Annotated in this window: 34 protein-coding genes and 1 pseudogene; 16 read left to right on the top strand and 19 right to left on the bottom strand. The window is 71.5% G+C overall.

What is annotated here, in order from left to right; genetic code table 11:
• On the top strand, nt 1–407 hold a 407-nt coding region (locus ACFQ7Q_RS26265; protein WP_383559287.1), incomplete at its 5' end, for an SAV_915 family protein.
• Nucleotides 408–423: 16 nt separating this feature from the next.
• Nucleotides 424–1,758, top strand: coding sequence for a diaminopimelate decarboxylase (lysA, locus tag ACFQ7Q_RS26270; RefSeq protein WP_383559290.1), 1,335 nt, complete (start codon nt 424–426; stop codon nt 1,756–1,758).
• 82 nt (nt 1,759–1,840) lie between these two features.
• Here the strand turns inward: lysA and ACFQ7Q_RS26275 are convergent, their stop codons facing one another.
• Both ACFQ7Q_RS26275 and ACFQ7Q_RS26280 read right to left on the bottom strand, forming a co-directional pair.
• Nucleotides 1,841–3,772, bottom strand: a complete 1,932-nt coding sequence (locus ACFQ7Q_RS26275; RefSeq protein WP_383559292.1) for an amino acid transporter — start codon at nt 3,770–3,772, stop codon at nt 1,841–1,843.
• 188 nt (nt 3,773–3,960) lie between these two features.
• Nucleotides 3,961–5,844 (bottom strand): APC family permease, encoded by a 1,884-nt coding sequence (locus tag ACFQ7Q_RS26280; protein WP_383559293.1) that lies wholly within the window; start codon nt 5,842–5,844, stop codon nt 3,961–3,963.
• Nucleotides 5,845–6,489: 645 nt separating this feature from the next.
• Here ACFQ7Q_RS26280 and ACFQ7Q_RS26285 point away from each other — a divergent pair.
• Both ACFQ7Q_RS26285 and merB read left to right on the top strand, forming a co-directional pair.
• Nucleotides 6,490–7,329 (top strand): hypothetical protein, encoded by an 840-nt coding sequence (locus ACFQ7Q_RS26285; protein WP_383559295.1) that lies wholly within the window; start codon nt 6,490–6,492, stop codon nt 7,327–7,329.
• Nucleotides 7,330–7,526: 197 nt separating this feature from the next.
• Complete coding sequence (gene merB / locus ACFQ7Q_RS26290; RefSeq protein ID WP_383559296.1) at nt 7,527–8,234, top strand: organomercurial lyase; 708 nt, start codon at nt 7,527–7,529, stop codon at nt 8,232–8,234.
• 109 nt (nt 8,235–8,343) lie between these two features.
• Here merB and ACFQ7Q_RS26295 read toward each other — a convergent pair whose 3' ends face one another.
• The 3 genes and pseudogenes from ACFQ7Q_RS26295 to ACFQ7Q_RS26305 all read right to left on the bottom strand — a co-directional run bounded on the left by ACFQ7Q_RS26295 (nt 8,344) and on the right by ACFQ7Q_RS26305 (nt 10,238).
• Entirely contained in the window at nt 8,344–8,814 is a 471-nt protein-coding gene (locus ACFQ7Q_RS26295) for a hemerythrin domain-containing protein (RefSeq protein ID WP_383559298.1), read from the bottom strand.
• Between the two features lie 216 nt (nt 8,815–9,030).
• Nucleotides 9,031–9,156: pseudogene (locus ACFQ7Q_RS26300) on the bottom strand (XRE family transcriptional regulator); the annotation flags it as partial.
• Between the two features lie 212 nt (nt 9,157–9,368).
• The gene (locus tag ACFQ7Q_RS26305; protein WP_383559300.1) at nt 9,369–10,238 is read right to left on the bottom strand and encodes a GyrI-like domain-containing protein; all 870 of its coding nucleotides are present in this window, start codon (nt 10,236–10,238) and stop codon (nt 9,369–9,371) included.
• Between the two features lie 245 nt (nt 10,239–10,483).
• On the opposite strand from ACFQ7Q_RS26305, the gene ACFQ7Q_RS26310 reads away from it, so the two are divergent.
• Nucleotides 10,484–10,897 (top strand): hypothetical protein, encoded by a 414-nt coding sequence (locus ACFQ7Q_RS26310; RefSeq protein ID WP_383559302.1) that lies wholly within the window; start codon nt 10,484–10,486, stop codon nt 10,895–10,897.
• Nucleotides 10,898–10,978: 81 nt separating this feature from the next.
• Here the strand turns inward: ACFQ7Q_RS26310 and ACFQ7Q_RS26315 are convergent, their stop codons facing one another.
• The gene (locus ACFQ7Q_RS26315; protein WP_383559304.1) at nt 10,979–11,164 is read right to left on the bottom strand and encodes a CsbD family protein; all 186 of its coding nucleotides are present in this window, start codon (nt 11,162–11,164) and stop codon (nt 10,979–10,981) included.
• A 272-nt stretch (nt 11,165–11,436) separates the two neighbouring features.
• On the opposite strand from ACFQ7Q_RS26315, the gene ACFQ7Q_RS26320 reads away from it, so the two are divergent.
• The 4 genes from ACFQ7Q_RS26320 (at nt 11,437) to ACFQ7Q_RS26335 (ending at nt 14,646) form a co-directional block, all read left to right on the top strand.
• Nucleotides 11,437–11,664, top strand: coding sequence for a hypothetical protein (locus tag ACFQ7Q_RS26320; protein ID WP_383559306.1), 228 nt, complete (start codon nt 11,437–11,439; stop codon nt 11,662–11,664).
• A gap of 165 nt (nt 11,665–11,829) precedes the next feature.
• Complete coding sequence (locus ACFQ7Q_RS26325) at nt 11,830–12,303, top strand: VOC family protein (protein WP_383559308.1); 474 nt, start codon at nt 11,830–11,832, stop codon at nt 12,301–12,303.
• 209 nt (nt 12,304–12,512) lie between these two features.
• Nucleotides 12,513–13,859, top strand: a complete 1,347-nt coding sequence (locus ACFQ7Q_RS26330; protein WP_383559309.1) for a nicotinate phosphoribosyltransferase — start codon at nt 12,513–12,515, stop codon at nt 13,857–13,859.
• Between the two features lie 112 nt (nt 13,860–13,971).
• Nucleotides 13,972–14,646: a DUF4389 domain-containing protein gene (locus ACFQ7Q_RS26335; protein ID WP_383559311.1), complete on the top strand. Its 675-nt coding sequence runs from the start codon at nt 13,972–13,974 to the stop codon at nt 14,644–14,646.
• Nucleotides 14,647–14,692: 46 nt separating this feature from the next.
• Here ACFQ7Q_RS26335 and ACFQ7Q_RS26340 read toward each other — a convergent pair whose 3' ends face one another.
• The gene (locus ACFQ7Q_RS26340) at nt 14,693–15,493 is read right to left on the bottom strand and encodes a hypothetical protein (RefSeq protein WP_383559313.1); all 801 of its coding nucleotides are present in this window, start codon (nt 15,491–15,493) and stop codon (nt 14,693–14,695) included.
• A 325-nt stretch (nt 15,494–15,818) separates the two neighbouring features.
• Between ACFQ7Q_RS26340 and ACFQ7Q_RS26345 the strand changes: the two genes are divergently transcribed.
• From ACFQ7Q_RS26345 to ACFQ7Q_RS26360, 4 genes are all read left to right on the top strand, one after another.
• Complete coding sequence (locus ACFQ7Q_RS26345) at nt 15,819–16,991, top strand: low temperature requirement protein A (RefSeq protein ID WP_383559315.1); 1,173 nt, start codon at nt 15,819–15,821, stop codon at nt 16,989–16,991.
• 137 nt (nt 16,992–17,128) lie between these two features.
• Nucleotides 17,129–18,076, top strand: a complete 948-nt coding sequence (locus ACFQ7Q_RS26350; protein WP_383559317.1) for an NmrA/HSCARG family protein — start codon at nt 17,129–17,131, stop codon at nt 18,074–18,076.
• A gap of 161 nt (nt 18,077–18,237) precedes the next feature.
• Nucleotides 18,238–19,002, top strand: coding sequence for an IclR family transcriptional regulator (locus ACFQ7Q_RS26355; protein ID WP_383559318.1), 765 nt, complete (start codon nt 18,238–18,240; stop codon nt 19,000–19,002).
• Nucleotides 19,003–19,105: 103 nt separating this feature from the next.
• Nucleotides 19,106–20,323, top strand: coding sequence for a PP2C family protein-serine/threonine phosphatase (locus ACFQ7Q_RS26360; RefSeq protein WP_383559319.1), 1,218 nt, complete (start codon nt 19,106–19,108; stop codon nt 20,321–20,323).
• Nucleotides 20,324–20,383: 60 nt separating this feature from the next.
• Here ACFQ7Q_RS26360 and ACFQ7Q_RS26365 read toward each other — a convergent pair whose 3' ends face one another.
• Nucleotides 20,384–22,129: an ABC transporter ATP-binding protein gene (locus ACFQ7Q_RS26365; protein ID WP_383559320.1), complete on the bottom strand. Its 1,746-nt coding sequence runs from the start codon at nt 22,127–22,129 to the stop codon at nt 20,384–20,386.
• Between the two features lie 73 nt (nt 22,130–22,202).
• The gene (locus ACFQ7Q_RS26370; RefSeq protein WP_383559344.1) at nt 22,203–23,882 is read right to left on the bottom strand and encodes an ABC transporter ATP-binding protein; all 1,680 of its coding nucleotides are present in this window, start codon (nt 23,880–23,882) and stop codon (nt 22,203–22,205) included.
• 280 nt (nt 23,883–24,162) lie between these two features.
• On the opposite strand from ACFQ7Q_RS26370, the gene ACFQ7Q_RS26375 reads away from it, so the two are divergent.
• Nucleotides 24,163–24,810, top strand: a complete 648-nt coding sequence (locus ACFQ7Q_RS26375) for a TetR/AcrR family transcriptional regulator C-terminal domain-containing protein (RefSeq protein WP_383559322.1) — start codon at nt 24,163–24,165, stop codon at nt 24,808–24,810.
• A gap of 76 nt (nt 24,811–24,886) precedes the next feature.
• Here ACFQ7Q_RS26375 and ACFQ7Q_RS26380 read toward each other — a convergent pair whose 3' ends face one another.
• The 10 genes from ACFQ7Q_RS26380 to ACFQ7Q_RS26425 all read right to left on the bottom strand — a co-directional run bounded on the left by ACFQ7Q_RS26380 (nt 24,887) and on the right by ACFQ7Q_RS26425 (nt 40,081).
• Nucleotides 24,887–26,785, bottom strand: a complete 1,899-nt coding sequence (locus tag ACFQ7Q_RS26380) for an FHA domain-containing protein (RefSeq protein ID WP_383559324.1) — start codon at nt 26,783–26,785, stop codon at nt 24,887–24,889.
• Nucleotides 26,786–27,073: 288 nt separating this feature from the next.
• Nucleotides 27,074–28,816 carry a DNA polymerase/3'-5' exonuclease PolX gene (polX, locus tag ACFQ7Q_RS26385; protein ID WP_383559326.1) on the bottom strand — a complete coding sequence of 581 codons (1,743 nt, stop codon included), beginning with the start codon at nt 28,814–28,816 and terminating at the stop codon, nt 27,074–27,076.
• Between the two features lie 66 nt (nt 28,817–28,882).
• Nucleotides 28,883–29,128: a Trm112 family protein gene (locus ACFQ7Q_RS26390; protein ID WP_383559328.1), complete on the bottom strand. Its 246-nt coding sequence runs from the start codon at nt 29,126–29,128 to the stop codon at nt 28,883–28,885.
• Nucleotides 29,125–30,030, bottom strand: coding sequence for a DMT family transporter (locus tag ACFQ7Q_RS26395; RefSeq protein WP_383559330.1), 906 nt, complete (start codon nt 30,028–30,030; stop codon nt 29,125–29,127). The genes ACFQ7Q_RS26390 and ACFQ7Q_RS26395 overlap by 4 nt, the downstream gene beginning before the upstream one ends.
• Nucleotides 30,031–30,033: 3 nt before the next feature.
• Complete coding sequence (locus ACFQ7Q_RS26400; protein WP_383559332.1) at nt 30,034–30,828, bottom strand: class I SAM-dependent methyltransferase; 795 nt, start codon at nt 30,826–30,828, stop codon at nt 30,034–30,036.
• On the bottom strand, nt 30,825–32,438 hold the full coding sequence (locus ACFQ7Q_RS26405; protein WP_383559334.1) for a condensation protein: 1,614 nt from the start codon (nt 32,436–32,438) through the stop codon (nt 30,825–30,827). Before ACFQ7Q_RS26405 ends, ACFQ7Q_RS26400 begins: the two co-directional genes overlap by 4 nt.
• Nucleotides 32,435–36,721, bottom strand: a complete 4,287-nt coding sequence (locus ACFQ7Q_RS26410) for an alpha-(1->3)-arabinofuranosyltransferase family protein (RefSeq protein WP_383559335.1) — start codon at nt 36,719–36,721, stop codon at nt 32,435–32,437. The genes ACFQ7Q_RS26405 and ACFQ7Q_RS26410 overlap by 4 nt, the downstream gene beginning before the upstream one ends.
• A gap of 22 nt (nt 36,722–36,743) precedes the next feature.
• Nucleotides 36,744–37,493 (bottom strand): class I SAM-dependent methyltransferase, encoded by a 750-nt coding sequence (locus tag ACFQ7Q_RS26415; RefSeq protein WP_383559336.1) that lies wholly within the window; start codon nt 37,491–37,493, stop codon nt 36,744–36,746.
• On the bottom strand, nt 37,486–38,712 hold the full coding sequence (locus ACFQ7Q_RS26420; RefSeq protein ID WP_383559337.1) for a glycosyltransferase family 4 protein: 1,227 nt from the start codon (nt 38,710–38,712) through the stop codon (nt 37,486–37,488). Before ACFQ7Q_RS26420 ends, ACFQ7Q_RS26415 begins: the two co-directional genes overlap by 8 nt.
• Before the next feature lie 412 nt (nt 38,713–39,124).
• On the bottom strand, nt 39,125–40,081 hold the full coding sequence (locus ACFQ7Q_RS26425) for a DUF3068 domain-containing protein (protein WP_383559338.1): 957 nt from the start codon (nt 40,079–40,081) through the stop codon (nt 39,125–39,127).
• 244 nt (nt 40,082–40,325) lie between these two features.
• Between ACFQ7Q_RS26425 and ACFQ7Q_RS26430 the strand changes: the two genes are divergently transcribed.
• Together ACFQ7Q_RS26430 and ACFQ7Q_RS26435 are read left to right on the top strand one after the other, a co-directional pair.
• Complete coding sequence (locus ACFQ7Q_RS26430; protein ID WP_383559340.1) at nt 40,326–40,508, top strand: hypothetical protein; 183 nt, start codon at nt 40,326–40,328, stop codon at nt 40,506–40,508.
• 87 nt (nt 40,509–40,595) lie between these two features.
• Nucleotides 40,596–41,783: a PucR family transcriptional regulator gene (locus tag ACFQ7Q_RS26435; protein WP_383559342.1), complete on the top strand. Its 1,188-nt coding sequence runs from the start codon at nt 40,596–40,598 to the stop codon at nt 41,781–41,783.
• Nucleotides 41,784–42,037: the final 254 nt, after the last annotated feature.

The raw sequence follows: 42,037 nt of genomic DNA on the forward strand, positions 1-42,037 counted from the left end.
GCCTCACCAACCGTTCGCGGCTCCTCAGGGAGGGCCCCATGTGTCTGTTCCAGTACGCCGACGATCCCGAGCCCGAAGAACAGGTCCCGGCCGGACCGCTGTACGTGCCCGTCCGGCCGGGAAGCGGCACGGAGACCGTGATCCGGCTGTTCCGCACGCCGCTCGGCGCGCGCACCGCAGTCGGCTTCACCCGTACGAGCCGACTGACCGAGGTGCTGGGCGAGGCGCAGCCGTACATCCGGCTGTCGGAATCCGTCCTGCGGACGCTCTGCGTGCCGCTCGGCGCGGACCTGGTCACCGTCGACCCGACGCTGTCGGCCCCCGCGGTCCCCACGACCACGCACACACCGGACCTACGGACGGACGCGCGGCCGGAGCGGGCCGTCCGAGCCGTCCGGGCCGTCTGAGAAGGGGACGACTTCCATGACCATCGCTCTGGTCTCCGAGATCGCCGCGGAAGCGGACGACCTGTCGGTGTGGCCGGCGTCCACGACCCGGCTGCCGCACGGCGGTCTCTCCGTCGGCGGGGTGTCGCTGGCCGACGTCGCCGACCGCTTCGACACACCCGTGTACGTGCTGGACGAGGGTGAGGTGCGGGCCCGCTGCCGTGCGTACCGGGACACGTTCCCCGACGCCGACGTGCTGTACGCCGCCAAGGCGTTCCTGTCCCGGACCATGGTCCGTTGGGTCGCCGAGGAGGGCCTCGGACTGGACGTCTGCTCGGCGGGGGAGCTCGAACTCGCGGTCACCTCGGCGTTTCCGCCGGACCGCATCGTCCTGCACGGCAACGCCAAGTCGCCGCACGACATCGAGTCGGCCCTCCGGCTCGGGGTGGGCCGGATCGTCATCGACAGCCCGTCCGAGATCGCGCGGCTGGCGGCGCTCGTGGGCCCCCGCGGCCGGCAGAAGGTGATGATCCGCGTCGTCCCCGGAGTCTCCGCCGGCGGTCACGAGAAGATCCGCACCGGCACGGACGGCCAGAAGTTCGGCCTCTCCCTCACCGACGGATCCGCGCAGCACGCCATCGCACGCGTCCTGACCCAGCCTCAGCTCCAACTGGTCGGTCTGCACTGCCACATCGGCTCCCAGATCACGGACGTCAAGCCGTACGCAGCCGCCCTGCGCCGCATGGTGGGGCTGATGGCGCGCGTCCGCGACACCCACGGCCTCGTGCTCCCCGAGCTCGACATGGGCGGCGGACACGGCATCGCGTACCGGCCCGGGGAGCCCTCCCTCGACCTGACGGCCCTGGCCCGCGGACTGCGCATCGAACTCGCCGCGAGCTGTACGGCGGCCGGGCTGGGGGTGCCGCGGCTCACCATCGAACCCGGTCGTGCCGTCGCCGGCCCGGCGGGGGTGGCGCTCTATCGGGTACTGGCCGTGAAGAGCACCGGCGACCAGGTGTTCGTGGCCGTGGACGGAGGCATGAGCGACAACCCCCGCCCCGCCCTGTACGGGGTGCGCTACGCGCCTCGTCTCGTGGGCCGCCACTCCACCGTCACCACCCGCGCGGCGACGGTGGTGGGCCGGCACTGCGAGGCGGGCGACATCCTCGCCGCCGACGTCGAACTGCCCGGTGACATCCGGCCCGGCGACCTGCTCGCGGTACCCGTGGCGGGCGCGTACCAGCTGTCGATGGCGTCCGGGTACAACATGGTCGGCCGTCCCCCGGTCGTCGCGGTCGACGGCGGCACCGCCCGCCTCCTCGTGCGGCGCGAGACGCTGGACGACCTCCGCAGCCGGGACATCGGCGAGTAGGGCCCGGCCCGGACACGTCCAGCCGGACCGGCGCCCGGACGCCGGTCCGGCTGGATCTCCGTGCGGTACGAATCGCTCGCCGTCAGCCGGCGTGGACGTGCGGGCGGCGGGTGCGGTCCGGCTCCGCCTCGCGGATGACCTCACGGGTGACGGGCGCGACCTCGCCCTGGCCGAAGAGGAAGAAGCGCAGGAAGTTGGCCATCGGGTTGCCCTCGGTCCACTCGAAGTAGATGTGCGGACGCTGCCCGGTCTCGTCGCGTACGTGGAGCAGCAGCGCGGCGAGCGCGTTGGGGACGGTCGAGCTCTCCAGGCTCAGCACGCGGTACCGGCCGTGCATCACCTCGCCCCGCACCCGGAGCCCCGACTCGAACTCGGACGGGTCGAGGACGGTGACCTCGACGAAGAGGAAGTCGTCGCCCGGGGGCACGTCGTTGTCGAGGCGGATCTGCTCCGTCTTCTCGCGGTACTCCGTCGCGTCGCGGCTGTCGGGCTCGTTGGCGATGAACCGGATCGTGCGTGTGGCGGTGTCGCGGATGAACCGCTCGGCCATGTCGTCCAGTTCCACGTCGGTGACGCGCAGTTCGAAGACGCGGGCGAGACGCGACAGGAGCGAGAGGGCCATGATGCCGGCGATGAAGCAGGCACCGATCTTCACGCCGTCGGGGCGTTCGACGACGTTGACCGCCGTGGTGTAGACGAACACGGCCGAGATGACGCCGAAGGCGATGGTCCAGCCGCGCTCCCGTGCGCGGCGCGCGGCGATGGTCACGGCGACGGCGGCCGAGGTGATCAGGACGAGGACACCGGTGGCGTACGCGCCGCCCTGGGCGTCCACGTCGGCGTCGAAGATCCAGGTGACCAGGAACGCGATGAGCGTGAAGACGATGACCATGGGCCGCAGGGCTCGCGCCCATTGGGGAGCCATGCCGTAGCGCGGCAGGTACCGCGGCATGAGGTTGAGGAGTCCCGCCATGGCCGACGAGCCGGCGAACCACAGGATCAGGATCGTCGAGATGTCGTAGAGGGTGCCGAAGGCGGAGCCCAGGTACTCGTGGGCGAGGTAGGCGAGGGCGCGGCCGTTGGCCTCGCCGCCCGGCTGGAACTCGTCGGCCGGGATCAGCAACGTCGTGATGAAGCTGCTGGTGATGAGGAAGACGCTCATGATCACGGCGGCCGTGGTCAGCAGCTTCTTGGTGCCGCGGATCCGGCCCGCGGGGTTCTCCTCCGTGTCGTCCGCGTCGCCCTGGACGTGCGGCATGACGGCGACGCCGGTCTCGAACCCGGACAGGCCGAGGGCGAGCTTGGGGAAGACGACGAGCGCGATGGCGATCATCATGATCGGGTTCCCGTGCTCGGTGGTCAGCGCGTCCGACCAGTCCGTGATGACGTGGGGCTCGGTGGCCACCTGCCACAGGCCGGTCCCGACCACGACGACGTTCAGGGCGAGGTACAGCGCCACCAGCACCACGGCCACCCCGATGGCCTCTCTGAAGCCCTTGAGGAAGACGGCGCCGAGCAGGGCGATCAGGATCAGGGTGATCAGCACCTCGTGCCCGTGCAGGGTGCTGGTGAGGTGCGGGTTCTCCACCATGTGCGCGGTGGCGTCGGCGGCCGAGAGGGTGATCGTGATGAGGAAGTCGGTCGCCGCGAAGCCCAGCAGGGTCAGGACGAAGAGCTTGCCCTTCCAGAACGACAGCAGCCGCTCCAGCATGGCGATCGAGCCCTCGCCGCGCGGGCTCTCCTCGGCCACGCGCCGGTAGACCGGCAGCGCGCCGAGCAGAGTGAGCACCACGAGCACGATCGTGGCCAGCGGCGACAGCAGACCGGCGGCCAGGGCCGCGATACCCGGCTGGTAGCCGAGTGTCGAGAAGTAGTCGAGGCCCGTCAGGCACATCACCCGCCACCAGGGGCGCCCCTGGTCTTCGGGGGTGGACGGGGTCTGCTGCTTGGCGCGGTCGGTCAAGCCTTCCAGCAGCCACGCGCGCAGGCGTGACGTGCGAGGAGGGGTGGCCATCGTGGGCGCTCCTGTCGTACGGCATGGTTTCGGCCATCGACACGACGGCCGAGCCAGCGTACGCAGTCTGATCGTTTATGCCCTCTTCTGACGGAATCCTGATACGTCCTTAACGCAGCCCTTCCGCCCGCCCGACGGGAGCCCCGCCTGCCGACGGGGGCAGGCGGGGCGGTCCGGTGGGGGCGGTGTCAGCTCGCGTCGTCGGTGACGCGGAAGCGGAGCCGGCAGATGACGGCGTCCGTGTCGCGGCGCATCGCATGGGCCACGACGGAGCCGCGCTGGTTCTGGAGCAGGCGCTGCCAGATGTGGGCGGGCTCGGTCTCCGGGATCAGCACGGTGATCTGGGAGGCCGGGTGGGAGGCGGTGAGCCCACGGACGTAGCCGGAGAGGGGGCGGCCGAGGGCGCGGGTCTGCGAGTCGAGCTCGACGAGTTCGACACCCGGACTCCACAACTCCCAGTCCCGGCGCAGGGCTTCGGCCGTCCGGCGGTCCTCGGGGGCGGGGTGGGTGACGGTGACGGCGAGCACGTCGTCGCCCAGCGAACGCGCCGCGGTGAGCGCCTTGCAGGTCAGCTTGGACAGTCCGGAGACGGGAACGACGACCAGCGAATGGGCACGCCGCGGCGGTTCGGGGACCCTGCCCAGCTCCAGACGTTCGCCGATCCGGCCGTAGGCCCGGTGGACCCGCTCGAAGCCGATGACCAGCAGCGGCAGGGCGAGGACGATCAGCCAGGCGCCCTCGGTGAACCTGGTGGCGGTGACGACGACGGCCGCGACACCCGTCAACAGGGCGCCGAAGCCGTTCAGTACGGCCTTCGCGCGCCAGCCCTTGCCGCGCTCGCCGTACCAGTGCCGGACCATGCCGGTCTGGCAGATGGTGAAGCCGACGAACACGCCGATCGCGAAGAGCGGGACGAGGGTGTTGGTGTCGCCGCCGGAGAAGACCAGCAGGAGGGCCGAGGCGACCGCGAGCGCGAGCACGCCGTGGCGGTGCACCTGGCGGTCGGCCTTGAGGGCGAAGAGGTGCGGCAGGTGGTTGTCGCGGGCCAGCAGGCTCATCAGGACGGGCAGGCCGCCGAAGGAGGTGTTGGCGGCCAGCGCCAACAGCACCATGGTCGCGAACTGGACCACGTAGAAGGCCAGGTTGTGCCCGAAGGAGGCGTCCGCGAGCTGGGCGAGAACGGTCACCCCCTCGACCGGCTGGAGGTGGAAGCGGCCGATGAGGATGGACAGGCCGATCAGCATCACGCCGAGCAGGGCGCCGAGGGCCACCTCGGTGCGCTGGGCGCGGCGGGCGGCCGGGGCTCGGAAGGACGGCACGGCGTTCGCGACGGCCTCGACGCCGGTGAGGGCGGAGCAGCCGGCCGCGAATGCCTTGAGCAGGAGCAGGGCACCGACGGCGGTGGCGCCCTCGCCGAGCGCGGAGCCATGCCCCTCGGCGGAGGCGGTGCTGACGGGGCCGTCGCGGAAGAGGCCGACCGTGATCATCGCGAGGATCGAGCCGACGAACAGGGCTGTCGGCAGCAGGAACGCCTTCGCGGAGTCGACGACACCGCGAAGGTTGACCGCCGTGACCAGGACGAGGACGCCGAGGCAGATCCAGGTCCGCTCACGGTGGAGCTGCGGGAAGGCCGAGGTCAGGGCGGCGACACCGGCGGTGACGGAGACCGCGACGTTCAGGACGTAGTCGAGGATCAGGGAGCCGGCGGCCACGAGGCCGGTACGCCGTCCCAGGTGCCGCTTGGCCACGGCGTACGAGCCGCCGCCGTCCGGGAACGCGGCGATCACCTGCCGGTACGAGGCCACCAGCACGGCGAGGAGCGCGGCGATCGCGAGCGTGACCGGGAGCGTGAAGCCCATCCCGTACGCTCCGGCGACCGCCAGCACGAGCACGATCGACTCAGGCCCGTACGCCACCGACGCCATCGCGTCCAGCGACAGCGCGGCGAGCCCCTGGAGCGCGGTGAGCTTGTGCCGGTCACCGGCCTCCGGGGCACCGGCCCCGGTATCGGGGGGTTCCTCCGTGCCGGTGCCCTCTGCCGCCGTGGTCGGCTTGCCGGTGTGTATGGCCATGTCGCTGATTCCTCCGAGTGAGCAGGTCGAGGAACAGGTTGAGGGCCGGCCAGTACGGATCCCGGACTTCTTGTCGCCCTCCATACGCCCACCGGCCCCCTCTTCACGCACCCCATACGTCCGGGCCACAGAGGCCGGCCTGCTCGGACGACCGCCTGCCTCACGGCGTACCGAGGAAGGATCACCTTGCGGCGACATCGCGCCGGCCGAACTCCGGGGCGGCGCGGCCGGAGCGGGCCGGCTGGACGGCAACCACGGTGGGTGAGGGCCGTTCAGGTGGTCACCCACCGCAGCCTCCCCGCGATGACCTGTGGTGACGTGGCGGGGAAGGCCTCGGGTGGCGGTGGGTGACCGGGCGAGGAGCCGTGGTGTGTGGCTGGCTGGGGGAGGCACGTTCCCACCACCCCGAAGGGACCGCACGGCGATGGGCCTCTCCCCCGACACCGGGCTGAGATCGGTCTCCGACAGCCGTTCGCGTGCCGGCCGAACAGTGCGCTGCCGGCGCTTGCCGTCCTCACAGCCGGCTTGTGCGCCCCAGCGGCCGTCGCGCCTCTCACACCACTCACACAGGGACCGAACGATGCGCGAGGGAAGCCCGAACGAAGCTCCCGAGCGTGCGATCACCGGTCCTGCAAGGAGCAATTCATGAGTCCTGAGCACAGGACACCCACCGTCATGGGGCCCCTCCCCGTGAAGGGCAGGCGCATAGCCGAAGGAGCGCTGGCGGCGCTGGCCCTCTTCACGCTGGGCCTCGCCAGCCCCGTGGAGGCCGCGGCCACGGCCGAGCCCCCGGCCTCGCAGTCGTCAACGCCGTACGGCGATCACGACAAGTGCAAGGACAAGGGTGACGACAGGTCTCCGGGCGCCTCAGGGACGCTCGACAAGGACAAGGACAAGGACAAGGACAAGTGCAAGGGGGCGACCGGAGCCACCGGCCCGACCGGCCCCGCGGGCGCCACCGGAGCCACCGGGGCCACCGGCTCCACCGGCCCGACAGGCTCGACCGGCCCCGCGGGCGCCACCGGGGCCACCGGGGCCACCGGTCCGCCCGGCCCCGACGGCGCAACCGGTGCGAGCGGGTGCGGCTCGGACGTCGACTCGCTGCTCGTCAACGGCACCGAGGAGTTCAGCATCATCCTCCGCGACGGTGCCGCGTTCGGGGCCCACCGGCCGACCCGCACGGGGCCGGTGTACTACGAGCAGGACCTCACCACCTACCCCAACTACCCCGACGAGACCACCGTCTGCGGCGTGACCGTGTCGTCTCAGGCCAACGACCTAAACTACAAGGTGACCACCACCACCGGAGCCGTATGGGAGCTCCAGTGTCCCGTGAACAACATGAATCGGATCGACTGCACCGGCAAGTCATGGGCACAGATCACGTTCACGAACGTGCCCACGGGGCCGTTCAGGAACGGCGAATCCTCGACCGCGGGGTCCGGTGTCGACAAGGGCCTCTCGAAGAGCCTGATTCGATCGTAGACACGAGACCCGCCCCCTGAACCGCCGGACCGTGCTCCGCATCCCGGCTCGAACACCAGGGGACGAACCGAGGCCGGCTGCCCCCTCCTGGAGGGTCGCGTAGCCGGTCTCGGTCGTGCCGGGCGCGTTCAGGACCCCGGGCTTCTCAAGGGGCACGCTGGACACCATCACCTCCACCAGCGAAGGAACCCACAGGAATGACCGGGAACGGCTCGGCCGCACCGACGAACCTCACCGCGACGGAGAGGGTCCGCCTGGCCGTCTACCGCGGCTTCGCGCGCACCGGACGGGCTCCGAGCGTGCCGGAACTCGCCGCACTCACCGGAGTCGCCCCCGACCAGGTCCGTCAGGAACTGCGCGCGCTCCACGAGAGCCACGATCTGGTCCTGGACCCGCGGGACCACGACCGGATCGTGATGGCCCACCCCTTCGCGTCCGTACCGCTCGGCTTCTCCGTCATGGGCGCGCACACCCTGTGGTGGGGTGGATGTGCCTGGGACTCGTTCGCCCTGCCCCACCTGCTCACGAGCGAGCCCGACGTCCTGGTCGCCACCCGCTGCCCGGCCTGCGACACCCCGCACGCCTGGGTCGTCGGCCGGGACGCACCCCCGAAGGGCGACCAGGTGGCCCATTTCCTGACCCCCATGAACCGGGCCTGGGACGACGTCGTCCACACCTGCGCCAACCAGCGCCTGTTCTGTTCCACCGACTGCGTCGACACCTGGCTGGAGCGGACGGGCCGGGAGCGTGGCTACGTCATGGATCTCGGCACCCTGTGGCGCTTCGCCGGCGACTGGTACACCGGACGCCTGGATCCGGGCTACACGCGCCGCGATCCCGCCGCGGCCAGTGCCTACTTCGCCGAAGTCGGCCTGCACGGCTCCTTCTGGGGGCTGCCCGACTGAGGTCCGGCTCCCGCTGGAGGCACCCGTCCCGGTCCCGCTCGGGCCGCCTCGCCGACGTGTCCGAGATCCGCCGGACCCTCAACAGGTCCGCCTCGCGGGGAGCGTGGCGTCATAGCGGACCCAGCACCTCCCGGGATACGGCCGCGAGCTCAAGGGTTTCGAGCACAGTGAGCAATTGCCGCTCCTCGTAGCGGAAGTGACTCTCCATGATCGCGGCGATGCCTTCGAGGTGCCGACCCAGCTCCTCGGGCGGCGCGGCCCTGTCGACCGCGGCCTGGAGACTGCCGAGCAGGTGGGCGATCATCGAGTGATCCTGCTCGAGCAGCCGCAGCACCGGCCGGAGTTCCGGATGCGCAGCCGCGATGGCCGGAAACAGGGTGTGGTCCTCGCCCCGATGGTGGCCGTCGAGAGCCGCGCAGAAGCCGTGGCAGTACAGCAGCAGTTCACGGGTGGCCGCCTCACCGGGGGTGCCGTCGGCAAGGGAGGCGCGGGTCACGGACAGCGCTTCCCTGAGTCGGCCGTGCACCCGGCGGAGTTCTTGGCTCCAGGCGATGAGCCTGGTCGTCTCGCGCTCAGTCACGCGAGAACGAAGGGTGCGACGAATGCATCGTCGGCCTCCTTCGATCCGGCGCCTCCATGCCTGACACGGTCTGCCACCGGCACGCGACGCTTCCCACACACTACCGCGCCCTGTCGTCCCGTCCACACCACCGACGCCGGGTCCCGGCGATGCTCCGAGCCGGTGTGAGGGCGGGGCGCAGCCCGTCCTCACACCGGCAGGAGACGGCCGCCGCGTTCACCGCCGATCCCCGGCCCGCGGCGATCGTCGAGGGTCGCTGTGTACGTGCGCGCGCACCCCTTGCAGGCCGAACAGGATGAGAAGCTCGACCACGCCACCGTCGGCGCTGCCCAGCAGGCAGGGCGGAAGGGCCGGCCCGCTACGCCGAGGAGCGTATGCCGGCCGAGTAAATGCCCACGCCGCGGCGCGCGTTCGGGCAGTCCTCCGGAGCACCCGGTGGATCGCCTGGGAGTCTCACGGACCGGATCGGAGCCCGCCGCCCCGGCCGGCGGGCTCCTGAGCAGTAGCCGAATGGGCTGCTCGGCGGTCCGGGTCGGCTACATGACCACAGCCACTCAGGCCGGTTCGACAGGCAGCCAGAGTTCGCAGGTCGCGGTGCTGAAGTCGTCCGCTCGCTCGAGGACCGCGACGATCGAGGGACCCGGCCGGAGACGCCAGGGGTTGGAGGGGAACCACTCGGTCGCGGTCGCGGCCCAGGCCGTCTGCAGGGTCTGCGGATGCGGTCCGGCGGTGCGGAAGACCGCCCACCTGCCGGCCGGTACCTCGATGGCGTCGAGGTCGTCGGGGGCCGACGTGTCCAGGGCGAGGGCGACCCCGTGCAGGTAAGTCAGTTCGCTCCCCTCCGTTCCATCGGGGTCGACGTCGTCGGAGACCTGCAGCAGGCCCCCCGGTTCGGTGTCGCCGAGGGCCTTCAGCCGGAGATGCTCCTCCTGCGGCAGCGCGGTGATGTGCTGCTGGATGTGCGGATTGATGCCGTGGTGGATGAGCGGAACACGGGCTGCGTGTCCGACCAACCGGAACGCGGGGCGGTCGACGAGTCGGGTGTCCATGGGCATGCTCCCTTCGACGGTCAGGCGGATCCTGAGCCGTGGTTGTGTGCGCAGAGGGCCTCCGTCGCGGCGCACGTCGCGGGGACCGGCGCCGTGGACCGCGCGGAACGCGCGTCCGAACGCCTCGGTCGAGCCGTATCCGTGCCGGACGGCGATGCTCAGCAGATCGTCCTCGCCACGGACGACGTCGCCTGCGGCCACGGTCATGCGGCGCCGACGCACGTACTCCGACAGCGGCATGCCGGCCAACGACGAGAACATCCGGCGCAGGTGGTATTCGGTCGTGCCGAGCTCCCTGGCCAGTCCTTCGACGTCCAGCTCCTCGGCGAAGTGCTCTTCGACGAGATCGACAAGCCGGTTGAGTTCCGAGATCACGAGGCCTCCTTTCGAGCTCAACCCTGCCGGAGGAACCCCTTGCCGCACCCGACCGCTGCGGTCCGATCCGATCATGTGCCCGGACGGACACGGAGCTGACGCATCGGCCTCGGCCTCGGCCTCGGCACGACCCGCCGGCGCCGCACGGCCATGGACCGGAGTGGTGAGTCGTCCTCGGCTCCGCACCGCGCACGGCCTGGCCCGAGTCGCCGGGCGGTGTGCCGGAAAGGAGGATGGGTGGGGTGATGACGGTCCTGGTGGTCGGCGTGGCCGACGGCGAGCAGCTGGAACTGCTGCGCTCCGGCATCCATCGCAACCCGCACTTCCGGGTCGTGTCGCACGCCCACGATCCCACGGTCGCTCTGGCTCACGCCCGCGTCCTGCTGCCCGATATCACGGTCCTGTCCCTGGCCCCCGGGCTCGACAGCCTCGACTCGACCCCGGAGATCCTGCGCATGTTCCGCGGCGTGCGGGCGCTGGACCCGCCGAGCGGGGTGGTCCTGCGGACGGCCGCCGACCGCGTGCCCCGTGCGATGTCCGCCCTCGCGGTCGACGGAGCCGTCCACGTCGTACGCGAGGGCGACTCCGAAGCCCTGATGCGCGCCTTGCGCACGATCGGGCTGCGCCGGGCGAGCTGCGACCCCGACCAGATGCCCTGACCCGCGCAGCGTCGGCCGGCCGGCCCCGCAGGGGCTCGTTGTGGCCGACTCGTGGTGGACGGCTCGCTGTGGCCGGCTCGCTCAGGAGCGGTCGCGCTTGAGCGAGTCCTTGATGCCCTCGGCCCGCTCTCGAACGCCCTTCACCGTCTCGCGGATCTTGGTCTTCGCTTGGTCCGTCCTGCCCTCGGCCTCAAGCCGCTCGTTACCGGTGATCTTTCCGGCGACCTCCTTGAACTTGCCCTTGGCCTTGTCCATGGCGCTGCTCATGGCCGTAACCCCTTCTCCAGCGGATCGGCTGCACGTCCACGCTAGGCCCGGGCGAGCCGACGTGCTCGCCGACGCCTGTCGGGCCTCCTGCCACCGCGGACCACGACGAAGCGGGGCGCGGACAGCGTTCAGCCCGGCTTCACGACGGATCCGCTCCCCTTCCACGCACGCGGATGAACCAAGCCCGCACCATCAGCGACGTAATTCCGGTGCACAGAGCGCGCGTTCGTGGTGCAATTCCGATGTACTTCGGTCGACAGGAAGGCATTGCCATGGATCAGCTTCCCTCCCACCCCGACAGCGAGCGGTACTCGGTGACGTTGTGCCCTCCGGCTGTCACCGCGATCACCGAGCTGACCGCCGCGTCCGGCGTCAGCAAGGCCGACGTGATCAACCGGGCCGTGCTGCTGCTCGGATTCGTCGAGCGCGAACGTGCCAAGGGCGGCGACCTGCTGATTCGCGACAGCGCCGGAGCCCTGGAGCGCATCCACATCCTCTGACCTCCGGGCACCGCGGACGGAGGCCGCCCCGCCGGATCGGCCCCCGGCTTCCCTCTTCCGCATGGACCTGAGGAGGCGCAGGGGCTGGTTGCGTGGATCGGGGGCGTGGTGGGGCCATGATTCCCGGGCCGCCGGACGGCGGTGACGCGAGATCAGGAGAACGCGATGCCCCGGATCACTCCCAACCTCTGGTTCGACACGAAGGGCAAGGAGGCCGCGGAGTTCTACTGCTCGGTCTTCCCCAACTCGGAGATCAAGAACGTGTCCTACTACGGCGAGGCGGGCCCCCGCCCCGCCGGAACCGTGCTGACCGTCGACTTCGTCCTGGACGGCACTCGCTTCACCGCCATCAACGGCGGCCCCGAGTTCACCTTCGACGAGGCCGTGTCCTTCCTCATCGACTGCGCGGACCAGAGCGAGGTCGACCACTACTGGAGCAAGCTGTCCGAGGGCGGACAGGAAGGCCCGTGCGGCTGGGTCAAGGACAGGTTCGGTCTGAGCTGGCAGGTCGTGCCGTCCGTCCTGGAGGAACTCCTCGCCGATCCCGACGAGGCCCGCGCCCAGCGGGCGATGAAGGCGATGCTCGCCATGGGGAAGCTGGACGTCGCCGCACTGCTCGCGGCCGCGGACGGATCCTGACCCGCCGGAGCGCCCCGGTTCCGCACGGACGATCCTGACCCGCCGGAGCGCCTCGGTTCCCCACGGACGATCCTGACCCGGCGCCCCTGACCCGCCCCTCGGCCGACGTCGCCGACCCCGCTCGGGCCAGGCGCGGCGGGCCGGCTCCCTCCGGGCGTCGCGCGTCCGTTGCGCGTGCGGCGCGCAGGTCGGCCGCGCATCCTCGAAGTATGTCCCTGGTGACCACGACCGAGCTGTACGAGGTCACGATGGCGCTCTCGTACCTGCGGGAGGAGATGCGGGCGCCGGCCACCTTCAGCCTCTTCGTACGCGACCTGCCGCCGGGGCACGGATTCCTCGTGGCCGCCGGGCTCGAACCAGCGCTCGACCACCTCTCGCGGTTCCGGGTGGGCGGGTCGGACGTGCGTGCGTTCGCGGAGGCCCTGGGGCGGCCGGTCGAGGAGCTCGAACCGCTGAACGGGCTGTCCTTCGACGGCCAGGTCCGCGCGGTCCCGGAAGGGCGGCTCGTCTTCGCGGGTGAGCCCCTGCTGGAGGTCACCGCGCCGCTGCCCCAGGCCAGGCTCGTGGAGACGTATCTGGTGGCGCTCCTCTGCCACCAGACGGCGGTCGCCGCCAAGGCGGCACGGTGCGTACTCGCCGCCTCCGGGCGGTCTCTCGTGGACTCGTCCTCGCGCCGGACCCACGAACCGGCGGCCGGTCTGCAGGCGGCGCGGCTCTGCGCGCTGGTCGGCTTCGCGGGCACCAGCAATGTCGCCGCCGCCGCCCGGTTCGGCATTCCCGCGTCGGGCACCATGGCGCACTCGTACGTCGAGTCCTTCGCCTCGGAGGAGGACGCCTTCCGCGCCTTCGCCCGCGCCCACCCGGGCCCCGTGACCCTTCTGGTCGACACCTACGACACGGACCGTGGGGTGGCGACGGCCGCCAGCGTCCTGACGGACCTGGGACGCGGTCCGGGCTGCGCGATCCGCATCGACAGCGGCGACATCGGGGCGCGCGCCCACCGGGCGCGGGCCACCCTCGACGCGGCGGGGCTGCGGGACGTCCGGATCATCGCGGGCGGTGCGCTCGACGAGTACGGTGTCGCCTCGCTCGTACGGGACGGGGCGCCGATCGACGTCTTCGCCGTGGGCGCGAAGATCGGCGTCGCCGCCGACGCACCGTATCTCGATGCGTCCTGCAAACTCGTCGAGTACGACGGGCGTCCGGTCATGCGACTCGCGTCCACGCAGGTGACGGCGCCCGCTCCCAAGCAGGTCTTCCGTGGTCCGGGCCTCCGGGACGTCGTCGGCCTCGCCAACGAGGAGCCGCCGGACGGTGCGGAGCCGTTGCTGCGGACCGTGATGCGAGGCGGGCTCCGTACGGAGCCGCCCGACACCCTGGACTCCGCGCGCGCCCGCTTCGAGACCGACCTGGCCCAGCTACCGGAGCCGGCCCGGCGCATCGAGAACCCCGCCGCCCCGGTGCCGGCCGCGTCGACGCGGCTCACGGTCCTGACGACGGTCGTACGCCACCGGATCGAGGCGGGGCAGGCGGGCGGGCAACAGGCGGGGGCGTAGCGGGCAGCTCCGCCCGCTCCGGTGGGCCGGAGGGCGGAACGGGGTGATCCTGAAGGTGGGGTGCCGACCGGCCCCCGCACGAAGCCACCGGTCCGGCGAGGAAGTGACGATCATGGATACCGCCCGTTCCTCCTACCCTCCGGTCACGGTGACGGCCCGGCTCGACACCCCGCTGTCCCGCTGGCTTTGGCTGGTCAAGTGGGTCCTGGTGATCCCCCACTGGATCGTGCTGATCTTCCTCTGGATCGCGTTCCTGATCGTGACCGTGATCGCGTTCTTCGCCATCCTCTTCACCGAGCGCTATCCGCGCCCGCTGTTCGACTTCAATCTCGGGGTGATGCGCTGGGCCTGGCGCGTCTCCTACTACTCGTACAGCGCTCTCGGCACCGACCGCTATCCGCCCTTCAGCCTGGGCCCGGAGCCCGACTACCCGGCGCGGTTGGACATCGCGTACCCGGAGCAGCTCTCGCGCGGTCTCGTCCTCGTCAAGTGGTGGCTGCTCGCCATCCCGCACTACCTCGTGATCGCCATCTTCGCCGGCGGCATGAGGGCAAGCTGGTGGAGCGGTGGCCTGATCACCCTGTTGACCCTCTTCGCGGCCATCGCCCTCGCGTTCACGGGCCGTTATCCGCGCGATCTGTTCGTCCTGGTGGTGGGCCTCAACCGCTGGGTGTTCCGCGTGGCGGCCTACGCGGGCCTCATGACGGACGCGTACCCGCCGTTCCGGCTCGACCAAGGAGGCGAGGAGACGCCGGAGAAGCAGCCCTGGCCCGCCGACGGGCGGTGAACCCGCGCCCGCCGGCGAGGGACGGACGCGGGTACCGGGCCTTCGACTAGGGGCAGTTCTCCTCGAACTTCACGGCGGTGAGGGTGACGGGCCGGCCGTCGAGTCCGGCGCCCGCCTTGGGGTTCTGCGTGCACACCTTCCAGTTGGACTCCATGAGGACCATGCGGTCCTCGGCGGCGTCCTTCACCGTGATGCTCGCGTTGGAGGGCAGGGCACCGCGAGCGACCTTGACGGACTTGCCGACGAAGTCGGGCATGGTGCCGCCCGCTTCGGCTTCGGGCTGCGCTCCCATGTCGCTCCTGGGACAGCTCTCCTCGAGCTTCACGGCGCCGAAGTCGATGGTGACGTCGGTCCTGTGCGTTCCGGGAGCGGGGGTCTGGGAACAGATCTTCCAGTTCCGGTCCAAAGCCTGGTTGCGGCCTCGGCCGAGGGCGTCGTGGGAGCGGAGGCTGTAGAAGCCGAGGGACTGGGCCTCGTCCTGGGCGTACTGGAGCCCCTTCCCCACGAAGTCGGGGAGCCTCCCGGTCTCCGCCTTCTTGCTGGGCGCGGCGGACGACGGCGCGGAAGGGACGGTGGCCTTGGCAGCCGGAGTGCCCGCCGAGGTGGCGGGGACGGTGGGCGTCGGCTTCTGCGCCGATGCCTTGCCGTCCGCGGTCTCCTCGCCCCCGACCACGGCGCCGAGTATCACGAGGAAGGCGAACACGCCACCGAGGCTGATGCCGACGATGGCCCCGGTGGACAGCTTCTTCTTCTGGGGCGGCGGCCCGTAGGGCCCCGGGTGTTGAGGCTGCCCCCACGCCGGCGGCTGTTCGGGCTGGTGCGGCGGGCCGGGGTGTTGCTGGCTCAAAGTGTCCCCTCATGCTCTGTGTTGAACCTGTGTACGTGACGTGAAGATACCGTCACGACGAGGGCAAGCGGAGGCCGGTCCACCGGATCCGCCCGTACCGGGAGTCGGTGACCGCCGCCGGTACGGCGGAGCGGATCGAAGCGGCCCCGAAGGCGGAGGACCCGCGCCTCGGCGAGCGGCGGAGCGACGCTCGGCGGTCGAGCGGGCGCGGGGGATGTTAGGCGGTCGAGCGGGCGCGGGAGATGTTCGGCGGCGACCAGGGCGGATCCGTGATCTGATGCAGCCAGTCCGTGCCGCAGTCGAACCCGCCCTTCCGGATGGCCCGATGAGCACTCCGCACACCACGGCTCCGTCACCCACGCCCCCGACCGAGCCCCGGCACGCCGGGTGGCTGGAGCTCTTCTTCGACCTGGTGTTCGTCGCCTTCGTCGCCCAGCTCTCGCACGGTCTGCACGGCGATCCCGGCTGGCGTGATTTCGGCGTCTTCCTCGCGCTCTACTTCCCCCCGTGGTGGATGTGGGCGAATCTCACGGTCTCCGCCAATCTCTTCCAGGACGACAGCGCCCGGCGCCGCCTCGCCATGCTGGCCGCGATGCTCTGCCTGGCCGTGATGGCCGCCGCGGTGCCGGAGGCCGACGGCGACCGGGCCCCGGCGTACGCCCTCGGCTATGCGGGGACGCGCCTCGTCCTGCTGGCGCTGTGGTGGCCCGCCACCCGCTTCCCCGCGCCCGACACGATCCCGCGCTGGCGTCCGCTGACGTACTGCCTGCTCTCCGGGCTGCTCTGGGCCGGCTCCGCCGCCGTACCGGCGCCCTGGATCTACCCGGTCTGGGCCGGCCTGCTGATCGCGGAGATGATCCTGCTGCTCACCTCGCGCGGCCGGGGCGTCCCGGGCCGGCTGCACACCGGCCACCTGGTCGAACGGGTCGGACTCTTCGTGATCATCGTCCTGGGCGAGTCCGTACTGGCGCTGATCACCTCCACCGACCACACCTGGACCGCCGCGGCCGGTGTGGTGGCGGTGCTCGGGTTCGTGCTGCTGGCCGCGCTCTGGTGGTCGTACTTCGACTTCGCCTCGACCGCCGCGGAGCGGGTCATCGGCACCGCCGGCGGGCGGGACGCCTACCTGCTCGCCCGTGACGTGGCCGGCTTCCTGCACTTCTTCGTCACGGCCGCCGTCATCTCCATGGCCGCCGGACTGGCGACGGCGGTGGAGGAGTCCGGTCACGACCACCTGGCGCACGGCGCGGTGTGGGCGCTCTGCGGGGGCCTGGCGCTGTACCACGCGGCGCACGCCCTGATCGCGCTGCGGTTCGGCCGGCCCGTGCGTCAGGTCGCCGTCTGGGCGGTGCCGGGAGTCGGGATCCCCCTCCTCGTCGTCCTCGGCGCGGACACCCTCGCGCCCTGGCTGGTGGTGCTGCTGCTCGCGGCGGAGGCCATCGTCCATCTGCTGTACGCCAAGGCCCTGGCGCGCCGGCGCGCCGCCGCCCTCGGGTAGGCCGGGGCGACCGTCCCCGTCGGCCGGGCGGAACGGTGCTTGGCCGGTGCTCGACCGGGTAGCCGCGTCACAGCCGCCGCCGGCGGACGCGGGAGGTGGCGAACGACGGCAGTACCTGAACGGAGGAGGCGGGGACGATGGCGGAGAAGCGCATCGTCACCGTGTTCGGCGCGACCGGGCGCCAAGGCGGATCTCTCACGCGGGCGATCCTCGGGAAGGGCGGGAGCGACTTCACGGTGCGTGCCGTGACCCGCCACCCGGATTCGGACCCCGCGGCCGAGCTCGAGCGGATCGGAGCCGAGGTGGTCCGGGCCGACATGGACGACGAGGAGAGCCTGGGGCCGGTGTTCGAGGGCGCGTACGGTGCGTTTCTGATGACCGACTTCTGGGAGGGCATGAACGCCGCACACGAGAAGGCGCAGGCCGAGGCGCTCGCCAGGGCGGCCGGTCACGCCGGGGTCCAGCACGCCATCTGGTCGACGCTGGAGGACACCCGGGAGTGCATCCCGCTCGACGACTCCCGGATGCCCACGCTCCAGGGTTCCTACAAGGTCCCGCACTTCGACGCCAAGGCCGAGGCCGACCTGTACTTCCCGGAGGCCGGCGTGCCGACGACGTATCTGCGGACCACCTTCTACTGGGAGAACCTGTTCGACACGTTCGCCCCGCAGCGGGCCGACGACGGCGTCCTGGTCCTCGACTACCCCATGGGGGAAAGCCGGCTGTCCGGCATCAGCTTCGTCGACATCGGCCGGACGGCACTGGCCGTTCTGGAGCGCGGTACCGATCTCATCGGCGCGACGGTGAGCATCGCGGGCGAACACCTGAAGGTCGACGACATGGCGGCCGAGCTGACGGAGCAGGTCGGCGTGCCGGTCGCGTATCGGCCCCTGACCCCGGACGCCTACCGGGCCCAGGGCTTCCCGGGCGCGGACGAGGCGGGCAACATGTTCCAGTTCTACCGTGACTGCGAGGAGCACTTCACCGCGGCTCGCGACCTGACGGCCGTACGGGCCCTCAACCCCGGACTCCAGAACTTCAGGACCTGGCTCGCGGCCCACCGCACGAAGATCCCGCGCTCCTGAAGACCCAGGCCGCCGCCGAACCCGTGCCGTACTCAGGCCGCTCTCGGCACGTCGATCAGTTCGTCCCACGCGCCGGCGTCAGGGCCACCGTCGGGCCGTGCGGCGGCGCGCGGCGGCGGGGGAATCTTGCCTGTCTCCCGCGCCCGGCGCACGCTGGTCGTATGGCTGCCCACGATGGTCCCGGCCCTACGCTGATCACGTCCGTGCAGCGGGCCTTCCGCCTGCTGGAGGCGGTGAGCGCGCATGGGAACGGCGCGCCGGCGAAGCAGCTGGCACGGGAGACGGGGCTGCCCCTGGCCACCGCCTACCACCTGCTGCGGACCCTGGTCCACGACGGCTACCTGCGGAAACTGGACGACGGCGGCTTCATCCTGGGCGACAAGATGCAGGCGCTCCATACCGCCGGCCGCGGGCAGGCGCTGCTGAGCCGGGTCCGCCCGACGCTCGCGGCGCTGCGCGACGAGTTCGCGACCGCCGCCTATCTCACCTTCTACGAGGACGGCGAGATCCGGGTCGCCGAGATCGTGGACAGTCCCCGGGCACCCCGGGTCGACCTCTGGGTGGGATTCGAGGACGCCGGTCACGCCACCGCGCTGGGCAAGTCGGTACTGCGCGAGCTGGACGAGGAGTCCCGTAAGGACTACCTCTCCCGGCACCATCTGCCGGATCTCACGCCGCGGACGATCACGGACGTCGGGGAACTGCTCCGACGGCTCGAGCATTCCCCCCTGGCGCCCGCCGTCACGGACATGGAGGAGTACTCGCTCGGTACGGTCTGCGTCGCGGTGCCCGTGTACAGCGGGGACACGCTCGGCTCGCTCGGCGTCTCCCTGCGTGCGGACCGGCTCTCCCGCCTCGAGGAGATCCGGACGCGGCTGCTGCCGGCCGCGAGTCGTGTGACCAGGGGCCTCTCACTCACTATCTGAAATCCGTGCCCTTGTGACGCCCCCGACCCATCACCTTTCCTGGGACTTAACGGACATTTACGGAGTGCACGCTCCGCGTACAGGTGAGGACTGCGAGCGAAACATGAGTCACACCCGAGAGCACGAGCCGACCCGGCCCCTCAGGAAGCACGGGGTCGCCCCAGGGAAGGTGGCTCGGAAGCGCCTCGCTGTGCAGCTCGCCTCCGGTACGCCCGTGCTGCCCGTGCTGACCGTCTCCGTCATCGTGGTCGTCGACCTCCTCGGCGGAGCCGGGCTGACCTGGCTGCCGCTGCTCGCCGCAGGGCCCGCGCTGGCCGCCACCACCAACGGGCCTCGTGGAGTCCTCTGTGTCGGCCTCCTCGCCGGGGTGCTGGGCGCGACCCTCGGATTCCGTGACGGTGCGCCGGGGCGCGAGCTGGCGGCCGTGCTGTCCGCCCTGGGGGCCGTCACCCTCGCCAGTGCCCTGGCCAGCGCGTTGCGCGGGCGTCGCGAGCGGGTCCTCGCGGCCGTCCGCTCGGTCGCCGAGGCCGCCCAGCAGGCCCTCCTCCAGCCCGTCCCGGCCGTCGTCGGCCCGTTCCAGGTGGCCGTCCACTACAGCGCCGCGGCCGCGGAGGCTCGTATCGGCGGAGATCTGTACGCGCTCGTACCCACCCCGTACGGGGTCCGGCTGATCGTCGGAGATGTACGCGGGAAGGGGCTGCCGGCCGTGGGGGTCGCCGCTCTGGTGCTCGGGGTCTTCCGCGAGGCGGCCTACGAGGAGGCCGACCTCCTCGCCGTCGTCGACAGGATCGAGCGCAGCCTGGCGCGCAACCTCCGCTGCGACGACTTCGTCACCGCCGTGGTCGCCGGGTACCCCCGTCCGGGCGTGCTGGAAGTCGTGAACTGCGGACACGCGCCCCCACTGCTGGTCCGCGGATCCGCGGTCGTGCCGGTGGAGCCCGCCCACCCGGCCCCGCCCCTCGGACTGCGCGCCCTCACGGGCGAGACCCCTGCCCTGCATGAGCTGCCCTTCGCCGACGGGGATCAGCTGCTGCTCTACACCGACGGCGTCACGGAGGCCCGTGACCACGGCCGCCGGTTCTACCCGCTCTCCGAGAGGCTGGCGCAGCACCTGTCCGACGAACCGACGCGTACCCTCGCAGCGCTCCACGAGGAACTGCTGGCGCATGTGGGAGGCCGGCTGCACGACGACGCGGCGCTGCTCCTCCTCCGCAAGCCCACCGCTCCGGAGACGGTGGTCCTTCGGACGTCCGCGACGGAGGGAGAGGTCATCGACGCCCGGAGCCTTCGGCACGGCCTGGCCCGGAACGGGCGGGACTAGCCGAAGAAGCGGCTGGGCCGGGCGCTCCGCGATCTCCTCGGTCGTGCCGGCCGACCTCCGTCAGGACGTCCCCGACGACGGCCCCCGGCCCGCGAGCGGCAGACGCGGCGCCGGGGCGAGCTGCCAGAAGTCGGCGTAGCGGCCGCCGCGGCGCAGCAGCTCGTCGTGGCCGCCCTCCTCGATGATGCCGCCGGCGTCGAGGAAGACGATGCGGTCGGCATGGCGGACGGTGCGCATGCGGTGAGCCACCATCACCACCGTCCGCCCGGCCATCAGGCGCTCGATGCCGGCGTGAACGGCGGACTCGTTGACCGGGTCCAGCGCGGAGGTGATCTCGTCGAGGAGCACGACCGGCGCGTCCTTCAGCAGGGCGCGGGCGATCGAGACGCGCTGGCGCTCGCCGCCCGACAGACGGGCACCGCCCTCTCCGACGGTGGTCGACCATCCGTGAGGCAGGCGCTCGATCACCTCGTCCAGTCGCGCCGCGGCCGCGGCTGCCCGTACCTCGGTGCCGGTGGCGCCGGGGCGGCCCAGGCGGACGTTGTCCTCGATGGTGCCGTCGAAGAGGTAGACGTCCTGGAAGACGACGGCGAACCGCTCCATCAGCGCCTCGGTACGAATCGCGCGCACGTCCGCGCCTCCGACGCGCACGGCGCCCGCGTCCACGTCGTAGAACCGCGCGAGCAGCTGCAGCAGCGTGGTCTTGCCCGCACCGGACGGCCCCACCACGGCCAGTCGCTGCCCCTCGGGGACGGACAGCGACAGTCCGTCGAGCACCGTGCGCCCCTCGTGCCGGAACGTGACCGAGTCGAACTCCAGCCCGTGGCCGACCGGCTCGACCGGGTCGGGGGCCTGCGGCAGCGGCTCCGTACGCAGAACCGCGTCGAGCCTGGTCAGCTCGCCGCGCGCGCCGCGCAGCCTGCCGCCGAGGTCGGCCAGCGACAGCAGCGGATCCGCGCAGCGAGCGGCCAGCACCAGGATCGTCAGCAGCTCCGCGACCCCGATACCTCCGCCGAGCGCGAGGTACGCGCCGAGGACCAGCACCGCGGTGAACGCCGCCTGCACCGTCAGCGTCAGGCCCAACGCGCCCGGCAGCGCGGAGAGCGTGGACCGACGGGAGGCACGCTGGACCTGGCGCAGGGCGTCGTCGAGGAGACGGAAGCGCTCGGCGCTCCGGCCACCGGCGCGCAGCACCGGCTGGGCCCGGACGTATTCGATGACCCGCCCGGTGGCTTCGTGGTCCCGTGCGGCACGCTCCGCGTCCTCGGCCGCCGCCGAACGCCCGGTCAGGACCTGGATCGCCGCTACGACTGGGACGGCGGCCAGCGCGGCGAGGCCCGAGCGCCAGTCGATGAAGAGGATCACGACGACGACGGTCAGCGGCGTCACGGCGGCGGAGACGACCGGCGCCAACAGGTGCGCGAGCACGCTCATCGCCCGCAGAACGCCCTGCCCGGCGAGGACGGACACCTCGCCCACCCGTGCCGCGCCGTACCAGCCGAGCGGCAGCCGGGCCAGATGGTCGCCGAGGCGGCGGTACACGCCGTGCAGCAGCGCGGCGCCGACGCGGAATCCCGAGAGGTCGCCGAGGTAGCGCAGCACCGCATAGGCCGCCACCGCGGCGCCGAACGCGCCCAGCCAGGGCCAGGCGTCGTTCGGCGCGCCCCCGAGCAGCGCCCTCAGCACCGGTGCCAGCAGGGCATAGGACAGGCCCTCGACGACCGCTGTCGCGGCCATCAGGGCGAGAGTGCGGAGCATCGGGCGGGCGTACTGGTGACCCAGGACGCGCAGCAGTACGCGGATCATCGAGTATCGGCTCCTCGCGGGTGGGTGGGGGTTCGCGGACTCGTCCTCGCCGGATCGTCCGGGCCGCGCGTCGTCACAGCCGCTCGGATGGGGCGGCAGCGTGTCCGGAGCGCCACAGCGCGGAGAACTTCCCGTCCGTGTCGAGCAGTTCGCCCGGCGTACCGTGCTCGACGACGACTCCGGCCTCCAGTACGGCGACGGTGTCGGCGCCGGCGATCGTCTCCAGGCGATGTGCGACGACCAGGACCGTCCGGTCCTCCCTCAGCGTTTCCAGGGCGCGGCGAATCGCCTGCTCGGTGAGCGGATCGGCGAAGGAGGTGGCCTCGTCGAGGACCAGGACGGGAGTGTCGGCCAGCAACGCGCGGGCGAGCGCGATCCGTTGGGCCTCGCCGCCCGACAGCCGGGTGTCCTCGCCGATCACCGTCTCGTACCCTCGCGGCAGTTCGAGGACGCGGTCGTGGACGTTCGCCAGACGGGCGGCACGCTCCACCTCCTCCGGGCGGGCGTCGGGGACCGCCAGCGCGATGTTGTCCGCGACGGAGGCACGCAGCAGGTGGACGTCCTGGAAGACGAAGGAGACCCGCCGGTACAGCTCCCGGCTGCCCAGCTCGCGCAGGTCGACACCGCCCAGACGTACCGAGCCGCTCGTCGGGTCCACGAACCGCGGCAGGAGCCGGACGAGCGTGGACTTGCCGCTTCCCGACGGTCCGACGAGCGCCGTGACCGTCCCCGGCTCCAGGACGAGGTCGACCCCGCGCAGGACGTCGTGGCCCGGTTCGTAGGCGAAGCGGACGTCGCGCAGCTCCACCCGGTGGCCGCGCGGCGCGATCGGGTGCGCCGGCTCGGGCAGCGGCGGCACCGTGAGCACCTCGCGGATCCGGCCGACCGCGCGGCGGGCGGCCTGCAGCTCGTCGAAGCCGTGCCCAAGCACCGCCACCGGGGCGGTCAGTCCGAGTCCGAGCAGCAGGAACGGCACTAGGTCGGCCGGGGCCGTCCCCCCACCGGTCATCAGTGCCGTACCGCCGATCAGGACGGTCAGCAGCACGAACGGCGGCGAGAGGACCAGCTGCATTCCCGCGGCAGGCAGCGAGATCCCGTGCACCCAGCGACGGAAGACGGCGACGAAGTCGTCGGCGGCGGCCCGGAACTCACGGTGGGCGCGCTCGCCCCCGCCGAAGACCTTGACCACCGCGATGCCCTGGACGAACTCCACGACGGAGCGTGCGATCCGCGCCATCGCCGCGTCGAAGTCCTCCTGTTCGCGCAGGCGGGCCGGGGTCATCATGAGCGGCACCAGCGCCACCGCCGCGACCACCGGAATCAGCGTGATCAGCGTCAGCCGCCAGTCGATGGTGAAGAGGTAGACCAGCGACACCAGCGGCACGACGAAGGCGGAGGCCAGTTCGCCGGGGGTGTGGGCGATGAACGGGTGCACGGCGCCGACGTCGTCGCCCACCAGCTTGGCCAGCTCGCCGCCGTGCCTGCGGGAGAGCCAGCCGATCGGCACTCGACCCAGGCGTGCGGCCAGCTGCCGGCGTAACTCCAACTGCACACGTCCGTCGAGTAGATGGCCGATGCCCGCCGCGGCGGCCGTGAGCAGCAGCCTGACGAGCAGACCGACCGAGCCCGCGACCACGACGAGTCGGACGCGGTCATGGTCCACCGGACCGGGTTGAAGCAGGAGTCGACCCAGCTCGACGACCGCGAGCAGCGGTGCCAGCCCCGCCACAGCGCCGATGACCTGCAGGGCCATCACGGCGGCGAAGCCCCCCGCGTACGGCCGCAGCAGCCCCGCCGCGCCCCGCCCCTCCGGAGCTGGGTCCTGGGCGGGACCGGCGTCGTCCGGCGGCCGCGGGGATCGTTCCTTCGCCTCGGAGGGCTCGGTGATGGTCATCGTCCGCTCGTCCTCTCGTCCCCACCGGGCCTTCCGACCCATCGATTCTTACGACGTAAGACTGCTGCGGGACGTTATACTTACAGCGTAAGAATCGTCAATCGGTCCGTGGTGCTTCCGGCACGGAGAAGAGGGGGCCATGGCGGCCAACAGGGCTCGCGGGCAGCGTGCGGGGCTCACTCGGCAGGCCGTGCTGGAGGCGGCGCTGCGACTCGTCGACCAGGAGGGGCTCAAGGCTCTGTCGATGCGGCGGCTCGGAGCCGAACTGGGCGTCGAGGCGATGACCCTCTACCACCATGTGCCGAACAAGACCGCCCTGCTGGACGGGATGATCGAACAGGTCGTCGCCGAGGCCGTACCCCCGGAGTTCGGCGCCGGCACCTGGCGGGAGGATCTGAGCGCCTACGCCCACGCCCTGGTCGCCGCGCTCGGCGCGCATCCGCATGCCGCGCCGCTGCTGCTGTCCCGGCCTGCCTTGACGCCCCGTAATCTGCGGACACTTGAGGCCGTGGTGGAGATGCTGCACGAGGCGGGCTTCTCCCTGCCCAGGACCCTGGACGTCCTCTACTCGCTGACCAGCTTCGCCGTCGGACACGCCGCCGCCCACGCCGGCCGTATCGACGGAGCGGGGAGCTTGGCCTCGTTGGACCCGACGGCGTACCCACTGCTGGTCGCCGCCGCCCGGGAGGCGGGCGAGGACGCGGCCGACGCACGCTTCGACTTCGCTCTCGACGCCCTGCTGTCCGGATTCGAAGGAGAGCTCGCGGGCGCCTCGGCCACGGAGTGAGGGCGGTCCATGCCCGTTTCACCCGGGCAAGCCCGCGGGTGCCGGGGGTGGTTCGGCCCCGGCACCCGTTCCGTGATCACGTCGCGGCGGGAGCCTTCTCGGGGGCGGGCGTGGCCGACGAGTCCTGCCGGTAGAAGATGTCGATGTCCACCTCTTCGCCCCCGACGATCAGGGTGTCCCACGCCCCGCTCTCCAACAGGGTCCGCAAGGTGCCGGAGTCGAGGGTTTCCAGATGGTCCCGGAGAGTCGAGTCGTCGGGCATGCCGGGAACGCGCGACGACAGCCGGTCACGGATCCCCCGCAGCCGTTCCATGAGCGCGTCGGTGTCCGTGTTCCTGTCCAGGTCCTTCCCTTCCGACTCCTCGATGCTCTGCGCGATCTTCTCCTTGATCGCACAGCTGACGCCGTTCTCGTCGGTGGTGATCATCGTGTTCCAGGCTCGGCTCTTGTGCCGGTACTGGAGCATGGACATGGCCGCCTCGTGGCGTGCGAAGTCGGCGTCCCGGAACGGCCTTCCGGTCCATGCGCCGTTGAGGGATCGAGCCAGCGAGATGGCCGAGCCCAGTCCGCTGTTGAGCCCGCGGCCCGGCCAGAAGTGGATGGCGTTGGCGGCGTCGCCGAGCAGGAACCCGTAGGTCCCCGGGGTGGTCGACGTGGCCGAGCGCAGCCGGGTCGTGAACCTGGGCCGCTGCACCATGTCGAGCCGGAAGGCCGTGACGGCGCTCAGGTCCCTCTCGGCGACACCGAACAGCGCCAGCCCCTGCAACACCCGCTTCCACAGGGCCGAACCCCTGACCATCGCGGGCAGGAAGAGCGTGCTGTGCGTCGAGCACTGGAAGTCGCCGTGATCGTCCCGCCCCATGACGCACGGGCGTGAGGCGATGCAATCCTCGAACACGTGCCGCACCGGATCGATACCGATCACTTCCGCGGCCTCGGCATCGGTGAGCCGCATGTTCAGGAACCCTTCGCCGCGAAGGGCATTGAGGAGAAAGCGGTTCTGAGCCACGGTCAGCAGGACCGTCATGGGATCCGTCAGAGTCGATTTGACGCGCAGGCCCAGGACGACATCCTGAATGTGCTGGCCGTGCAGCGAGTAGATGGACTTGTCGGCGTTGCCGAACTTGTCGGTGAAATACTCCCGTGTCCGGGAGCGGCCTCCCTCGCACACGGCGAGCACGTGGTCCTCGGATTCGGCCTTGTGGTACTCGGCCGGGTCGAACGCCTCGGGAACCAGCCGAATCCGATCCGGCTTTTCGTTGGCCAATTCGAGGAGGGTGTCCTCGATGTAGGCGATCCGGAGGTTTCTCGGGTTGTAGCCACGGAGCGAATCGGGGCCCACCGGCCACATTTCGGAGTAGGCGTCGCCGCGGAACAGCCGCGCCTGCACCTCTTCGGGGAGGTTCAGGTACTGGCGGCTCTGCACGGTGACGACCTGCTGCCGCCTGACGTTGCCCTGCCCCTCGCTCTTCCAGACGACCTTCGCACCGTCCTGGACCCACCGGCCGTCGTACACGGTGATGGCCACGCGCTGCCCCATGAGGTGTTCCAGGAGCAGAGCGAAACTCAGGCCGACGGGACCGCCGCCCGTGACCGTGACGTTGAGCACGGGCCCTGCCGCCAGCGTCGCCCTGGAAGGAGTGAGCGGCCGCAGCACGGAGAGGTCGAGGATGGTCTCCATCGCGTCGGCCGCTTCGAAGCGGAAGGTCTCGGTGCCGATCTCGACCAGGTCTCCGGGCTGCAGTTCGTGCGATGTCACACGGACCCCGTTGACGCGCGTTCCATTACTGCTGCCGCTGTCGTACAGCACGAATCCATGGCGCTCGCGACGCACCTCGGCGTGAAAGCGTGAGACGTTCCCCCCGGTGATCACGACACTGTTGTCGCTGTTGCGGCCCAGGGTTACCGGTGTGGCGCCGATCGGGTAGTTCTGTCCTGCCAGAGAGCCTTGATGGCCGACAAGTCGAGGCGGCATGGGTCACCCAATTCCATGAGTCACGGATCCGATGACGAGATGCGAGACCGGTCACGAACGACAACACCCCTGCACCACACACCGCGAGTCGACCGGCACGCAGAGCAATCTTAATCCGGGCGTGAGGTCGCTGAGAAGGCGTCCGGACCGACCGGCCATCACACGGTGCCCATTCCGTGAAGATGTAACAGCAGTGGCCCGATCGGGGCTGCCGAGTCGGATGTGAAGGACGGGGGACGGAGCGATGAGGGGGCTTCGTCCCAGGAGCAGGCCCGCCGCACTCGGGCTTCAGCCGCCCTTCCTGCGCCCGCCTCCCTTGCCCAGAAACCGCCGCAGCTTCGTCAGCGGCCAGGTGTTGATGACGTCGTCCGTCGTCAACCAGCCGCGCTGGGCCGTCGCCACTCCGTAGCGCATGTACGGCAGATGGGTGATGGCATGCGCGTCGGAGTTCACGGCGAACTTCACGCCGTACCGTTTCGCGCGCAGGACGTCCTCGTCGCACAGGTCGAGCCGCTCGGGGTGCGCGTTGATCTCCAGAGCGGTGCCCGACCGCGCACATGCCTTGAAGACCGCGTCGAAGTCGGCGTCGATGCCCGGGCGTTTGCCGATCCGTCGGGTCGTGGGATGGCCGATGACGGCGACGTACGGGTTCTCGCAGGCACGGATGAGCCGGCGGGTGAGTTCCCGTCTGCTCTGGTTGAAGTGGGAGTGGACCGAGGCCACACAGATGTCGAAGTCCGCGAGGAACTCGTCGGGCCAGTCCAACGAGCCGTCCGGGCCGATGTTGAGCTCCGTGCCGTGCAGCAGCCGCATCCTGTGGTGGACGCCGTCGAGTGCGCGTACCCGCTCGCGCTGGGCGAGGATCTTCTCGTCCGTCATGCGCTGCATGTAGAGGTTCGGGGCGTGGTCGGTGACGGCGTAGTAGGCGTATCCGCGTGCCGCGGCGGCGGCGATCATGTCCTCCAGCGGGGCCAGCCCGTCGGTGAGGTCCGTGTGCGTGTGCAGATCGCCGCGGATGCTCTTCTCGGTCAGGAGCTCGGGGAGTTCGCCGCGCAGCCCGGCTTCGATCTCGCCGCGGTCCTCGCGCAGCGCCGGCGGGATCCAGGGCAGTCCGAGCCTGTCGTAGATCGCCTCCTCCGTCGCGGACGTGAGGCTCTCGCCGCTCTCGGCGTCGAAGAGTCCGTACTCCGACAGCTTGAGGCCCTGGCGCACCGCGAGTTCGCGCGTGCGGATGTTGTGCGCCTTGGAGCCGGTGAAGTACTGCAGCCCCGCGCCCCAGGAGTCCGGGGGAAGGACCCGCAGGTCCACCTGGAGACCCGCGGTGGTGCGTACGGAGGTCTTCTTCTCACCCCGCGCGATGACCTCGGCCGTGGACGGAAGCGCGACGAGGGCCTCCATGAAGGGGGCCGACCGGCGCGCCGCCACCAGGATGTCGATGTCGCCGATGGTCTCCCTCATTCGGCGCAGGGACCCCGCGTACGCGCATCGGACACAGCCGCGGATCTCCGAGAGCTCCGCGACGAGCTGCTCGGCGATGTCCATCGCGGCGCTGACGAGGATCCGGCCCTCGCCGGCCCTCCGCAGGACGGAGATGCCGTGCAGGATGTTCTCCTCGGTCCGCTCCCCGAAGCCCTTCAGGTCGCGCAGCCGTTCCTGGTGGATGGCGTCGATCAACTGGTCGACGGTGGTGGTGCCCAGCTCCTCGTACAGGACCATGGCCTTGCGGGGGCCCAGCCCCGGGATCGCGATCAGCTCGCGCACTCCTGCCGGCACGGCCGTCCTGGCCTCGTCGACGACGGACATACGGCCGGTCTTCAGGTACTCCAGGATCTTGTCGGCGACGGACCTGCCGACGTTCGGAATCTCACGCAGCCCCTTGGCGTCCAGCGTGGAGACGTCCTCCGGGTAGCCGCCGACGGCACGTGCGGCCTTCTCGTAGGCCCTCGCCTTGAAGGCCTCCCCTCCCCGGATCGCGATGAACTCGGCGTACTCCCGGAGCAGCGCCTCGACCTGGTCGTTGGCTCGGGCCATGCCTCCAGAGTGCCCCGCGGGCGCCGGGCGGGCACGCCGGGCGCGTACGGGGCACGGGGCACGTGCTCAGGCGCCGTCCCGACCGGCGGAGTCGGACGGTCCGGCGGACACCTCGTGCCTGTTCTCGACCGCGGGTTCCTCGTCGACGGCGGGGACACCGGAAGAGGGAAGCAGTTGCGGAATGCCGTCGACGATCGGATAGCGGCGGCGCAGACGCGGGTTGTAGAGAGCGCCCCCGATCTCGTCGAGGATCAGCGGACCCTTGTCGAGCGGGCAGGCGAGGATCTTCAGCAGCGGGTTGTCGGGATTCATGACCGTGCTCCTTCGGAAGTGGGGGTATCCGCGTCGTGTCGCGGCAGGGTGAGCAGGACCGTCAGTGCGAGCACGGTGCCGCCGAGGCGCAGTAACAGCCGCAACGAGTCGTCGGGCAGCGGTTCGTCGAACGCGATCGTGCCGCTCACGATCGTGAACACGCAGGTCACCGTCGAGCACACCGGGACGATCAGTGACGCCCGGCAGCGCTGGAGCGCGGTCTGCGACAGCACCAGTCCGCTGACCCCGGTCAGCAGGAGGAGGTACGGGTACGGGGAGGCGAGCAGGGCCGGCACGGAGCCCGGGAGGTCCGAGGTGTCCAGACGCCCGGAGACGCCCTTGATGGCGAGCGAGCTGACGCCGTAGATCAGACCGACCGCGACCGCGTAGGCCACTCCGGTGGTCGGCTGCCGATGGCGCCGGCGGGCTCGCCGCTCGGCGGCCGTGTAGAGCACCAGCCCGGCCGCGAGGGTCGGCACGCACAGCGCCAGCAGGATGCCGGTGGGCGCACTGCGGCTGATCTCCTCGCTGGTCCCGTACAGCGAGGCCACGACCATCACCAGGGCCAGACCGATGACGGCCACCGTGCGCCGCTCACGGCCGGAGGGGCGCTCACCGAGCACCACCGACGAGAGCACCAGCAGGAGGACCAGACCGGCCAGGAACAAACCCTGGGCGGCGGCGATCGGCAGTGTGCGGTAGACGGCCAGCTGCGCGGCGAACCCCAGGGCCAGCGCCATGGCCCCGCAGATCCACAAGGGCCTGCGGGCCAGCAGGATCAGGGCCCGGCCCGGCTGCGCGGCGCTCAACGGCGGCATGCCGGCGAGCGCCCGCTTCTCCAGGACGAAGCCGGTGCTGTACAGGACGTTCGCCACCAGCGCGGCGATCACACCCCACACCACGGGCTACACCTTTCTCGCATGCACGAGGAGGATGGAGGCGAGGGACGGCAGCCCACAGGCCAGGCGGTCCAGCGGGCGGAGCGGGCGGGGCACTCCGTGGAACGGCGCACCGGCGATCGACACCACCTCGAACCCGGACGCCGCCACGAACTCGCGCAGCGCACGCGCCGTGTACAGCCTCAGATGACCCACCACCTCGCTGCCCGGTCTGCCGTGGATACGGCGCAGACTCACCTCGGAGAACACCGGCTGGACTCCGGCGAGCAGCAGGGCGCGGTTGTACCAAGCGCCGAGGTTGGGCGTCGAGAGCATCAGATGCCCACCGCGTCGCAACACCCTGCGCAGCTCGTCGAGGGCACTGTCGGGGTCGACGAGGTGCTCGACGACTTCGCTGAACAGCACGGCGTCGGCACTTCCGGAGGCGAACGGCAGCCCGCTGCCGGTCAGCTCTCCGCGGACGACCTGGCTCAGGTGGGTGGCCGCCCGGCGCAGCGCGTCCTGCGACCAGTCGATCCCCACGATGCGGTGCCCGTCCAGGACGCGGGCCGCGGTCGCTCCGGCCGAGCCATCCCCGCAGCCCACGTCGAGCACGGTCGCGGCCGGGCGGCCGGGCCCCACGGGGCCGAGCGCATCGGCCAGCATCCGGGCCTGGCGCAGTGTCCGGGCTTCCCCGGAGGCGACGGGAACGGTGGGGTTCTCGTAGAAGTCCCGCAGCCCGGGGACCGGTCGGCTCGGCGAAGTCACCGCCGCCTCGGGCGACTTGCCGGTCGCTGTGGAACCCTTGGCGGAGACGGTCATGACGGCCTCTTCCAGCTGTCTCGGGTGGAGCGGGCTCCACGTGGTGTCGGGTCCGGATGCGGTGTGTCACGGTGGTACGGCCCGTCCGGGCTCCGGGCGTGATCCCGGGCCGCGGACGCCTCGGCGTCCGCGGCGGTGGTGTCCACCGCTGGGATGCGGACTCCCGGCCCCGCCCCCGGCGGGTTGTCCACAGCCGAGGTGAGCGACGTCGCCGCCAGCGACTCCTCCAAGAGGCCCACCAGATCCGCGCCGGCAGCGTCACCGAGCAGCGCCCGCGACCAGCGCAGCGACACATGCAGTCGACCGCCGGTGGAAGCCGCCGCCACGCTCAACCCGCGCGGCATCCGCGCCGGTGCGGAGAACCACACGGCTGTCGCCCGGCCGGCGTCGCCGAAGTCCAGCGCGTACGGCACGCGTCCGACGTTGGTGACCAGCGCCGTCGACGTCCATGACGCCGCCGCCCGCCGTGCGCCACGGGTGAGCACGCCTCGGATGCCGACCGGTAGCAGTGGTGCGGTCAGCAGACTCGCCCCGGCACCCAGGGGGGCGCCATGGGCCGACTTCAGCGCGTGGGTTCGCCGGGCCGTGGTGCGCAGCAACCGCGCCACGGCTGCCGGGTCCGGCCGTGCACCGAGCAGCAGGTCGGTGTCGCGCGGGTCCTCGGAGGTCATGGGCACCTCGACGAGGCGGGTTCCGTTGCCCATCGGCATCTCCGCCCCGCGCGGCCGGTCGTCCACGGGCATCGTCATCCGTACCGGACCGGCCGGCCGGCCCTGTGAGATGTTCCAGCGGCCCACCATCAGCGATGCGGCGACCAGCAGTTGGTCGTTGACGGTCCAGGGCTGGAGGACTCCGTTCCGCGCCGCGCGCCGCGGAACGGGCAGGTCCGCCTGCAGCATGCCGTTGCCCACGGCGCGGGCGCGTACCGGCCCGGGGCGGGAGTCCGGCGCGACGCGTACGGGGCGCGCGCGTACCGCGCGGCCGGTGCCGCCGGTCCCGATCGGAGCCGGACCCGAGCGTCCGGGCCGGACCCGCCCGGTGACCGGGAGGCCGGCCACGCCGCCGTACTGTTCGGCGGTCGTGGCGAGCACCCGCAGCCCCGACGGCGCGTCGAGGGCCGTGTGATGCATCGTCAGCAGCAGCACGGTCCCGGTCTCGGAGGCCACGCCCGCCGCCGACGGCTCCGGGGCGGCCGTTTCCCCGTCCACCTCGACGACTTCCAGGCGCAGCGGCGGAGACAGGGTGAGCGGCGGGCATTCGCTCAGGGCGCGGGTCCGGGCCCGCGCCAACGCGTCGAGGCCCCGTCCCGCGAGGCTCACCGGGTCGCCGTCCGGTCGATCGGTCAGCTCCCACGCGAAGGACCGGCGGTGCCGACGGCCGGGCACTTCGCGCATCAGCGCCCTGGGATGCGCCAGCAGCGCCCGCCGGAAGGCGACCCGCAGCCGTGCCGGGTCCAGCCGTCCCGGCAGATGGACCTCGATGTGCACGCTCTCCGGTTCGTCGTCGTCGAGGCAGTGCCGGGACACCTCGTCGACGGTCGGAAAGGGAATGCGGACCCCGCCCGGAGGGGTCGCCGTCCCCCTCCGGGCGGCGGTCCACGGCGCGGTCACGAGGGGAAACCTCCTTCGCGCCGCCCAAGGGGCGGATCGGGCCGGTGCCCGTCGCCGGTGCTGCGCGGCCTGACCGTGACGACCGGTCCGGCCTGCGGCGCCTCGGAATCGTCGTCGTCCTCATGTCCGTCGTCATGCCCGTGTCCGGAGGGCACGGACTCCGGCCTCACCGCCGTCACCAGCGCGGCGGCCAGTGCCACCAGCGCCAGCACCTGCGCCACGCCGCCGAACGCGCCCTCCCCTGCGGCGACCGGCTCCCCGGCGCCCACGGCCGCGACGAGGCCCGCTCCGGCCATCGCCGCCGCCGCGATCGGCACCAGAACGGCCGGCCGTATCCGCGCCGCCACAGCGAGCACGGGCACGACCAGAGCCGCCGGCCCCGCCACTACCGCGACGACCGCGGTCAGCGCGAGCGTCCCGAGCAGCATCCCCGGGGCCGCTGGTTCGGGCAGCCTCGCGTCGGCCTCACCGGCGTCGCGCCGACGGCCCACGAAGGCGAGGGCGACGAGGGCGACGAGCGCGATCGCACCGCCGATCAGGGCCGTCCTGTACGGCCCGGAGGGCTCGAACTCCATGGTCACCGTGCCGGACGCCCCGGCCGGTATCACCCAGGCCTGCTGCCAGCCGTCGAGGCGCACCGGCTCCAGCTCGGTGCCGTCGAGCATGGCCTTCCAGCCGTCGTTGGCGTTCTCGAAGGTCCGCAGGTACGCGGCCTCGCCGGAGCCGGCCGACACGGAGACGGTCCGGCTGTCGTCGGTCCACCTGGTGACGGTGGCCTCGCGACCCGCCGCTCCCGCCATCGCCTGCGGGGTGCCCCGGGTCAGCGTGACGTCGGTGATCGCCAACGGGCCCGCGTCACCCGCCTCCACCTCGTGGTCGCCGGGCGGGAGTTCGAGAGTGCCGTCCTTCTCGTCCCCCGCGCAGAGGGTGACGGTCACGGGCCGCCGCTCGGTGAGGTCCCTGACGAGGCCGGAGGCCTTCGTCTTGTGCAGGACACCGCCCACGGCGAGGTCCGGTCCCTTGCCGCACGGCAGCGAGAAGCGCGCGGTCGGCTTCGGCGACGGCACCCGCAGATCCGCGAGTGCGGGAACGTGCACCTCACTCAGCCCGACCGGCAGCTGCAACTGCGCGTTCGCCACCGGATTGTGGACGGTGAGCGGGGCGACCCTGCTGATGGTGATGTCGAGCCGGTTCGTCTCGATCTCCGGGAAGCGGACCCGCCCGTTCTCGTCCACGTCGGCCACGGCGGCGCCGTCCGGGGAGCTGATCATCACCTGCTCGGGCCGGGTGGACACCCCACCCGCCGGCGCCAGGATGATCTCGTCGATCTTCTTCTTCTTGGGCCAGCTCAGGTGGACGACCGGCCGGTCGCCCGCTATCCAGGCCGTCGTCAGATCACCGTCGACCAGGTTGCGGGCGCCGAGTGACGAGCCGTTGCGACTGGTGGAGTCCACGGAGGCCGTCAGCCGGTTCTTCGATCCCGGAGCCGAACGGTCCAGGAGTTCGTCCAACGGGCCGCCGAGTACCGCGACGGCTCGCGCCGACACCTTGAACTCCCCCGATTGCTGGGTGGTGAACCGCCGGTGCAGTCCCACCTCGGCCGATACGGGCGACAGACCGCCCGCGTCGGTGCCCCGGTGCAGGGAGTACACGGTCGTCGCCGCGTCGGTGCGCTCCGCGTCGTCAGGCAGCACCAGCATGCGGGTCACCTGCACGTCCGGGATCGACACCTCGGAGAAGCCGGCCCCGGACAGGCCCGGTCGTGCCTGTTGCGCGGCGACGACGGTGATCTTCATCCAGGACGCCTCGCCGGACGGAGCCTTGACGGTCTGCGGCAGGCCGTTCGTCTGCAGCGGGCTTTCGGCCGAACCGCGGTCGGTCTCGATCCGCACCTGCGTGGGCGCCGCGCGCATGGCGTCGCCCGGCAGGGGCGTCAGCTGGATGGAGGCCGGAATGTCGGTCGGCCGGGAGAACTCGACCTTGAGCCACTGGCCGGCTGGCCTGCCGGGGCTGCCCTCGGCCCACGCGGTGTCCGGGTTGCCGTCGAAGGCGTTCACCGGGTCGTACTGCGGCAGGTGGAACAGCCAGTTGCCACTGCTGGAAGCCGTCACGGACTCGGCGCCGCGCAGCTCCGCCGTCGTCTGGTGGTCGGTGCCCTCCGACGGCAGGATCTGCTTGGGCTTCTCACCCGGGTTCTGCAGGCTGCCGGAGTGATTGAGCTCGTCCGCCGTGTAGGTGTACGAGGTGTTGTTGTTGACCAGGCCGAACCGGGTGTCGGCTCGACGCAGCCCGTCCGCGACCGCCTTCACCGGAGCGACCACGCCCTGGGGAAGCCTGTCCCCCGCGAGTACGGCCGGCCGCTCGGCCATCGAGGGGTCGGCGGACAGCTGGAGCAGCGACTCGGGTCCGCCACTGACCACGGCCGTGTCGGCCACGCCCGAGACGGCGACCCGATCGGGCCTCCCGTCGCGGTCCTGCGGCTGGTAGATCTCCATGGCCTGGAGCCGCGGGTAGAGCCCCTGCACCTGGAGCGGGGTGTCGGCGGCGATGCGTCCGCCGGTCACCAGCGGGCCGAACCCGGCGACCTTGCGGTAGCCGGACGACTCCAGGGTCCGCTTCACCGTCTGAGGCGGGACGTAGCCGATCTGGTCGGGGTCGAGGTCGTTACGGACGACCACCTCGTGCATGCCGGCCCGCGCCAGGTACGCCCGTAGCCCCGGAACCTCGGTGCCGGACAGCAGCGCCTGCTCGACGGCGTCCGTCATGCGGCGTGCCCCGGGAGTGCCGAAGGGTACGAAGTCACGCTGTGCCCAGGGCGTCTCGGCCAGCACGTCGAACGGCTGGTCGATGGGGGAACCCCAGGTGTAGATGCCGTGCGCCGTCGCCGGGACGACCAGCGCCCGGCTGCGGGGGGCGTTGTCCTTGAGCCAGGCGGCGGCCTGCTCCCAGTGCGTGGGCAGCTTGGTGAACGCCCCGGGCTGCAGGATCGAGCCGTTGACGTACGGGAGCGCCAGGCCGGGCAGTACCAGTACCGCCGCGGTCACGGGCACCCAGCGCCGGCCGCGGAGCGCGCGGGAACCTCTGCTCTCGGACAGCACGGCTGTCAGATGGGTCAGTCCGAGGGCGAGCGCGAGGGCCAGTCCCGGCTGGAACTTGTAGATGTTGCGGAACGGCTTCAACGGCCCGTTCAACCAGTCCTGGACGACACCGTGGAACGGACCGCCGAAGGCTCCGCCGTACCCGGCGAGCGTGATCAGGACGACGGCCAGGACGGTCAGCAGCAGCCAGCGGCGCTCCGGCAGGTCCCGCCGGGCCAGGCCCGCGAGACCCAGCGCGGCGGCGAACGCCGAACCGAGGATGGTGACGACGGAGGTCGCGACGGCCCAGCCGGCCGGCAGCCATGCCTCACCGAAGTTCAGGTAGGCCACCCAGTTGCCGGCGCCGCGCAATAGCTCGGTCGCGGACATGGTGGCGGTGGTGGTGTCGGCCTGCTCGACGTACGGCATGAAGTTCTCGCCATGCATGCCGAGCAGGAGCAGAGGCACCACCCACCAGACGGTGGCCAGCACGACGCCCGGTATCCACCAGCCCAGCAGCGCGCGCCGGCGCCGGCCGGGCGGGCGGCTGAGCAGGTACAGCCCCACCGGCAGCAGCGCGGCCAGCGTGGAGGCGGCGTTCACGCCACCCATGAAGGGGATCAGCAGGGCCGAACGCGCGGCGGCCATCCGGTGGCTCAGCGTCGCGGAGGTCAGCGGCAGCAGCACCCAGGGCAGCAGGGCACCGGGCAGCGCGGCGGCGGACGTCGATCCGATGACGATCGTGAAGGTGGGCCACAGCGCGTAGACCACCGCACCGACGACCCGGGACGCGGGCGTGCCCACGCGCAGCCGCTCGGCAAGCCTGAGCGCGCCCCAGAACGCGGCGGTCACGATGATCGACAGCCAGAGCCGTTCGGCCAGCCACACCGGGACCCGCAGCAGGTCCATCAACGCGTAGTAAGGGAGTGCTGGAAAGGCATAGCCGATGTACTGGTTGGCTATGCCGCCGAGACCGACGTTGCCGTTCCACAGCGAACCGAGGTCGCCGATGAAGCGCCAGGGGTCGAGGGCGACGCCGAGTTTCGTCTCGAACGTCATCTTTCCCGGTGACACCGCGAGGAACGACACCAGCGCGACGGCCCAGAAGCCGAACAGCAGGCGTCGTCCGCGCGGCTCCCCGAGCGCCTCCGACGGCGTCGGGCCGGGCTGCGGCACCCAGGTGGGCGCCTGGACCGTAGTGGTCATGACCGTTCCTCGCTTCGCAGACTCATGGGCTTCGCCTGAGAATCAGCAGCAGATTCCAGGTGGCGATCTCGCGGAGTCCCGGCACCCGGGTGATCGTGCTCGCGAGGAACGGCCAGTAACGGGAGCGCGCCGTGACGACCTGCACGTCGTCGCGGCCACGGACGTGCCGCAGGGTGGGACCGATGTGGACGGGGAAGAGGTTCTCGCCGAGCGTGTGCTTGGCCTCGCGGCCGGTGCGCCGTGCGTAGCGTGCGCGGGCCCGGTCGGCCCCGAGGTAGTGCCAGGGCGCGGTCTCGTGACCTCCCCAGGGGGAGAGCCAGTTGGTGAACGACAGGTAGATCAGTCCGCCGGGGCGGGTGACCCGCGCCATCTCACTGATGAACGTCTGCGGGTCCGACACGTGCTCCAGCACATTGGACGAGAAGCACACGTCCGCCGCCCCGTCGGCGAGCGGCAGCAGATACCCGTCGGCGAGAACCGCGTTCTCGGTGACCGGGCCGCGAGCGCCCAACTCCCGCAGGTCGGGCTCGAAGAGGTAGCTCTGCGCGCCACGGCGGCGGAACTCCTCGGTGAAGTGGCCGCTGCCGCCGCCGACGTCCACGACGATCTTGCCCGGCAGGTCGACATGACGTGCCACCTGCGCGACCGAGTCGCGGGCCAGCAGGGTGTAGCACCGTTCGGGATCGCTGGGTTCGCGCATGAACGCCCGGAAGAGCGCGGCCGATCGCTTCAGCGACGGATCCTTGAATCCGCGTTCGGAGATCTCAGTCATGGCCTCTCCTTCCGCGTCCCGGGGTGGCCGCGCGGGCCACGGCCTCGGCGGCGACCGCCTGGAACTGACGGACCGTCGCGCTCCAGCGGAAGCTCTTGGCGCGATGCGCGGCGGCACGTCCGAGGGCCGCGCGCCGCTCGGTGCTGAGGGCCAGGGCGCACCACGCGGCGGCGAACGAACTCTCCCCCCGGGCGAGTACCCCGGTCTCCCCGTCCTCGACGGAGTCGCACAGGCCGGGTATGTCGAATCCGATCGCGGGGGTGCCCCGTGCGGCGGCCTCGGTGACGACCAGCCCCCAGCCCTCGACCAGGGAGGGGTGCAGCAGCAGCCATGCCTCGCACATCAGCCGGTGCTTCTCGGCGTCCGACACCCGGCCGGTGAACGTCACCGCGGGGCCGGCCATGGCTTCGAGCCGTTCCCGTTCGGGGCCGTCGCCCACGATGACGAGGCGGCCACCGGTGACGGGGCGGACCCGCTCCCACAGCCTCAGGAGCAGGTCGATGCGCTTGTACTCCACGAGTCGGCCGATGGCCAGGAACAGAGGTTCCTTCGCCTCGGGGAGCAGCGGGCCGGGCTCTTCGACACCGTTGTTGACGATCCGGATGCGGTCCGCGGCCACACCGATGCCGCGCAGCTCGGAGGCGGTCGACTCGGAGACGGCGACCATCAGGTTGTCGCGGTGGGTGCCGGCCAGTGCCCAGTGCTCCAGCCTGCGTCCCAACCGTGCCGCCGGGCCCGGGTAGCGCATCTGCCAAAGATCGGTGTGCACGTGGTTGACCAGGCACAATGTCGGCCCTCGATGCCACAGCGGCGCCAGGTACGGCATGCCGTTGCACACTTCGACCAGTAGGTCGCAGTCACCCACCTCGCGGGCGAAGATCGCCCTCGCCCGCAGGAAGTGACCGGCGTCGCCGCCCGCGGAGATCACCCGGTAGTCGCGTTCGGCGGCCGGGCCGCCGCACACGAGGGTGACCTCGTGGCCGTCGGAGGTCAGGCCGTCGGCTATCCGGTCGATGAGCAGTTCCGACCCGCCGGCCGCCTGGTTGGCCAGGTCACGGCGGGCGAGAAAGGTGATCCGACGCGGCAGGGGCGTCCCGGGGGATGCGAGGTGCGGATCGGCGGCAAGCGAGTCGGCGACATGGCCGCCGGTGCGGAGGTGAGCGGGGACGGAAGGGGAGTGCTTCTGGCCGAGGGCCAGAGCGGAGGCGCGCTGGGGCATAGGGGTGCTCCAACTCGGCGGCTGCGGGAGGCAGGCGGGTGGGGGTGGGGGGCTGCAGGCGGTGGGGCGGCAGGCGGGTGGGGGCTGCAGACGGGTGAGGGCTGCAGGCTGGTGAGGGCTACAGACGGTGGGGGGTGGCAGGCGGTGGGGCTGCAGGCTGGTGCGGGATTGCCGGGCTTCCGGGGATGAAGCGCTGGGCTGGCTCGGTGTGCGGGTACTGCGTGAACCGCGGCGCGGACGGTGGACGTGCGGCCGTCTCGACACCTGACCGGTGACGGACTCCTGAGGGTGGGAGCCCGCTCACACCGGCAACCTTGCTCTTACTCGGGGGTAACGTCAGTCTTCGTTCGGCACGTCGTTCCGGCTACTCAGCCCGGTGACAAGTTCGGGACGCCGGTCCCATGCCGCTTTGTCACTCTGCTGAGTGTTCCGGCCGCCGACGGCCGCGTATCAGCAGCACGACACCGACCGCGGCGAGCAGGCCGCCCAGGACTCCGCCCGCGAGCGGGACGGTCTCGCCGAGCAGCTTCAACCGCCTGCCGTCCTCGGAGGCCAGCTTCACCTGCTCGAGCCGGGTCTCGTCGGTGAACTCCAGCCGCTCGCTGGACAGCAGGGTGACCGCGTCCTTCTGCGAACCCGGGGCCCGCAGCGTCTTCGTCGGCGCGATCGCCGCGTTCATGATCCGACCCGTTCGCCGGTCCACGGTCAGCTCGATCCTCGCGTTGGAGTACCACTCCTCGGCCAGCACCTGGCCCGGCTTGGTGCTGCCCACCAGCACGCCGGGCACCATGCGGGTGCCGGTCGCGGTGGCCTCGACAGTGCCGACGAAGCGGTAGCCCTCGTGCCCGTCGACCTCGGTGACCTCCTCGAACTCCAGCGGCACGGCGGCGCCCAGGGTGCTGTCCCACCAGGTGTAGGCCCGCTTCTCGACGTCGAACGGGAACTTCAGGTAGGCCTCGCCCTCGAACCCGGGCTTCTCCTCGCAGCAGTGCACCGGGAGGTTCGTCCGGCGGTCGGTCACCCAGCGTTCGGTGGTCCACTGCAGGGACTTCCGCGGGTCGGCCAGCGGCAGCGTCTTCGGCGTATCGATCTGGGTCGACACGTCCCAGATCGCGTTTCCGCTGCGCTCGCTCTCGGCCACGTTCCCCAGCACGTTGCGGGTGATCGTGATCGTCTGGTCGTCCACGGTGGCGACGGACCCGGTGTCGAAATAGCTGCCCTGCCCGCTGAAGACGGTCGTGGAGTTCACATCGGTCGGAGTGCGCTTCGCGCGCGGCTCCACGTACCAGACGAGGAGCTGGGTGAGCACCAGCAGAAAGACGCCGGAACCCAGCAGAATCAGGGACAAAGGTGATGTTGAACGACGCATACGGGAACTCCGATACGGGTGCGATATGCGAGGGGCTCATGGGCTGCGCGGGAAGGGACCACACGCACGGATTGCGGCCTGCCCGAGAGGGGGAGGAGCGGCTTACCCAGGAGTAACAGTGACGGTGAACGGCGAAAGTAGGCGGCCCTTGACCTTCTGTCAACGCGCCTCGCATACTGACCGCGCCGGACCGGGCCGGCGCGCTGGGTGACAGACCTCATCGACTGAGAGGCCGATCATCCCCATGCCCAGACTGCTCGCCGCCTTCCTGACCTGCATCGCCTCCGCCGCTCTGGCCGCAGGCGCCGCCTTCGGAATCGTCGCCGCTCTCGACGCCACACCCGAGCAGCAGAATGTGCCGCTCGTCACATTCCCCGACCCATCCGCCCCCGGGGCGACCGGCACACCGGGCTCCGGCGCGGGCTAGGTTGTGAAGAGGCGAGCCGGTGACCGAGCGGATGTGGACCGGACCCCCGGGAGCGATGTTGTGGAAGCGTCGTCAGCGTGGCACGACGTGCCACGAGAACGGATTCAGGAGTTCGCCGACCGCGCCCTGGCGCAGGTCCCCGAGCTGGCAGAGGACATCCTGGCCGAGATCCGGCGGAATCATCCGGGGCTGGTGTTCATCGCCGACGAGTCCGGGGAGCCGAAGGCCCTGGTGGCGATCCGGCATGCCCTGGAGCTCTTCGTCGAGCAGATGACCACGGGAGCGGACCGGCCTGGCGCCCTTCCCGAGGTGTTCCAGGACTTCGGGCGCAGCGAGGTCGCACAAGGGCGCAGCCTGGACTCCTTGCAGGGGATCTACCGGCTGGGCGTGCGCCTTTCCTGGCGGCGCATGGCCGAAATCGGCCAGCAGGTCGACATCCCGTCCGCGGCCATGTACGAACTCGCCGAGTCCGCGTTCGAGTACCTCGACGTCATGGTGGCCCAGTCGGTACGCGGGTACGCCGAGGCCGTCGCCCGCCAGGCCGGAGAGCGGCTGCGCCGGCAACGGCTTCTCGTCGATCTCCTGCTGGCCGAGCACCGTACGGATCCGTCCGCCCTCCTCGCCGACCGCGCGGCCGACGTGGGCTGGCAACTGCCCGAGAAGGTGGCGGTCGCCGTGCTGCTTCGCCCCGCGCTGGAGGCTGTCGCCCCTGCCGTGGGCGACGGGGTGCTGCTCGACATGGAGGGCGAGCAGCCGCGCCTGGTCGTACCGGACCCGGACGCCCCCGGTCGTGCGGAGTTGCTGCACCAGGCGGTGGCCGGCTGGTCCGGAGCGATCGGCCCGTCGGTTCCCCTGACGGAGGCCGTCACGTCGCTGCGCTGGGCCGAGGCCGCGGTCGGGATGATCGAGCAGGATCTGCTGCCGCGAGGGCGGCTCCTGCAGTGCGGCGAGCACGTCGAAGCCCTGGTACTGCTGCCCGCGGAGGAGTTGATCGACGATCTTGCGCGGCGGCGCCTGGCTCAGCTGGACGAGTCGGGCGGCCCGGCCCACACCCACCGTCTCGCCGAGACACTGCTGGCCTGGCTGGAGACACGGGGCGGTGCCCCGGAGGTGGCCGCCCGCCTCGGAGTCCACCCGCAGACCGTGCGCTACCGGCTGAGGCAGCTCCGTGAGCTGTGGGGCGAGGACCTGGACGACCCGGACCGCCGCTTCGAACTGGAGCTGGTACTTCGTGCCCGGCGGCTGCGCGGCGATCTCGCCCCGCCGCATGACTGACCCCGGGGCAGTACCGCAGGCAGACCCCAGGCCGATCCCGGTCGGCCCGGAAGTCCGCCGCCCGGGGCACGTCGGCGCAGGCTGTCATCACCCTGTGGCGCCCGGCCCGGGTGGCCGTGGCGGCCCCGGCGGCCGGAGCGCCGCGCAGATGTCGCATGTCCGTGGTGGGGGCGCCGGGGGGCGGCGCGGCGGGGCCGCCGGGGGGGGCCCGCCGCGGGGGGGGTAAAGCCAAGACCGCGCCCCCCGGGCGCGGG

Source organism: Streptomyces sp. NPDC056527, from assembly GCF_042794475.1.
GTDB lineage: Bacteria > Actinomycetota > Actinomycetes > Streptomycetales > Streptomycetaceae > Streptomyces.

Bases quoted from the DNA above. Each gene is read 5' to 3' on its own strand.
- lysA (WP_383559290.1), top strand. From the start codon at position 424: ATGACCATCGCTCTGGTCTCCGAGATCGCCGCGGAAGCGGACGACCTG.
- ACFQ7Q_RS26275 (WP_383559292.1), bottom strand. From the start codon at position 3,772: ATGGCCACCCCTCCTCGCACGTCACGCCTGCGCGCGTGGCTGCTGGAA.
- ACFQ7Q_RS26280 (WP_383559293.1), bottom strand. From the start codon at position 5,844: ATGGCCATACACACCGGCAAGCCGACCACGGCGGCAGAGGGCACCGGC.
- ACFQ7Q_RS26285 (WP_383559295.1), top strand. From the start codon at position 6,490: ATGAGTCCTGAGCACAGGACACCCACCGTCATGGGGCCCCTCCCCGTG.
- merB (WP_383559296.1), top strand. From the start codon at position 7,527: ATGACCGGGAACGGCTCGGCCGCACCGACGAACCTCACCGCGACGGAG.
- ACFQ7Q_RS26310 (WP_383559302.1), top strand. From the start codon at position 10,484: ATGACGGTCCTGGTGGTCGGCGTGGCCGACGGCGAGCAGCTGGAACTG.
- ACFQ7Q_RS26315 (WP_383559304.1), bottom strand. From the start codon at position 11,164: ATGAGCAGCGCCATGGACAAGGCCAAGGGCAAGTTCAAGGAGGTCGCC.
- ACFQ7Q_RS26320 (WP_383559306.1), top strand. From the start codon at position 11,437: ATGGATCAGCTTCCCTCCCACCCCGACAGCGAGCGGTACTCGGTGACG.
- ACFQ7Q_RS26325 (WP_383559308.1), top strand. From the start codon at position 11,830: ATGCCCCGGATCACTCCCAACCTCTGGTTCGACACGAAGGGCAAGGAG.
- ACFQ7Q_RS26330 (WP_383559309.1), top strand. From the start codon at position 12,513: ATGTCCCTGGTGACCACGACCGAGCTGTACGAGGTCACGATGGCGCTC.
- ACFQ7Q_RS26335 (WP_383559311.1), top strand. From the start codon at position 13,972: ATGGATACCGCCCGTTCCTCCTACCCTCCGGTCACGGTGACGGCCCGG.
- ACFQ7Q_RS26345 (WP_383559315.1), top strand. From the start codon at position 15,819: ATGAGCACTCCGCACACCACGGCTCCGTCACCCACGCCCCCGACCGAG.
- ACFQ7Q_RS26350 (WP_383559317.1), top strand. From the start codon at position 17,129: ATGGCGGAGAAGCGCATCGTCACCGTGTTCGGCGCGACCGGGCGCCAA.
- ACFQ7Q_RS26355 (WP_383559318.1), top strand. From the start codon at position 18,238: ATGGCTGCCCACGATGGTCCCGGCCCTACGCTGATCACGTCCGTGCAG.
- ACFQ7Q_RS26360 (WP_383559319.1), top strand. From the start codon at position 19,106: ATGAGTCACACCCGAGAGCACGAGCCGACCCGGCCCCTCAGGAAGCAC.
- ACFQ7Q_RS26365 (WP_383559320.1), bottom strand. From the start codon at position 22,129: ATGATCCGCGTACTGCTGCGCGTCCTGGGTCACCAGTACGCCCGCCCG.
- ACFQ7Q_RS26370 (WP_383559344.1), bottom strand. From the start codon at position 23,882: ATGGCCCTGCAGGTCATCGGCGCTGTGGCGGGGCTGGCACCGCTGCTC.
- ACFQ7Q_RS26375 (WP_383559322.1), top strand. From the start codon at position 24,163: ATGGCGGCCAACAGGGCTCGCGGGCAGCGTGCGGGGCTCACTCGGCAG.
- ACFQ7Q_RS26380 (WP_383559324.1), bottom strand. From the start codon at position 26,785: ATGCCGCCTCGACTTGTCGGCCATCAAGGCTCTCTGGCAGGACAGAAC.
- polX (WP_383559326.1), bottom strand. From the start codon at position 28,816: ATGGCCCGAGCCAACGACCAGGTCGAGGCGCTGCTCCGGGAGTACGCC.
- ACFQ7Q_RS26390 (WP_383559328.1), bottom strand. From the start codon at position 29,128: ATGAATCCCGACAACCCGCTGCTGAAGATCCTCGCCTGCCCGCTCGAC.
- ACFQ7Q_RS26400 (WP_383559332.1), bottom strand. From the start codon at position 30,828: ATGACCGTCTCCGCCAAGGGTTCCACAGCGACCGGCAAGTCGCCCGAG.
- ACFQ7Q_RS26410 (WP_383559335.1), bottom strand. From the start codon at position 36,721: ATGACCACTACGGTCCAGGCGCCCACCTGGGTGCCGCAGCCCGGCCCG.
- ACFQ7Q_RS26415 (WP_383559336.1), bottom strand. From the start codon at position 37,493: ATGACTGAGATCTCCGAACGCGGATTCAAGGATCCGTCGCTGAAGCGA.
- ACFQ7Q_RS26420 (WP_383559337.1), bottom strand. From the start codon at position 38,712: ATGCCCCAGCGCGCCTCCGCTCTGGCCCTCGGCCAGAAGCACTCCCCT.
- ACFQ7Q_RS26425 (WP_383559338.1), bottom strand. From the start codon at position 40,081: ATGCGTCGTTCAACATCACCTTTGTCCCTGATTCTGCTGGGTTCCGGC.
- ACFQ7Q_RS26430 (WP_383559340.1), top strand. From the start codon at position 40,326: ATGCCCAGACTGCTCGCCGCCTTCCTGACCTGCATCGCCTCCGCCGCT.